At 56.4% G+C, this 56,996-nt stretch carries 53 protein-coding genes and 1 other RNA gene (1 of these 54 running past the window's edge); 19 read left to right on the top strand and 35 right to left on the bottom strand.

The window, feature by feature from the left end; genetic code table 11:
• The 8 genes from ABLU80_RS18550 to ABLU80_RS18515 all read right to left on the bottom strand — a co-directional run.
• Positions 1–899, bottom strand: the 5' portion of a protein-coding gene (locus ABLU80_RS18550; protein WP_020077851.1) for a PTS galactitol transporter subunit IIC. Its footprint begins 484 nt before the window's first position; the window shows 899 of its 1,383 coding nt (coding positions 1–899); it begins with the start codon at positions 897–899; its stop codon lies off the left edge, out of view.
• 5 nt (positions 900–904) lie between these two features.
• On the bottom strand, positions 905–1,189 hold the full coding sequence (gene gatB, locus ABLU80_RS18545; protein ID WP_020077852.1) for a PTS galactitol transporter subunit IIB: 285 nt from the start codon (positions 1,187–1,189) through the stop codon (positions 905–907).
• A gap of 26 nt (positions 1,190–1,215) precedes the next feature.
• The gene (gatA, locus tag ABLU80_RS18540; protein WP_020077853.1) at positions 1,216–1,683 is read right to left on the bottom strand and encodes a PTS galactitol transporter subunit IIA; all 468 of its coding nucleotides are present in this window, start codon (positions 1,681–1,683) and stop codon (positions 1,216–1,218) included.
• Between the two features lie 14 nt (positions 1,684–1,697).
• Complete coding sequence (gatZ, locus tag ABLU80_RS18535; RefSeq protein ID WP_020077854.1) at positions 1,698–2,969, bottom strand: tagatose-bisphosphate aldolase subunit GatZ; 1,272 nt, start codon at positions 2,967–2,969, stop codon at positions 1,698–1,700.
• 176 nt (positions 2,970–3,145) lie between these two features.
• Positions 3,146–3,961 carry an HPr family phosphocarrier protein gene (locus ABLU80_RS18530; RefSeq protein WP_063446828.1) on the bottom strand — a complete coding sequence of 272 codons (816 nt, stop codon included), beginning with the start codon at positions 3,959–3,961 and terminating at the stop codon, positions 3,146–3,148.
• 10 nt (positions 3,962–3,971) lie between these two features.
• Positions 3,972–5,384: a PTS fructose transporter subunit IIBC gene (locus ABLU80_RS18525; protein ID WP_020077856.1), complete on the bottom strand. Its 1,413-nt coding sequence runs from the start codon at positions 5,382–5,384 to the stop codon at positions 3,972–3,974.
• Positions 5,385–5,394: 10 nt separating this feature from the next.
• Complete coding sequence (pfkB, locus tag ABLU80_RS18520; RefSeq protein ID WP_047076511.1) at positions 5,395–6,309, bottom strand: 1-phosphofructokinase; 915 nt, start codon at positions 6,307–6,309, stop codon at positions 5,395–5,397.
• A gap of 24 nt (positions 6,310–6,333) precedes the next feature.
• The gene (locus ABLU80_RS18515; RefSeq protein ID WP_045414247.1) at positions 6,334–7,188 is read right to left on the bottom strand and encodes a tagatose bisphosphate family class II aldolase; all 855 of its coding nucleotides are present in this window, start codon (positions 7,186–7,188) and stop codon (positions 6,334–6,336) included.
• 350 nt (positions 7,189–7,538) lie between these two features.
• Here ABLU80_RS18515 and ABLU80_RS18510 point away from each other — a divergent pair, with 350 nt between their 5' ends.
• Together ABLU80_RS18510 and ABLU80_RS18505 are read left to right on the top strand one after the other, a co-directional pair.
• On the top strand, positions 7,539–8,342 hold the full coding sequence (locus ABLU80_RS18510; protein WP_162184318.1) for a DeoR/GlpR family DNA-binding transcription regulator: 804 nt from the start codon (positions 7,539–7,541) through the stop codon (positions 8,340–8,342).
• Positions 8,342–9,292, top strand: coding sequence for a sugar kinase (locus ABLU80_RS18505; protein WP_047740282.1), 951 nt, complete (start codon positions 8,342–8,344; stop codon positions 9,290–9,292). Before ABLU80_RS18510 ends, ABLU80_RS18505 begins: the two co-directional genes overlap by 1 nt.
• A gap of 53 nt (positions 9,293–9,345) precedes the next feature.
• Here the strand turns inward: ABLU80_RS18505 and garD are convergent, their stop codons facing one another.
• Positions 9,346–10,917 (bottom strand): galactarate dehydratase, encoded by a 1,572-nt coding sequence (garD, locus tag ABLU80_RS18500; protein WP_045359728.1) that lies wholly within the window; start codon positions 10,915–10,917, stop codon positions 9,346–9,348.
• A 484-nt stretch (positions 10,918–11,401) separates the two neighbouring features.
• On the opposite strand from garD, the gene garL reads away from it, so the two are divergent.
• The 6 genes from garL to ABLU80_RS18470 all read left to right on the top strand — a co-directional run bounded on the left by garL (position 11,402) and on the right by ABLU80_RS18470 (position 16,528).
• On the top strand, positions 11,402–12,172 hold the full coding sequence (garL, locus tag ABLU80_RS18495; RefSeq protein WP_348850305.1) for a 2-dehydro-3-deoxyglucarate aldolase: 771 nt from the start codon (positions 11,402–11,404) through the stop codon (positions 12,170–12,172).
• A gap of 26 nt (positions 12,173–12,198) precedes the next feature.
• Positions 12,199–13,089, top strand: a complete 891-nt coding sequence (gene garR, locus ABLU80_RS18490; RefSeq protein ID WP_015369560.1) for a 2-hydroxy-3-oxopropionate reductase — start codon at positions 12,199–12,201, stop codon at positions 13,087–13,089.
• A gap of 65 nt (positions 13,090–13,154) precedes the next feature.
• Positions 13,155–14,300 (top strand): glycerate 2-kinase, encoded by a 1,146-nt coding sequence (gene garK, locus ABLU80_RS18485; protein ID WP_047080073.1) that lies wholly within the window; start codon positions 13,155–13,157, stop codon positions 14,298–14,300.
• A 32-nt stretch (positions 14,301–14,332) separates the two neighbouring features.
• Positions 14,333–14,713: RNase P RNA component class A (rnpB, locus tag ABLU80_RS18480), an RNA gene on the top strand.
• Positions 14,714–15,107: 394 nt separating this feature from the next.
• The gene (locus tag ABLU80_RS18475) at positions 15,108–15,968 is read left to right on the top strand and encodes a mechanosensitive ion channel domain-containing protein (RefSeq protein ID WP_047080072.1); all 861 of its coding nucleotides are present in this window, start codon (positions 15,108–15,110) and stop codon (positions 15,966–15,968) included.
• A gap of 149 nt (positions 15,969–16,117) precedes the next feature.
• Positions 16,118–16,528: a hypothetical protein gene (locus tag ABLU80_RS18470; protein WP_063446821.1), complete on the top strand. Its 411-nt coding sequence runs from the start codon at positions 16,118–16,120 to the stop codon at positions 16,526–16,528.
• 33 nt (positions 16,529–16,561) lie between these two features.
• Here ABLU80_RS18470 and ABLU80_RS18465 read toward each other — a convergent pair whose 3' ends face one another.
• Both ABLU80_RS18465 and ABLU80_RS18460 read right to left on the bottom strand, forming a co-directional pair.
• A complete protein-coding gene (locus ABLU80_RS18465) occupies positions 16,562–16,723 on the bottom strand; it encodes a hypothetical protein (protein WP_020077866.1) in 162 nt (53 codons plus the stop codon).
• A gap of 23 nt (positions 16,724–16,746) precedes the next feature.
• A complete protein-coding gene (locus tag ABLU80_RS18460; RefSeq protein ID WP_032715877.1) occupies positions 16,747–17,448 on the bottom strand; it encodes a pirin family protein in 702 nt (233 codons plus the stop codon).
• 104 nt (positions 17,449–17,552) lie between these two features.
• Between ABLU80_RS18460 and ABLU80_RS18455 the strand changes: the two genes are divergently transcribed.
• Positions 17,553–18,449, top strand: a complete 897-nt coding sequence (locus ABLU80_RS18455) for a LysR family transcriptional regulator (RefSeq protein ID WP_015369566.1) — start codon at positions 17,553–17,555, stop codon at positions 18,447–18,449.
• A 38-nt stretch (positions 18,450–18,487) separates the two neighbouring features.
• On the opposite strand, the gene ABLU80_RS18450 is transcribed toward ABLU80_RS18455, so the two are convergent.
• From ABLU80_RS18450 to ABLU80_RS18440, 3 genes are all read right to left on the bottom strand, one after another.
• A complete protein-coding gene (locus ABLU80_RS18450; RefSeq protein ID WP_015369567.1) occupies positions 18,488–18,856 on the bottom strand; it encodes a DUF805 domain-containing protein in 369 nt (122 codons plus the stop codon).
• Between the two features lie 125 nt (positions 18,857–18,981).
• A complete protein-coding gene (locus ABLU80_RS18445; RefSeq protein ID WP_015369568.1) occupies positions 18,982–19,968 on the bottom strand; it encodes a glutathione S-transferase family protein in 987 nt (328 codons plus the stop codon).
• A gap of 74 nt (positions 19,969–20,042) precedes the next feature.
• On the bottom strand, positions 20,043–20,435 hold the full coding sequence (locus ABLU80_RS18440; RefSeq protein ID WP_015703571.1) for a DoxX family protein: 393 nt from the start codon (positions 20,433–20,435) through the stop codon (positions 20,043–20,045).
• 324 nt (positions 20,436–20,759) lie between these two features.
• Here ABLU80_RS18440 and ABLU80_RS18435 point away from each other — a divergent pair, with 324 nt between their 5' ends.
• Positions 20,760–20,957, top strand: a complete 198-nt coding sequence (locus tag ABLU80_RS18435) for a transposase (protein ID WP_015369570.1) — start codon at positions 20,760–20,762, stop codon at positions 20,955–20,957.
• Between the two features lie 8 nt (positions 20,958–20,965).
• Here ABLU80_RS18435 and ABLU80_RS18430 read toward each other — a convergent pair whose 3' ends face one another.
• The 8 genes from ABLU80_RS18430 to exuT form a co-directional block, all read right to left on the bottom strand.
• Positions 20,966–21,262, bottom strand: a complete 297-nt coding sequence (locus ABLU80_RS18430) for a YqjK-like family protein (RefSeq protein WP_015703570.1) — start codon at positions 21,260–21,262, stop codon at positions 20,966–20,968.
• A complete protein-coding gene (locus ABLU80_RS18425) occupies positions 21,259–21,657 on the bottom strand; it encodes a phage holin family protein (protein ID WP_015369572.1) in 399 nt (132 codons plus the stop codon). The genes ABLU80_RS18430 and ABLU80_RS18425 overlap by 4 nt, the downstream gene beginning before the upstream one ends.
• Before the next feature lie 2 nt (positions 21,658–21,659).
• The gene (locus tag ABLU80_RS18420; protein WP_015369573.1) at positions 21,660–21,965 is read right to left on the bottom strand and encodes a YqjD family protein; all 306 of its coding nucleotides are present in this window, start codon (positions 21,963–21,965) and stop codon (positions 21,660–21,662) included.
• 25 nt (positions 21,966–21,990) lie between these two features.
• Entirely contained in the window at positions 21,991–22,359 is a 369-nt protein-coding gene (locus ABLU80_RS18415) for a DUF1090 domain-containing protein (protein ID WP_032712569.1), read from the bottom strand.
• A 148-nt stretch (positions 22,360–22,507) separates the two neighbouring features.
• Entirely contained in the window at positions 22,508–22,885 is a 378-nt protein-coding gene (gene mzrA, locus ABLU80_RS18410) for an EnvZ/OmpR regulon moderator MzrA (protein ID WP_161799831.1), read from the bottom strand.
• 8 nt (positions 22,886–22,893) lie between these two features.
• Complete coding sequence (gene yqjA / locus ABLU80_RS18405) at positions 22,894–23,556, bottom strand: DedA family general envelope maintenance protein YqjA (protein ID WP_015369576.1); 663 nt, start codon at positions 23,554–23,556, stop codon at positions 22,894–22,896.
• Positions 23,557–23,883: 327 nt separating this feature from the next.
• Positions 23,884–24,660 (bottom strand): transcriptional regulator ExuR, encoded by a 777-nt coding sequence (gene exuR, locus ABLU80_RS18400; RefSeq protein WP_213198018.1) that lies wholly within the window; start codon positions 24,658–24,660, stop codon positions 23,884–23,886.
• A 127-nt stretch (positions 24,661–24,787) separates the two neighbouring features.
• Positions 24,788–26,089 carry a hexuronate transporter ExuT gene (gene exuT / locus ABLU80_RS18395; RefSeq protein WP_015703568.1) on the bottom strand — a complete coding sequence of 434 codons (1,302 nt, stop codon included), beginning with the start codon at positions 26,087–26,089 and terminating at the stop codon, positions 24,788–24,790.
• A 467-nt stretch (positions 26,090–26,556) separates the two neighbouring features.
• Here exuT and uxaC point away from each other — a divergent pair, with 467 nt between their 5' ends.
• On the top strand, positions 26,557–27,969 hold the full coding sequence (gene uxaC / locus ABLU80_RS18390) for a glucuronate isomerase (protein WP_348850303.1): 1,413 nt from the start codon (positions 26,557–26,559) through the stop codon (positions 27,967–27,969).
• 18 nt (positions 27,970–27,987) lie between these two features.
• Positions 27,988–29,475 carry an altronate dehydratase family protein gene (locus ABLU80_RS18385; protein WP_348850302.1) on the top strand — a complete coding sequence of 496 codons (1,488 nt, stop codon included), beginning with the start codon at positions 27,988–27,990 and terminating at the stop codon, positions 29,473–29,475.
• A gap of 602 nt (positions 29,476–30,077) precedes the next feature.
• Here ABLU80_RS18385 and sstT read toward each other — a convergent pair.
• The 4 genes from sstT to ABLU80_RS18365 all read right to left on the bottom strand — a co-directional run bounded on the left by sstT (position 30,078) and on the right by ABLU80_RS18365 (position 34,516).
• Complete coding sequence (gene sstT / locus ABLU80_RS18380; protein ID WP_015369581.1) at positions 30,078–31,325, bottom strand: serine/threonine transporter SstT; 1,248 nt, start codon at positions 31,323–31,325, stop codon at positions 30,078–30,080.
• A gap of 267 nt (positions 31,326–31,592) precedes the next feature.
• On the bottom strand, positions 31,593–32,561 hold the full coding sequence (locus tag ABLU80_RS18375; RefSeq protein WP_020077873.1) for a TerC family protein: 969 nt from the start codon (positions 32,559–32,561) through the stop codon (positions 31,593–31,595).
• Between the two features lie 391 nt (positions 32,562–32,952).
• Complete coding sequence (locus ABLU80_RS18370) at positions 32,953–33,942, bottom strand: Gfo/Idh/MocA family oxidoreductase (RefSeq protein ID WP_348850300.1); 990 nt, start codon at positions 33,940–33,942, stop codon at positions 32,953–32,955.
• Between the two features lie 73 nt (positions 33,943–34,015).
• A complete protein-coding gene (locus tag ABLU80_RS18365; RefSeq protein WP_015369584.1) occupies positions 34,016–34,516 on the bottom strand; it encodes a M48 family metallopeptidase in 501 nt (166 codons plus the stop codon).
• Between the two features lie 70 nt (positions 34,517–34,586).
• Between ABLU80_RS18365 and rlmG the strand changes: the two genes are divergently transcribed.
• The gene (gene rlmG / locus ABLU80_RS18360; protein WP_015369585.1) at positions 34,587–35,717 is read left to right on the top strand and encodes a 23S rRNA (guanine(1835)-N(2))-methyltransferase RlmG; all 1,131 of its coding nucleotides are present in this window, start codon (positions 34,587–34,589) and stop codon (positions 35,715–35,717) included.
• Positions 35,718–35,825: 108 nt separating this feature from the next.
• On the opposite strand, the gene ABLU80_RS18355 is transcribed toward rlmG, so the two are convergent.
• From ABLU80_RS18355 to lsrR, 3 genes are all read right to left on the bottom strand, one after another.
• Positions 35,826–37,847 (bottom strand): NADPH-dependent 2,4-dienoyl-CoA reductase, encoded by a 2,022-nt coding sequence (locus ABLU80_RS18355; RefSeq protein ID WP_348850299.1) that lies wholly within the window; start codon positions 37,845–37,847, stop codon positions 35,826–35,828.
• 187 nt (positions 37,848–38,034) lie between these two features.
• A complete protein-coding gene (gene lsrK / locus ABLU80_RS18350) occupies positions 38,035–39,627 on the bottom strand; it encodes an autoinducer-2 kinase (protein WP_348850298.1) in 1,593 nt (530 codons plus the stop codon).
• A 37-nt stretch (positions 39,628–39,664) separates the two neighbouring features.
• Positions 39,665–40,636, bottom strand: coding sequence for a transcriptional regulator LsrR (gene lsrR / locus ABLU80_RS18345; protein ID WP_004174223.1), 972 nt, complete (start codon positions 40,634–40,636; stop codon positions 39,665–39,667).
• Positions 40,637–40,854: 218 nt separating this feature from the next.
• Between lsrR and lsrA the strand changes: the two genes are divergently transcribed.
• From lsrA to lsrG, 6 genes are read left to right on the top strand one after another with little or no spacing between them, the layout of a single operon-like run.
• A complete protein-coding gene (lsrA, locus tag ABLU80_RS18340) occupies positions 40,855–42,342 on the top strand; it encodes an autoinducer 2 ABC transporter ATP-binding protein LsrA (RefSeq protein ID WP_348850321.1) in 1,488 nt (495 codons plus the stop codon).
• Positions 42,339–43,373, top strand: coding sequence for an autoinducer 2 ABC transporter permease LsrC (gene lsrC, locus ABLU80_RS18335; RefSeq protein WP_348850297.1), 1,035 nt, complete (start codon positions 42,339–42,341; stop codon positions 43,371–43,373). Before lsrA ends, lsrC begins: the two co-directional genes overlap by 4 nt.
• On the top strand, positions 43,374–44,372 hold the full coding sequence (gene lsrD / locus ABLU80_RS18330; protein ID WP_015369590.1) for an autoinducer 2 ABC transporter permease LsrD: 999 nt from the start codon (positions 43,374–43,376) through the stop codon (positions 44,370–44,372).
• Position 44,373: 1 nt separating this feature from the next.
• The gene (gene lsrB, locus ABLU80_RS18325; protein ID WP_004144833.1) at positions 44,374–45,375 is read left to right on the top strand and encodes an autoinducer 2 ABC transporter substrate-binding protein LsrB; all 1,002 of its coding nucleotides are present in this window, start codon (positions 44,374–44,376) and stop codon (positions 45,373–45,375) included.
• 11 nt (positions 45,376–45,386) lie between these two features.
• Complete coding sequence (gene lsrF, locus ABLU80_RS18320; protein ID WP_002917724.1) at positions 45,387–46,274, top strand: 3-hydroxy-5-phosphonooxypentane-2,4-dione thiolase; 888 nt, start codon at positions 45,387–45,389, stop codon at positions 46,272–46,274.
• A complete protein-coding gene (gene lsrG, locus ABLU80_RS18315) occupies positions 46,271–46,567 on the top strand; it encodes a (4S)-4-hydroxy-5-phosphonooxypentane-2,3-dione isomerase (protein WP_004181386.1) in 297 nt (98 codons plus the stop codon). The genes lsrF and lsrG overlap by 4 nt, the downstream gene beginning before the upstream one ends.
• 44 nt (positions 46,568–46,611) lie before the next feature.
• On the opposite strand, the gene ygjK is transcribed toward lsrG, so the two are convergent.
• From ygjK to ebgA, 6 genes are all read right to left on the bottom strand, one after another.
• Positions 46,612–48,963 (bottom strand): alpha-glucosidase, encoded by a 2,352-nt coding sequence (ygjK, locus tag ABLU80_RS18310; RefSeq protein WP_348850295.1) that lies wholly within the window; start codon positions 48,961–48,963, stop codon positions 46,612–46,614.
• Between the two features lie 17 nt (positions 48,964–48,980).
• Positions 48,981–50,039, bottom strand: coding sequence for a protein YgjJ (ygjJ, locus tag ABLU80_RS18305; protein ID WP_020317097.1), 1,059 nt, complete (start codon positions 50,037–50,039; stop codon positions 48,981–48,983).
• A gap of 13 nt (positions 50,040–50,052) precedes the next feature.
• Positions 50,053–51,486, bottom strand: a complete 1,434-nt coding sequence (locus tag ABLU80_RS18300) for an amino acid permease (RefSeq protein WP_020317094.1) — start codon at positions 51,484–51,486, stop codon at positions 50,053–50,055.
• 229 nt (positions 51,487–51,715) lie between these two features.
• The gene (locus tag ABLU80_RS18295; protein ID WP_009485171.1) at positions 51,716–53,149 is read right to left on the bottom strand and encodes an amino acid permease; all 1,434 of its coding nucleotides are present in this window, start codon (positions 53,147–53,149) and stop codon (positions 51,716–51,718) included.
• Positions 53,150–53,243: 94 nt separating this feature from the next.
• Entirely contained in the window at positions 53,244–53,693 is a 450-nt protein-coding gene (locus ABLU80_RS18290; protein WP_213795814.1) for a beta-galactosidase subunit beta, read from the bottom strand.
• Positions 53,690–56,782: a beta-galactosidase subunit alpha gene (gene ebgA / locus ABLU80_RS18285; RefSeq protein WP_213795813.1), complete on the bottom strand. Its 3,093-nt coding sequence runs from the start codon at positions 56,780–56,782 to the stop codon at positions 53,690–53,692. Before ebgA ends, ABLU80_RS18290 begins: the two co-directional genes overlap by 4 nt.
• Between the last annotated feature and the right edge of the window lie 214 nt (positions 56,783–56,996).

Raw genomic sequence — 56,996 nt, 5'->3', positions numbered from 1 at the left:
AGCAGCGCCGGGTCGAGACCAATCAGGAACTCCTGGCCGCCGAATTTAGCCTGCAGACGTTTACGCGCCTGTTTGGCTATCGGATTGAGGCCATCCATAATAGGTTTGATTACCCGTGGCATCAGCAGCATCACCGCCGCGGTTTTCACCGCCAGTTGCAGAATGCCTTTCAGGTCATAGCCCGCCAGCATGCCAATCACCAGCCCCATCACGAAGCCGACGGTAACCGGTTCACCGAAGGGGCCGAAGCGTTTCTGGATATCATCGGCGCTAAAGTGAATGCGATTAAGGCCGGGGATTTTGTCGATGATGGTATCGACGAGCACCGCAATCGGCCCTAAGTACGCCGAACTGCCGTGCGGTATCGCGATGCCATCCAGGCCGAAGAAATCGCGGGTATCCCTGGCAAACCAGTCGCCCAGCTTGTAAACAAAGGCGGCATGGACCACGACGCCGAGAATCCCTATCCAGTACGAACCGGTTGCGATATGCAGCATCGCCCCGGTAAAGGTCATATGCCAGATGTTCCAGATATCGACGTTCACCACGCGGGTCATGCGGGTGACCAGCATGACGATATTGACCACGATCGCCACCGGAATGGCCACCAGCGCAATTTGCGACGCCCAGGTCATCGGCGATGACCCCGGCCAGCCGATATCGATCACGTGAAGGTTAATCTGGAAATGCTCCGCCATCGCCTTTGCCGCCGGGCCGATGGAGTCGAGCATCAGGCCTATGACCAGACCGATGCCGACAAAACCAATCCCGATATGCAGACCGGATTTGAAACAGTCCCCGAGCTTCATCCCCAACAGTTTGGAGAAGATAATGATCACGATCGGCAGCATCACCGTCGGACCAAGATCGAGGATATAACGCATGATTTCGCTAAACATGGCGTTTACTCCGCGAGGATGCCGAGGATTTTCTGCTGTAAGGCTTCAATGCCGACACCGGAGACGAACGGCATGCCGTGAACCACCGGAATATCGCCGAAGGCGCGGTCCACGCGGGCGGTGGTGCAGATAAGGTCCGCGCCGTCCATGTAGGTCTCGATTTCATTGACCCGGCACTGCACCAGATCCAGCTCAATGTTGTGGTCTGCGCACAGTTCTTTAATCTCTTCAGCGGCCATCGTGGAGGTGGCAACGGCGCCGCCGCAGGCAACAATAACTTTACGTTTCATAGGGTACCCCTTTTATTATCAGTATGTTATGAAGCCTGGGCGCTAAGCTCGGGCTCAAGGATAAATTGCTGGAACAGCACCGGCAACTGCTCGTCGGAAGCGGCGAGCAGAGCCTCCAGCGTGTTTGGATTTTGTAGCTCACTAAATAGCCGGCGCAGCAGCTTCAACTGTGCCGCCGGGTTTTCAACAATCAGCGCGATGATCAGCGAAACGTCGATATCGCCATCGTCATCAGCACGCTGAAAAGGGACCGGCGCGTCCGGGCGAATCAGATAAATCGCCGGTGATTTCGCGTGTACGGCTTCGCAGTGGGGAATCGCCACTGCGTGCTGCTCCAGCGCGATACCGGTCGGAAAAGTCGCTTCGCGTTCGAGCAGGGCCGCCGGATAGCTATCATGCACAACACCTCGCGCCAGCATCTCCGCGCCAATATGTTCCAGCGCCTGCTGGCTGGAGCTGAAATGAATGCCGGTACGAACAAACAATTGACTCATAGATCCTCTTTATTTCACGCGGTTTCAGGAGAACAGCCGTAGCGGTAGGCGCGCAGAACATCCTGGATTTTGTCGAGGATGAGCTCGTGCGGCACGGCGTTCAGTTCATTCAGCGACAGTCGTTCAAACTGCACCGGCATATATTGGCTGATAAGCCCCAGCGGCAGCTTAGCGTCGGTCAGGTTCGCGATAAGTTTCTCAACGCTCTGACGAATACGCGGGTGCGGCCAGTAGTAACGGATACGGTCGGAAAGGCTAAAGTGGATATCGACCATCGCCTGACTCCAGGTCGGGCGATAGTATTTTTTCCAGTAGCCCGGTTCGTTGAGCATCACCTCGTCGATGACCTCCATCACCCGGCTGCGGGACTCCGGCGCGATCAGCTCATTTTCCATCTGTGCGAGGGCGAAAATGGCTTCACGCAGGGCAAAGGTGAGCGCCGGGCCGACTTTCAGAATGGCGAAGTGGTCGCGGACCAACGCGCGGTAAGCCTGGCGGGATTGGTAGTCGGTGGAGTGGGCTTCGTACACCATCGTGGTGTTTTCGATCCACGCGGATAGCGCTTTCGCTTCTTGTGGCTGGTAATGGATGATTTGCGTGTGGTCGAACTCCACGCCCGGCTGCACGACGATGGCGATGACTCGCCCCAGCGCTGCGTCGAGACCCAATTTGCGGAACGCCGCTTCATGAGTTTCAAGGGTGGCGGCGGCATCCTGCGCTCGGGTGACGTGTACGCTGCCGATGGTGCTGGCTTCGCCGCCGGGAACCGGTACTTCGGTACCGATAACGTAGGTCAGCTGGCGCTTTTGCTCATCGCTGGCTGTCTCTTCGGCGGCCTGACACAGGCGGGCGGCACGCTCGGCCACCACGCTTGGGTTCAACGGCACCGGGTCGTCGGCACAGGACATCGATGCATCCAGGTGGATCTTACTGAAGCCTGCGGCAACATAGGCTTTGATAAGGTCGACGGATTTTTCCATCGCGTCGGCAGCCGGTTCGTCTTGCCAGCAGTTCGGGCCCAGATGGTCGCCGCCAAGAATAATGCGTTCGGCCGGGAAACCGACGGTGTGGGCAATGCTGTAGACGAAGTCGCGGAAATCGGCTGGCTGCATGCCGGTATAGCCGCCAAACTGGTTGACCTGGTTCGATGTTGCTTCAATCAGCACTTTGTTGTTGGTTGGCAGATCGAAACGTAACGCCGCTTCGATAACCAGTGGATGAGCGGAACAAACTGAACAGATGCCGATGTGTTCGCCGGATTTATGGCGAGAGATAATATCTTTCATTTACAACCTCCGTTTTCTTTCGAATATATTCGTAATGTTTTGTTTTGGTCGCAAACGTCTTTGTTTTGAATTGTGATCTGTATCGAAAAATAGCTGCGCATGCGCTGATCCGCTTGTCTTGCTGGCAAAAAAAACGCTCTGGCCATCACGGTAGAGCGTTTTTAATTAATTGAAAATTAACTAAATAATCGGGATAGCCAGCTGCGTTTGCTTTTTTCGACCGCCTGAGAAACCTGCTGTGGTTGGGCGGCGATCTCGCCGAGCCCGGCGTTAAAGGCGTCGCCAATCGCTTTCAGCGCCTGATGCGCATCGCTGCCGCTGGCCATAAAGTGCAGGCGATGACCCTGTTTGGCGCCCAGCGATACGACGCGCATCAGATTTTTTGCATCGACAATCGACGAGCGTGTATCCAGGTTTTCGACCTGGATTTGCGACTGCCACTGCTTGACGGCTTTCACCAGTACAGCGCTGGGTCGGGCATGCAGGCCGTGCGGATTGCGCAGCGTAAAGGTCGCCTCTTCATCAAAGCGCGGCGGCGGTTCCGGTTCTTCGCCTTGCGCCGGCGCGATATCGCCAGCAAGTATCTCCAGCACCGCCTGCGGAGTATTGGCCTGCGACAGCGCGACGGGCACCCGATCGTCGCCTAGCGCATGGGTGAGCTGGCGTAAGATATCGAGATGTTCGTTGTCCTGAGCGGCGATACCGACAATCAAATAGGCGGTTTGCCCTTCGCCCCAGTCCACCCCTTGCGGGCAGGCTAGCACCTTCACGCCGGTTCTTAGCACCACATCGCGGCTTTGCGGCGTGCCGTGAGGAATGGCGATGCCGTTGCCCAGATAGGTACTGATTTGTCTCTCGCGTTCGCGCATTCCCTCGAGATAGGCCATCTGTGTATGCCCGGCTGTGGTTAGGGAACCGACGACGCGCTGTAGCGCTTCATCTTTCGTTTTGACCTGATGGTCGAAATGAATATCTGCGGAAGTCAGCTGCATAGTTCGCTCCTTATTTGATGGCGCCGGCAAGCGCCGTCGCTTCCTGAGTGCGTTTCTGCCACAATCGCCAGCATCCCAACATGAGCGCGCCGCAGGCGGAACCGGCGAGAATGCACAATACCCATGCCAGTGGTTTGCTGACCAGCGGTAGGATTAAGAAGCCGCCGTGCGGAGCCGGAACCTGAATATGCAGGCTGTAGCTGAGAACGGCCGAGATTGAAGAGGCGATCATCATCATCGGGATCACCCGCAGCGGGTCCTTGGCGGCAAAGGGAATTGCGCCTTCGGTAATGTGCGTGCAGCCGAGGATATAGTTCACCATCCCGGCGGCGCGCTCTTCTTCGCTAAAGCCTTTCGGGAAGAACGTGGTTGCCAGCGCAATCACCAGCGGCGGGGTAATGCAGGCAGCGGAGACGCCGGCCATAAAGAAATAGTTGCCCTGTCCTAGCAAGAGCGTACCGGTGACGTAGGCCGCTTTATTGACCGGGCCGCCGAAGTCGAATGAACACATTGCCCCGACCACAATCCCCAGCAGAATGGGATTGGCTTCTTGCAGAGAGCTAAGCCAGTTCATCATGCCGTTGTTGATCGCCGCCACCGGTTGGCCAAGTAGCACCATCATCACGCCAATCACCAGTACGCCAATCAGCGGCATAATAAAGATCGACTTTAGTCCTTCGTACTGACGCGGCAGGCCGTCGAGCAGGCGGCGGATAAGCAGCATAAAGTAACCGGCAGCGAAACCGGCGATGATCCCGCCGAGGAACCCGGCGCCGGTGGCGTTTGCCAGCAGGCCGCCGACAAACCCGGCGACCATCCCCGGACGGCCGGAAATGGACCAGGCAATGTAGGCCGTGAATACCGGTACCATGATCGAGAACGCCTGCTGGCCGACTTTCATCAGGGTGGCGGCAATCACGTTGTACTGCGCTGAATTTGGATCGGCGGAGTAGATACCCCACAGGAAAGAAATGGCGATTAAGATCCCGCCGGCCACCACGAAGGGCAGCATATTGGAAACACCGCTCATCAGATGTTTATAAATCTGCCGGCCGAATGATTCCTGCTCATATTTCTCCGCAGGATCCGCTGCGGCGGAGATCCCCTGACGGCGTTGCGCCTGACCGCTGACGACTTTATTAATTAATTCTGCCGGATGATGAATGGCCTCTTTAACCGGCACTTCAATAACCGGCAAACCATTAAAACGTTCGGCATTAACATCTTTATCGGCAGCGATAATAACACCATAAATATCTTTCAGATCTTCCGGTGTAATGACATTTTCTACCCCGGAAGCACCGTTGGTTTCAACTTTGATCTCAACGTTTAATTTTTTTGCTGCGGTCTTTAAGGCTTCTTCAGCCATAAATGTATGGGCAATACCTGTAGGGCAGCCGGTAACGGCAATAATCTTTTTCATAATCGGACCTTTATAATTGGACGATCTGAAGTTGTTGTAATAATTCTTGTGTACGGTTTAATTTGCCAAGCCCGGCGGAGGCGGCAACATCGGCGCCGGTGGCGCTGGCCAGCGCCAGGGCGTGGGCGACATCATCTTCGTTAAGCCATTTACTCAGGAAGGCGCCCAGCGCGGCATCACCGGCGCAGGCTGAGCTAACCAGCTCGATTTTCGGCGCCGAGCAGAACCACAACTGCTCGCCGTTTGAAAAGTAGAGCCCCTGCGCGCCCAGGGTGAGCAGCACGTTTCGGGCCCCGAGCTGGTGGAGCGTGCGCATTGCGTCATGTACCTGCTGCGGGCTGCCGACGTCGAGATCGAAGATCTCTTTGAGTTCGTCGTCATTGGGTTTAATCAATAGCGGACGTAGCTCCAGCAGCTGGCGCAGCGCCGGGTGGCTGATATCTAAAATGACTTCACAGCCTTTTTTTTGGCACAATTCCATTATTTCGCTATAGAATCGGCTTTCAATTCCCGGCGGCAGACTGCCGCTGATAACTAAATAATCGCCGGGCTCGACGCACTGTAAATGATGAATAATTTGCTCTTTGCCTTCATCGTTAATACGCGAACCGGGATTCACTAACTTATATTCTTCGTGTCCGTCATTAATAAAAACATTAATACGGGTAGGATCGGCGACCCATGCCGGTGTCACTTTAATATGTTGTCTGCGCAGCTCTTCAACAATATAGCGGCCGGTAAAGCCGCCAAATATGCCCATGACGTGGGTGGGCTGCCGATAATGATCTAATACCAGCGAAACGTTCACCCCTTTACCATTCGGGCAATATTCCGTCTGCCGGGTGCGGTTGACGGCCGCAGGCCGGAGCGGGTCGCAAAAGATATTCATATCGATAGCGGTATTCAGTGTCAGGGTATGGATCACGACATTGCTCCTTCGAACCGCGGATTACAGTTGCCCTTCGCAGCCGCAAACGTGAATCACTTTGCGGACAACCTCTTTCATCGCCGCTTTCGCCGGCGTCATATAGTGACGCGGATCGTTGGCGCCCGGGTTTTCCAGGAAGTAGGTTTTCAGCGCATCAGAGAAGGCGATTTTCAGTTCGGTGGCGACGTTGACTTTGCACACGCCCAGAGAAATGGCGCGGCGAATATCGCTATCCGGCAGGCCGGAGGCGCCGTGCAGCACCAGCGGAACGTCAACGCAGCCGCGGATGGCGGCCAGGCGGTCAAAATCAAGTTTCGGTTCGGCGGTATAGAGCCCGTGAGCGGTGCCGATGGCGACGGCCAGTGAATCAATTCCTGTACGGGCGACGAATTCGCGGGCCTGTTCCGGGTTGGTATAGAGCGCATCTTTGGCGTCTACCACCAGATCGTCTTCCACGCCTCCCAGTCGGCCCAGTTCGGCTTCCACGCTGGCATCGTAACGATGACTTAACGCCACCACGCTTTTCACCAGCGCCACGTTTTCTTCGAACGGCGAATGAGAGCCGTCGATCATGACCGAGCGAATGCCTGCCTGTACTTTGTGCGTGATGTCGGCCAGATCCTCGTGATGATCGAGGTGCAGCGCGAGCGGGAGATCCCATATTTTCGCCAGATCGCGGGCGATCGCCACCACATTACCGGTGCCGGCATAGCTGTAGGTGCCCGGCGTGCCGGCAAGGATCAGCGGCGAGCGCAGCTCTGCTGCTGTTTCCACCACTACCTGCATGGTTTCAAGATTATGGATATTGAAAGCGGGGACCGCGTAACCATGACGCTGGGCCTTTAATAGCATGTTTTTACTGGAAATGATGTACATTCTAAATCCTCTATTTTCAACTTGTAAGTTATGAGTTTTGTTTTACCTTCAATTTGAAAGTAATGTAACGATCGTTTCCGCGTTTAGATGTGATCCATCGCACACAATGGTGAATTGATTTTTAAAATGAAAGTAAATACTATTTTTTATGTTTCGTTTTTAAATTCCAATGAAACGCTGGCATGTTGTTATCTATTTGAATTTTATTTGTTTTATTGATTTTCATTCACGGGGATCACTGGCGTGGTTTGACATTACGATGGGGAAATTTAAAAATGAAAGTTATTCCAGGAGAAAATAAAAAGGCATAACCCGTGGCAAAACCGTCAACCAGCCTGCTGAAAAGGCGCTTGGACATCGCGGAGATCGTTCGTAAGAACGGCGAGATTAAAGTCGACGATCTGGCTGAAATGCTGGCCGTTTCCGGAGTGACAATCCGTAACGATCTTAACTACCTCGAGCAGCAGGGATATCTGAAGCGTTCATTCGGTGGGGCGATTTACACGGCTCAGGCCGGCACGCCGGTCGCAACGGTTCGCGACGCCCCACAGGTGACGGACAAAGCGCTGGAAACGGAAATGGCGCGTCAGGTGGCGGTGCAAATTGAAGATAGCGAAACGCTATTTTTAGGCCAGGGTTCCATTTTGCGTAAAGTGATCCCGTTTCTGGCTAACAGTGAGGAACTTTGCCTGCTGCTTAACGATCTGGCCCACGTCGCGCTGGCGCAGGAGTTTCTGAATGGAGAAACGGTGCTGCTCGGCGGCGTACTTAGCGGCAACGGGCGTATTGTCGAAGGCGATCTGGCGCTGAAAGCGTTAGGTCATTACCGACCATCGCGCGCGCTGATTGCGGTTGATCACGTCGCAGAGGACGGCACCCTGAGCGTACGTAACGAAACTAGCGCTCGCCTGCTGGGCGAAGCCGTGGCGCAGAGTGAGCGGGTTATTGCGGTTGTTGCTTCCCGTCCGGTTTATGGCGAAAAACGTTATGCCATCGGCGAACTTCAGCAAATGAGTAGCGTGGTGACGCCGCAGGTTGTCGCCGCGGAATATCATGCCCGTTTCCTAGCCGCGGGTCTGACCAATAGCTATACCAACAATGAATGCCTGACATGGCTCAACACGGCTTTGCAGAAGACAAACCAGGAGCGGTGATGAACGTAACCATTTGCACCATCGGCGAGCTGCTGGTGGAATTTCTCGCCAAGGAAGAAAACCAGGGATTTTCCCGCCCCGGTGAATTTTGGGGCCCCTATCCCAGCGGCGCGCCAGCGATTTTCGCCGATCAGGTGGCGAAGCTGGGTTTTGGTTCCGTGCTGTTTAGCTGCGTCGGCAGCGACACATTTGGTGAAATGAATATTGCGCGGTTGGAGAAAGACGGCGTTAACGTTAACGGCATCGCCATGCTGCAGAAAGCGACCACCGGCAGCGCGTTCGTCAGCTATCGCAGCCAGGCGCAGCGCGACTTTATTTTTAATATGCCTAACAGCGCCTGCGGACTACTGACCGCGGACCATATCGACGAGGCGCTGCTTAACCAGTGCCAGCATTTCCACATTATGGGATCGTCGTTATTCTCGTTTCGCATTATTGATGCGATGCGTAAAGCGATTGAAAACATTAAAGCGCGCAACGGCACGGTGTCGTTCGATCCTAATATTCGCAAAGAGATGCTCAATATTCCCGAGATGTCGCAGGCGTTTGAATACATCCTCGATTACACCGATATCTTCCTGCCGAGCGACGGCGAACTGGACTACTTCGGTCTGAATCCGGGGCGGAATGAGCAGGTACTGGTTGATAAGCTGCTGAAACGCGGTGTTAAACACGTGGTGATTAAACGCGGCCCGCGCGGCGCGAGCTACTTTAGCGCCACTGAAACGCATCATGCCGCCGGTTTTAACGTGCCGGTGGTCGATCCGACCGGCGCAGGCGACTGCTTCGGCGCGACTTTCGTCAGCCTGTTCCTCAGCGGCGCCACGCCGCAGGAAGCGCTGAAGTGGGCCAACGCCAGTGGTTCCCTGGCGATTAGCCAACGCGGACCTATGGAAGGCACTTCAACGCAGGCGCAAATCAAAACCTTTTTGGCAGCGCAACACCAATAATAATCAGCCCGGATAATTCCGGGCTGATTATTATGGTTGGCCAGGGGGATTTATCACGTCACCGGCGCCGGGTTAAACACCGCCAGCTGGTTATGCAGACCCCATTGATCGGAGAAGGTTTTCTTACGTCCGCTGGCGACGTCGAGAATGAACTCGAACAGTTTCTGCCCAACCTCCTCAATCGTCTCTTCGCCGGTCGCGATAGTACCGGCATTGATATCCATTAAGTCGTACCAGCGGTTGGCAAGCTCGGTACGGGTCGCCATTTTAATCACCGGTACCGCCATCAGCCCGTAAGGGGTGCCGCGCCCGGTGGTGAACACCTGAACGGTAATGCCGGAAGCCACCTGTTGAGTACCGCAGACAAAATCGCTGGCCGGTGTCGCCGCATAGATAAGCCCGCGTTTCGTCGGGCGCTGACCCGGCGAAAGGACTTCGACGATGGCGCTTTTACCTGATTTGGCAATTGAACCCAGCGCTTTTTCCACTACGTTGGCCAGACCGCCTTTCTTATTGCCCGGTGACGGGTTGGCGCTGCGGTCGGTTTTCCCCAGCTCCAGATAGTTATCGTACCAGGCCATCTCTTCCAGCAGGCGCTTGCCAACTTCTTCGTTGATGGCGCGCGGGGTTAACAGATGGATAGCATCGCGCACTTCGGTCACTTCCGAGAACATCACCGTCGCGCCGCAGCGTACCAGCAGATCTGAGGCATAGCCCACCGCCGGGTTGGCGGTCACGCCGGAGAAGGCGTCGCTGCCGCCGCACTGCATACCGACCACTAATTCGGAAGCCGGGCAGGTCTCTCGCTGACGGGCGTTCAGCTTCGTAAGGTGGCGCTCGGCAACCTGCAGAATATCATCGACCATCGATTTAAAGCCGACATGCTGTTCGTCCTGCAAACGCACTACGCTTGCGCTATCGACGGCGATCGGCTGCACGTCTTCGGTTCCCTGCAGCAGACGTTCCGGCTGCAGCTTTTCACAGCCCAGACCAATCACCATCACCTCACCGCCAAAATTGGGGTTCAGCGCGATATTGTGGATGGTGCGAATCGGCACGATCGCCGCCGGGGCGTTAATCGCCACGCCGCAGCCGTACAGATGGTTTAGACCGACCACGCCGTCGACGTTGGGGTATTTTGGGAGCAGATCGCGTTCGATGATCTTGACCACATAATCCACCACGCCGGCGACGCAGTGCACGCTGGTGCTGATCCCCAGCAAATTCTTAGTTCCCACGCTGCCATCGGCATTGCGATAGCCTTCAAAAGTGTATCCTTCCAGCGGCGGCAGCGGTTCCGGGACTTTGGTCGCCAGCGGTAAGGTGTTGAGCGGCGGCGCGGTCGGCAGCTCAACCAACGACTCATCAATCCAGCTTCCCTTTGGTATATCGCGAACGGCGAAGCCAATCACTTCGCCGTAGCGGATGATTTCACCATGGGCAGGAATATCGACAAGGGCGACTTTATGACCTTGCGGGATATGTTCAACGAGGGTCAGGCCATCCGGAAAACGCGTTCCGGCGGATAAACCGCGATCGTTAACAATAATCGCTACATTATCGGTAGGGTGCACTTTTATATAAAACGCCGTCGGCGACTGTTGTCGAATCTCAATCTCAGCCATTGTCCAGTGTTCTCCAGAACGGTGCTAATAATAAAAATAAAACGTTAATTCAGCTTGTGCCTATCAGAATGATGAAATACAGAATGTCAGGAGTTATAGCAGCAAAATGTGATCTTGGTCACTGCTTGCGGTGACGGTTGCCAGCATTGAACGGCAATCCTAAGAACTGTGGATTAGCGCCCATAACCTATGGCATTTGCATAACTAAAATGATTATTAAAGCGCTTATATTGTGATTATGCATAGTGCCTGGTCACGGTGGGATGATTATACTGAGTCATGTTTTGCGGTGTTCGATATGAGAATAAATAGCCCGCTTAAAAAAATAATAAAAGTATTCTTTTTCAGAAAAATATCTAAATGTTCAAGGGTAAAAGAAAATAGGCATCGGTTCGCTATTTAATTCTGCAAATTATATTTGTGGTTGGCGAGATTAAACGTATAGAACAGCAGAAGTAAGCAACGATTAACCCAAGGTAAAATCATGGATAACGCAATTTTCCCGAACAAATTTAAGGCCGCGCTGGCGGCCTACCAGGTACAAATCGGCTGCTGGTGCGCTCTGGCGAATCCGATTAGCACCGAGGTATTAGGGCTTGCTGGTTTCGACTGGCTGGTGCTTGACGCGGAGCATGCGCCGAATGATGTGACCACACTTATCCCGCAACTGATGGCGTTGAAGGGCAGCCACAGCGCGCCGGTGGTCCGCGTGCCGACCAACGAACCGATTATCATCAAGCGCATGCTGGACATCGGTTTCTACAACTTCCTCGTACCGTTTGTCGAAACCGCTGAACAGGCGGCGCAGGCGGTAGCATCGACCCGCTATCCGCCGGAAGGCATCCGCGGAGTCTCCGTTTCTCATCGCGGCAATATGTTCGGCACCGTGCCGGACTACTTCGCTCAGTCTAATAACAACATCGCCATTCTGGTGCAAATTGAGAGCCAGACCGGGGTGGACAACGTCGAAGCGATCGCCGCGACCGAGGGCGTCGATGGCCTGTTCGTGGGGCCGAGCGACCTGGCCGCGGCTTTAGGCCATCTGGGCAATGCCGCACATCCTGACGTCCAGCGCGCCATCCAGCATATCTTCGCCAGCGCGAAGAAACATGGTAAGCCGAGCGGCATTCTTGCACCGGTGGAAGCCGATGCGCGCCGCTATCTGGAGTGGGGCGCCACCTTCGTCGCCGTCGGTAGCGATTTAGGCGTCTTCCGTTCAGCAACCCAGAAACTTGCTGATTCTTTTAAAAAATAATCACCAGGATGAAGAGAGAGAACATTATGACAATCAAAGTGGGTTTTATTGGTCTTGGCATCATGGGCAAGCCGATGAGCAAAAATTTGCTGAAGGCGGGTTATTCGCTGGTGGTATCCGACCGTAACCCTGAAGCCATTGCTGACGTGATTGCCGCGGGCGCAGAGACTGCGAGCACGGCGAAGGCCATTGCTGAGCAGTGCGATGTAATTATCACCATGCTGCCAAACTCTCCGCACGTGAAAGACGTTGCGTTGGGTGAAAACGGCATTATCGAAGGCGCGAAACCGGGCACCGTCGTGATTGATATGAGCTCTATTGCTCCACTGGCAAGTCGCGAAATCAGCGAAGCGCTGAAGGCCAAAGGCATCGATATGCTGGATGCGCCGGTGAGCGGCGGCGAACCCAAAGCGATCGACGGCACCCTGTCGGTGATGGTTGGCGGCGACAAGGCGATTTTCGATAAATACTACGACCTGATGAAAGCGATGGCGGGATCCGTGGTGCATACCGGCGAGATTGGCGCAGGCAACGTCACCAAGTTGGCCAACCAGGTGATTGTGGCGCTGAACATCGCGGCAATGTCGGAGGCGTTAACCCTGGCCACCAAAGCCGGCGTTAACCCCGAGCTGGTTTATCAGGCGATTCGTGGCGGCCTGGCAGGTAGCACCGTGCTCGATGCTAAAGCGCCGATGGTGATGGATCGCAACTTCAAGCCGGGCTTCCGTATCGATCTGCATATTAAAGATCTGGCCAATGCGCTGGATACGTCTCACGGCGTCGGCGCCCAGCTACCGCTGACGGCGGCGGTGATGGAGATGATGCAGGCGCTGCGCGCGGATGGCCTGGGCACCGCTGACCATAGCGCTCTGGCGTGTTACTACGAAAAACTGGCGAAAGTGGAAGTGACTCGCTAACAAGAAGGGCGTGTTCCCGCGCCCTGTCATTCTTGCCTTGCGCGGTACAGTCAGGCGACATAACTATGAAAATCGTAATTGCCCCAGACTCTTATAAAGAAAGCCTTTCTGCCAGCGAGGTAGCTCAGGCGATAGAAAAAGGATTTCGGGAAATTTTCCCCGATGCGCAATATGTTTCTGTTCCGCTTGCCGATGGCGGCGAGGGAACGGTTGAAGCCATGATTGCCGCCACGCAGGGTACGGCGCATACGGCGCTGGTCACCGGGCCGCTGGGGGAAAAAGTGAATGCCCGCTGGGGCATGTCCGGGGACGGCACAACCGCATTTATTGAGATGGCCGCGGCCAGCGGGCTGGCACTGGTACCGCCTGAAAAACGTAATCCTCTGATCACCACTTCACGCGGAACCGGCGAGCTAATTTTACAGGCGCTGGAGCACGGCGCGACCAGCATTATTATCGGTATTGGCGGCAGCGCGACCAACGACGGCGGCGCCGGAATGATGCAGGCGCTGGGCGCAAAGCTCTGTGATGCCAACGGCAGCGACATCGGTAATGGCGGTGGTTCCCTTAACTGCCTGAATTCAATTGATGTTTCGTCCATGGACCCACGTCTTAAACACTGTGCTATTCGCGTGGCTTGCGACGTGACAAATCCGTTGATTGGCGAACAGGGGGCATCGCGCATTTTTGGCCCGCAAAAAGGGGCGACCGAAGCGCTCATTGACGAGCTTGATAATAATCTTGCCCACTACGCCTCGGTTATCAAAAAATCGCTGCGCGTGGAGGTGAAAGATGTTCCCGGCGCCGGAGCGGCGGGGGGAATGGGGGCCGCGCTAATGGCTTTTCTGGGGGCTGAACTGCGCAGCGGGATTGAGATTGTGACGACGGCGCTTAACCTAGAAGAACATATTCACGACTGCACGCTGGTGGTAACCGGCGAAGGGCGACTCGATAGCCAGAGCATCAACGGCAAAGTACCGGTAGGCGTAGCCAATGTGGCGAAGAAATACCATAAACCGGTGATTGCTATTGCCGGCAGCCTCACCCGCGATGTCGGCGTGGTACATCAATATGGCATCGATGCGGTGTTCAGCGTACTGACCAGCATCGGCTCGCTGGAAGAGGCATTCCGCGGCGCATTCGACAATATTTATCGCGCTTCGCGAAATATTGCCGCGACGCTGGCGATCGGAATGCGTTGTGTGGGGTGACAAAGGCGCGCGAACCCTCTATACTTCGCGCCGAAGCTGACCAGACAGTCGCCGCTTCGTCGTCGTCCTCTTAGGGGGAGACGGGCGGAGGGGAGGAAAGTCCGGGCTCCATAGGGCAAGGTGCCAGGTAACGCCTGGGGGGTGTCACAGCCCACGACCAGTGCAACAGAGAGCAAACCGCCGATGGCCCGCGCAAGCGGGATCAGGTAAGGGTGAAAGGGTGCGGTAAGAGCGCACCGCGCGGCTGGTAACAGTCCGCGGCACGGTAAACTCCACCCGGAGCAAGGCCAAATAGGGGTTCATAAGGTACGGCCCGTACTGAACCCGGGTAGGCTGCTTGAGCCAGTGAGCGATTGCTGGCCTAGATGAATGACTGTCCACGACAGAACCCGGCTTATCGGTCAGTTTCACCTCTTCAATGTAAAAACCCCGCCTCGGCGGGGTTTTTGCTATCTGGAGGTTGGAACAAAGATGAATGACTGTCCACGACGCTATACCAGAAAGAAAGCGGCTTATCGGTCAGTTTCACCTCTTTAATGTAAAAACCCCGCTCCGGCGGGGTTTTTGCTATCTGGAACTCAATCTCATTCTTTTTTTGTTTTTCTATTTCAGCCCATTGCAAGTCTGTATTGCCGGATATCCACTTTTAAACAGCTTTCTGGCTGCATTGCAGGCCGCGTTCGTTGATACTGTCACGCTTTGAAAATGTATCTTCTATCCATTAATCTCAATCCCTCATTTGCAGCGGTCATCATTCAGCTTAATGGATAGCAGGTTTTACGTGTTATCCAGACAGGGGCGGTGGACGTGAAAAATGTAGTGTTATTTCCTCAACTCAAAACGGCAATAGCATGGCTGGTTGGTCATGGCGAGACGATTATGCAGTTTGCCTGGAATATCGTGGCGGCGCTGATTATTCTTTTTATCGGGAGAATGCTTGCAAAAGTCCTCGCCAAAACCTTCGAGAAAATTCTGCTGCGACGCAACGTAGATGCGACAATCGTCCACTTCTTCGCCGCGCTGGTGCGCTATATCACCATGGCTTTTGCGATTATCGCCGCGCTGGGCAGGATAGGGATTGAAACCTCATCCATTATCGCCGTCCTTGGCGCGGCGGGACTGGCCATTGGCCTGGCGCTGCAGGGCTCGCTGTCAAATTTTGCCGCTGGCGTACTGCTGGTGACTCTGCGTCCATTCAGGGCGGGTAATTTCGTGCAGGTTGGTTCGGTATCAGGGATGGTGCAATCGGTACATGTTTTTTCTACGACGCTGCTTACTGTAGATAATAAAGAAGTCATTATCCCGAACGGTAAAATTATTGCCGATAGCATCGTTAACTACTCCCGCCATCCCTATCGCCGCATCGATCTTACGCTCGGCGTAGCGTGTCATAGCCAAATATCGCACGTTAAACAGGTTATCCAGACGCTCATCGATAATGAAAAGCGCATCGATCATTCTCGCGGTACCACCGTTCGCCTGATTGAGCTGGCGCCCGGTTCGCTTAACTTTACCATTCGCGTATGGGTGAAAAATGCTGAGTATTGGGATACCTATTTCGATTTTCTGGAGAATATCAAAAATACGCTTGATGAAAATAATATCTTGCTGGCCGCGCCACGCATGGATATTAATTTAACATCACCGAATTTAGCACGGGTTCAATAAGTAAGAAGAATTTTATATTTTATACAATTCATTTGGTGAATATATTATCTGAATATTTACACTGGTGAACATGATTTTTTACACATCGTCATTATTGTTCAGGGAATAATAGGTCGTCTTATCACTACGTACTTATTCAGGATAACAAGATGAACAAACTTTCTCGGATGGTATTAATGACGGCTGTAGCCGCAGGGTTCTCCATGGCGGCACAGGCCGCTGACGTTGCCGCCGCGCCGGCGCCGGCTCAGGATCCCATCGTTCAGCATTTAAAATTGAGCCAGGATCAGGTCGCAAAAATTAAGAGCCTGCATCAGGAAATGGAAAAAAACGTCCAGCAGATTTCACAGAAAGATATTAAAGATGGCGTGTTATTTGACGTGATCGATTCCGGTAAGTGGAATGAGAAAGCGGTGAAAGATCAACTGGCGGCCTTCAGCAAAGTTGAGCAGCAGGTACGCTATTATCGCGTGAAGTACTATTTCGGCGTAAATCAGGTACTGACGCCGGAACAGCGTACTCAGGTGAAAAAAGATCTCTCTCAGGCATTGAGCGAGTAATGAAAATCGGCCCCGCTATGGGGCCGATTTCTTTCAGGCGGCGTTATCTTCATCCTGCAGCCGCGTTTGCGCATCTTCCACGATGGCTTCCAGCTCACTCAGCATCTCTTCATAGCCAAAGCCGATTGGGCTCATGGTTTCCACAGCGACTGGCTGGTCTATCGGTTTCGCCTTTTTGCTCTTTTTCTTGCTCACTCACAAACTCCCGGGCTTCCTTGTTACACCGGTAAATCTATCAGCAAAGCGCGCAGCGGCGTATCGGCGACGAGGGTAATGTTAGCTTCGTCACGAATAAACGCGCCATCGCCGCAGGTTAATGCCTGTTTCTCTTCCTTTTTTGCCACGGCATGTACCGTCCCGTGAATCGACTGCAGATAGGCGCGCGGGCCGTGCAGTTGAACGTTGATCTCTTCGCCCTTCGCCAGCTGCAGATGATGGATCCACACCTGCTGACGCAGCTGTAAACTGTCGCCGCTGCCGTCCGGTGAGGCTAATAGCTGAATCGGCGAATCGCCAACCGTCATTTTCTGTACCAGCGGGTTTTCGCGCTCCGGACAGGCGTCGAGCCACAGCTGCATGCGCGTCAACGACTGCTCTTTACTGAGATTATGCTCGCTGTAGCTGACTCCCGGTTGGGTGGAGAGCAGCAGGGCTTCGCCAGCTTTTGCCTGTACATGGTTGCCGTCGCTATCGCGGTATTCCGCTTCACCTTCCAGAATCAGATTCAGGATATCGACCTTTGGGTAGGTACGTGGCTGAAATGACGCGCCCGGCGCCAGCACTTCTTGATTGAGTACGCGCAATGAGGCGTAACCCAGCAATTTAGGGTCGAAGTAGTGGCCAAAGGAAAAGGTGTAGCGGGCCTGCAGCCAGCCGAAGTCTGCTTGACCGCATTGTTTGGCTGTTCGGGTTGTAATCATTTTCTTGACCTCTCTTTACACTAAATCAATGGTAAAGGTATGGACGCTGTATTGTTAGCCAGATATTCTGCCCGGTATGTTCAAAATTCCTGAATGAGAGCGAAATGGCGAAAGAGAGAGCATTAACGCTGGAAGCGTTACGCGTAATGGATGCAATAGACCGACGCGGGAGCTTTGCCGCTGCGGCTGACGAGCTGGGGCGCGTGCCTTCAGCCCTAAGCTACACCATGCAAAAACTGGAAGAAGAACTGGATGTGGTGCTGTTTGACCGTTCCGGCCATCGCACAAAATTTACGAACGTTGGCCGCATGCTGCTGGAACGCGGCCGCGTGCTGCTGGAAGCGGCGGACAAGCTGACTACCGATGCCGAAGCGCTGTCGCGCGGCTGGGAAACTCACCTGACCATCGTGACCGAAGCCTTGGTTCCTACCACCGATCTGTTTCCGCTGATTGAGAAACTGGCGACTAAATCCAATACCCAGCTGTCGATTATTACCGAAGTGCTGGCCGGTGCCTGGGAACGGCTGGAGCAGGGGCGTGCTGATATTGTCGTCGCGCCAGATATGCATTTTCGTTCATCGTCAGAAATTAACTCGCGTAAGCTCTATTCGGTTTTAAGTGTTTATGTTGCCGCGCCGGATCACCCGATTCATCAGGAGCCAGAACCGCTTTCTGAGGTGACGCGGGTGAAATATCGCGGCGTCGCGGTGGCGGATACCGCGCGCGAGCGTCCGGTTCTGACGGTGCAGCTGCTGGATAAGCAGCCGCGTTTAACCGTCAGCACTATTGAAGATAAACGCCAGGCGCTGCTGGCGGGGCTTGGCGTGGCAACCATGCCGTATCCGTTGGTTGAGAAGGATATTGCCGAAGGGCGCTTGCGGGTCGTAAGCCCTGAATATACCAACGAAATCGATATCATTATGGCCTGGCGACGCGACAGCATGGGCGAAGCCAAATCCTGGTGTCTGCGGGAGATCCCGAAACTGTTTACCGGCAGATAACGGGAAGATGCGCTCCTCCGCCGCGAGGAGCGCGTAAATCAGTAGGAGTAGGGTTTTGGATTTGGCCCAAAGCGATTGTTGCCGGGCGTGCCGTTCTGACAATTGAAAATCAAAATCACCAGCCAGCCGATGACCGGGATCAGCAGCAGCAGTAGCCACCACGCCGAGCGGTCGGTGTCATGCAGGCGACGAAACTGCACCGCCCACCAGGGTAAAAAAACCAGCACGCCGTAAATGGTCGTCAGGATGCCTTCACCCCCAGCACGTTGCCAGCCGAGCATCTTATCAATGATGCTTAGCACTGCGGTGAGAATGATGTTGACCAGAATAAACATCCAGTACTCTTTGCGCCGGGCACGGCCGCCAAAGCCAATATAGTTTCGTAATACTTTTAGATACCAGTCCATTTTCTCACGCCTTAGTTAACCATTAATCACTTGTTTTCAAAGCGATCAAAATAATCATAGGCGTGAATATCAAACTGGTAAATATCCGTTATCTGAATAAAAGGCGCCTTTCGGCGCCTTATCGATCAGCGGGAAAAACGATCCCGCCCGTGTGGTTCGTTGAGATCCTGCTGCGGGCCCACGGAGATGATCCCCGTCGGGTTGATGGTTTTGTGGCTGCGATAATAGTGATTGCGGATATGCGGGAAATTCACCGTTTCCGCAATCCCCGGCATCTGGTAGATATCGCGCAGGAAACCGTACAGGTTGAGATAGTCGCTTATACGGCGCTTATCGCATTTAAAGTGGGTAACATAGACCGGGTCGAAACGGACCAGCGTTGTCCACAGGCGGATATCCGCTTCCGTTAACTGGTTCCCGGTCAGGTAGCGGTGCTGACCGAGGATCTGCTCAAGGCGTTCGAGCGAGGTAAACAGCGCGTCTACGGCTTCGTCATAGGCCTGCTGGCTAGTGGCGAAACCGGCTTTATACACCCCGTTGTTAACGTTGTCGTAGATCCAGCTATTGAGATCGTCGATCTTTTCTCGCAACGCCGGCGGATAATAGTCGCCCGCACGCGCCCCCAGGCCATCAAACGCGGTATTGAACATGCGGATGATTTCAGCCGACTCATTGCTGACGATGGTCTGTTGTTTTTTATCCCACAGCACCGGAACGGTCACCCGGCCGGTGTAATGCGGATCGGCTTGCAGATAAAGCTGATAGAGGAACTGATGATGATAGAGCTGGTCGCCGGTCGCATCCGGGAAATCGTCGGCGAAGGTCCAGCCGTTTTCCAGCATCAGCGGATGAACAACTGAGACGGATATAAAGGGTTCTAATCCTTTTAACTTGCGCAGAATCAGGGTGCGATGGGCCCACGGACAGGCCAGTGAAACGTACAGATGATAGCGGTCTTTCTCTGCGGCGAAGCCACCTTCGCCCGCAGGGCCTGGCGCGCCATCGGCGGTGAGCCAGTTGCGGAAGGCTGAAACGGAACGCTTGAACCGTCCTCCGGTGGATTTGGTGTCATACCAGGTATCTTGCCAGACGCCGTCGACTAATTGTCCCATTACTTCCTCCTTCAGATAGCAAAAGCGAGGAGATAGCCCCTCGCTTTTTTAGATTTTTACTCAGTATAGTGTGCTTACCACTTTTTATTCAGCACGCGGTCGATGCTGAATGCGCCCGGACCCGTCACGGCCAGCAGCAGATAACCACCAGCGATGGTCAGGTTTTTCATGAACATCAGCGAGTTCACGCCTTCAGCAAAGTTGCTGTGGAACAGGAACGCGGTCAGCAGGGTAAAGCCTGCGGTGAACAGCGCGGTAGTGCGAGTCAGGAAACCGAACAGAATTGCCAGACCGCCGCCAAACTCAAGCAGAATAGTCAGCGGCAGCAGCGCTCCCGGAACACCCATCGCTTCCATATACTGCTGCGTACCTGCATACCCGGTGATTTTTCCCCAACCAGCGGTAATGAACAGAATCGGCATCAGAATACGCGCTACCAGTACACCAACATCTTCTAATTTTTTCATTTCTTACTCCAGAAAACCCAAAGGGCGGCGATTTCGTTTTTTAGAGCAATCCTGCGTGGTTACGCGGGCTTGCTGTCGATGGAGAGGATATTAGCGAGCTTGAGAGGGGATTGTTAGCAAGGAAAACTGTAGTTCTTTTTCAAAGTTTCTGAGCAATTGGTGCGATCGGTGAAAATATTTTCCGAGGCGCCTCGCAGCGTGCGTGGCTATTGATTGTTTTATCACCAGAGGCATCTTATCCTTGCCCGTTCCGGCCATTTGACTTGCCCTGGCAGATTTTTTCGTCAACTGGCGCAGGGAATGCCTGAACATAAGGAGCAACTGATGACATTAGCAGAATGGTTTGAAGAGCGTGGGCGCACAAAGGGAAGAAAACAGGGTCGTGAAGAAGGTAGAGAAGAAGGCGAACGTCAGGCGACGCGTAAAATAGCTCTTGCGATGCTTCGTAACGGCGTTGATAGCGCGCTGGTCAGTAAAACCACCGGTTTAAGCGAACAAGAGCTCAGCGCGCTGGCGCACTGAGCGAGCAATTAACGCGATGCGGACTGGCGCAGAATCCCTTTGACCATCCGCCAGGTGCTCCAGATGCCGAGGCCGCGTTTGCCCCAGCGGATTAAAAAGCGCGGATGGCGCACTGACCAGATAGCCATTACCCCGCTGCCGACCATCGCCCATGAACGCAGGTGTTTCAGCGTTTGCCAGCCGCGATCGATAGGCGAGGTGGCTTCCAGCCAGTGACGATGGCTGGCGGCCAAATCCAGCCGCTGTTGCTGGATTTGGCGCAGCAGCAGCGCTTTTCGCTGGTCGCGTTCCTGTTGGCCGCTCATCGACGATCGTCCTCAAGCAGCGCGCGATCGTTCGCCAGTTCGTCGCGGGTATGACGTAAAAACGTTGAGCGGCGAGCTTTCCTGAGGGTCCAAATTCCCCCTATTAGCGAGGCGAGCAACAGGACGCTGGTGGTCGCGATCATTACATGCAGACGGTACTGCGGATCGACGGCCCAGATGATCAGCACCAGCAGGCTCATTAGCCCAAAAGCGGCGAATAGCAACGTTAGCCCGAGCATCAGCAACAGCTGGAAGAGGTTCGCTTTCTCCTCTTCCAGCTCCACGACGACCAGGCGCAAACGCGTTTCCACCATTTCGACCAGCAGCGTAATGATCCGCTGGCCGATGCCGAATACGCTCTGTCCCGGGCCCTGCGTGTGTTGAGAGTTTGCCATAATTAACGGCGCGACAGCAGTACGCCGACCACCAGCCCGACAGCTGCGCCAATACCCACGCCGGTCCACGGATTCTCGCGAACGTACTCATCGGCGCGAGCAGCGGTTTCACGCGTCTGCTTAACGATGGCATCGCTGGTGTCGCTGAGACGCACACGGCTGTCTTTCAGCACGCTTTCCGCTTTGCTACGCAGTTTGCCGAGTTCTTCTTTTGATTTATCGGTTGAGGAGTTCAGAACTTCTTCCAGCGTATCAGCCAGATTTTTCAGCTCAGCGCGTAGATCTTCTGCAACGTTATCTTTAGCCATCTTGTTCTCCTGTAGCGTTTACCAATTAATAATCGCGTGACTCAAGCGCTTTCAGTTCCTGCTGCGCTTCATCCAGTTTGCGTTCCCGTTTGCTAATTTTGTCTGCATCGCCTTTCTGCTTCGCCTCGCTCAGATCGCGCTGACGTTCGGCAACTTCGGCCTTCTGTTTAGCGATTTTCTGCTGATGTTCAGCCCTGACCTTACTGTCGCTGCAGTTAGCACGAACTTCCTGCAGCGCTCTGTTCAGGCCGTCAATGCGATGCTGATTATGGTGTTTTTCGGCATAGCTGATCTCCCGTTGGATACTCTGTTCTTTTTCCTGACAAGGAGAGGCTGCGAAGGCGCTGGCGCTAAGTGAGGTCAGTGCCAGTAATAGTGCGATGCGGTATTTCATGGATTCTACCTTCCATTGTGTGAGGGGATATCGGTGATATACCCAATCCAGTCAACAATACGAGCCAGGCGGTTCCCGCAGTCTTAATAATAGACACGAAAGCGGGACATCACCAAACCGTACGAAAAGATTCGGAATTTTTGACGCGTTATCCAAAACGGCGCGGAGCATCGCGCAGGCGGGATAACCAGGCGGTGGCAGAATTTTCTTCATCCACCAGAGCAATAATATAACCGTGAGGCAGAGCCCGGCCCAATACTTCTTTTGCCGCGGCGCCCTGAGCGTTGGAATCGAATTTGATCAGCAGGCCGTCTTTTTGCGGGGTGATGCTCTTAAAACGGATGCCGTTGGCGTCAAGATGATGCCAGACGGAAAAACCGTCCGGCATAGCGACGCCCTGGCTGACGGGACGGATGGCCAGAGTGGACTCATGCTGACTGACGGTCAGCCACAGCCAGACGATGGCGCAAAGCAGCAGTGAGCCGCCCAGCATCCACCGCAGCTGGCGCCAGGAAGGACGTTTGATGACCATGCTCAGCTCCGACTGCTGTGTTTTTTCTTCCACAGTACAACCAGGGAGCCGATCAGACCGAAGACCAGCAGCGCAACCGGCAGCAGCATCAGGCACGACATCAGCTGATCTTCATACTTCAGGAATACCGGTGTTTTACCCAGCAGATAGCCGAGAGAGGTAAGAATCAACACCCACAGCAGACCGCTCATCCAGTTAAAGAACTGGAAACGCGCGTTATTCAGACCGGAGATACCGGCAATCGTTGGCAGTAGGGTACGTACGAAGGCGATAAAGCGGCCAATTAGCAGCGCCGATAATCCGTGCTTGTGGAACAGGTGATGGGCTCGCTGGTGATAATGCGACGGTAAATGCGATAGCCAGTTTTGCACGATCCGCGTATTGCCCAGCCAGCGTCCCTGGATGTAGCTCACCCAGCAGCCGAGGCTGGCCGCCGCCGTCAAAAGCAGTAGCGTTTCCGGGAAGCCCATCGCCCCTTTGGCGATCAAAACGCCGACCAGCACCAGCAGGCTATCACCCGGTAAAAACGCCGCCGGCAGTAAACCGTTCTCAAGGAACAAAATCATAAATAAGACAAAATAGAGCATGCCAATCATGGAGGGATTAGCGAGCGTTTCGTAATCCTGGGCCCATAAGGCATTCAGTAATTGGGTTAGTAGTTCCATTCACGATTCCTGGTACATCGGTTAACGGTACGTCTTATACATAGCGACTAGATTATTTTTTAGAGTATGGCCGCTGTTGAGACGTTCTGATCGGATCCTTGATTAAACAGTAAGTAAACACTTACATGCAGAACGACAAAATGCATCTAATTGTAACAAACTAGCTGACTTTCCGTCAGAGAAATTGCAGTTTGTTGCTGATTGATTTTGCGGGTTGCGGGGACGAGTAGCGAGAGGATTTACACAGGCTGACACTATATATGCTTTGCTTACCCTGTCGGGTTTGCGGGCAGAAAAAGAGGTTCTGCCCGTGGAGGGGATAATACGTTATTTTGCCGCGTTCGCCGCGGTATCGAGATGAACCACCGGATTTTCGGCAAACAGGTAGCGATCGGCATTGAATTCAAAGTCATCGCTGGTTTCGTTAAACAGCATCAGCTTGGTATTTTCCAGATGCTGCCACATCGCCAGCTTCGCCGCGTGAGGGTCTTTACGAATTAACGCCTTGAGGATTTGGTCATGATCGTCGCACCAGTTGTCGACGGTGCGCAGGTCGATGTGGTCGTGCAGTTTTTTCCAGTACGGGTTGTGTACCCGCTGGGTCCACATTTTTTCAACGATGGCGGCAAGGGCGGTGTTCTGGGTAGCCAGCGCGACCTGGACATGGAACTGCAGGTCCCATTCGGAATCACGGAAGCACTTCTCGTTGCGGGCTTTCTCCTGAATTTCCATTAGCTTCATGATGTCCTGTTTGGTCACCTGAGTCGCGGCGAATTCAGCGATATTGCTCTCAATTAACTGACGGGCCTGGAGTAATTCAAACGGACCATAGTTGGCGAACTCCAGCGATTCATCCACCACCTGTTGGTATTTCGGGTGGTTGGAAATAACGTGGATGCCGGAGCCTTTGCGGACTTCAACATAGCCTTCGACTTCCAGCATGATGATGGCTTCGCGAACCACGGTGCGGCTGACGCTTTTTTCATCGGCGATGAAGCGCTCTGCGGGCAGCTTATCCCCTACAAGGTAGACGCCTTGTTCGATACGCGTCTTTAGCTCAGCGGCAAGCTGCTGATAGAGACGGCGCGGTTCACTGATTTCCATATTCGCTCCCGGAAGATGGCGACAATATTCGATTTGTTATACCACTTTTACGCGCTTTCCACCACTGGAAGGCACAAAAAAAGCCGCCTTAAAAGGCGGCTTAGTCGGTGCAAAATCATCTTGCAGTTTAGCTTTGCGTCACCGGTTTACTGGTATTGAGCGGCGTCGAGTCATCGTCGGCCGATTTGTTTTTCAGTACCGTCCAGATAACCAGCGCGCCCAGCAGGTCGAAGACCGCCAGCACCGCGAACAGCGGGCTGAAGCCGATGGTATCCGCCAGCGCGCCGACGACCAGCGCGAATAGGGTGCTGGCCAGCCATGCCGCCATCCCGGTCAGACCGTTGGCGGTCGCCACTTCGTTACGGCCAAATACGTCGGAAGAGAGGGTGATCAGCGCACCGGACAAGGCCTGGTGAGCAAAACCGCCGACGCACAGCAGCGCGATCGCCACATACGGGCTGGTGAACAGGCCAATCATGCCAGGACCAATCATCAGCAGGGCGCCCATCGTCACGACCATTTTACGTGAGACGATAAGATTCACGCCAAACCAGCGCTGGAACAGCGGCGGCAGGTAGCCGCCGACGATGCAGCCGAGGTCGGCGAACAGCATCGGCATCCAGGCGAACATGGCGATCTCTTTCAGGTTAAAGCCGTAAACCTTAAACATGAACAGCGGGATCCAGGCGTTGAAGGTACCCCAGGCCGGTTCTGCGAGGAAGCGCGGCAGCGCAATACCCCAGAACTGACGGTTACGCAGGATCTGCCACGGCGACATTTTCTTCGCGTTATTGGTCTGATGCTGAGATTCCTGGCCGCCGATGATGTAGTCACGTTCTTCATCGGTGAGTTTTTTCTGATCGCGCGGGTGTTTGTAGAAAATCAGCCAGGCCATTGCCCAGGCGAAGCTCAGTACCCCGGAAATAATAAATGCCATCTGCCAGCTATGCATGACAATCGCCCATACCACCAGCGGCGGAGCTATCATCGCGCCGATAGAAGAGCCGACGTTGAAATAGCCGACGGCGATGGAACGCTCTTTCGCCGGGAACCATTCGGAGCTGGCTTTCAGACCGGCAGGGATCATTGCTGCTTCCGCTGCGCCGACCGCGCCGCGGGCCAGCGCCAGGCCGCCCCAGCTGCCTGCCAGCGCCGTTGAACCGCAGAATACCGCCCAGGCGATAGCAAAGAAGGCGTAGCCAATTTTGGTGCCAAGCACATCGAGCACATAGCCGGCAACCGGCTGCATAACGGTATATGCAGCGGAGTAGGCGGCGATGATATAAGAATATTGTTGGGTTGAAATGTGCAACTCTTCCATCAGCGTCGGCGCAGCCGCCGCTACGGTGTTACGAGTCAGGTAACCCAGCACGGTGCCCAGCGTCACCAGTGCGATCATATACCAACGTAACCCTTTAATTTTACGCATGTAAAACCTCATCGTTGTTGTCTCTCCGCAGCGTCTGCGGCCATCTTTCGTCCCGCCAGGGAAGGAGGATGGGGAAACGGAGGGTTCAGGACGTGAACTGAACCTTGCCATCAGTGGTTAAAGTGAAACCGGCATCCCTACCGTTTAAGCCGATGTTATTCACACCGGTAATGCATTCCGTCGGTTTATATGTTGCGACGGCAGAAAGATAACTTGTCATACAACTTTAAAAGTTGAGTACTGTCACAAAAGTGGGAAAGTTTGTAGGGACATTAATCGCGTCAATTAAAGCCAGTACTGGCGCGGCTTGCAGCGATGTTTACTCCTTTGGTGGTGCTTTTTTTGTCGACGTTTATTGATCTAACTCACGAAAAATACTTCGGCCTGTAGAAATTGGTGTGATAACTTTGTCAGCATTAGAGTCAATCATCTGATGGGCTCCTTGATGGGGCGAAGAGGACACGACAATGACACCGTTTATGACCGAAGATTTTCTGCTTGATACCGAGTTTGCCCGCCGCCTGTACCACGATTACGCCAAAGATCAGCCGATTTTCGACTACCACTGCCACCTTCCGCCGCAGCAGGTTGCCGAAAATTATCGTTTTAAGAACCTGTATGACATCTGGCTGAAAGGCGACCATTACAAATGGCGCGCGATGCGTACCAACGGCGTGGCGGAGCGCCTGTGTACCGGCGATGCTGCCGATCGCGAGAAATTTGACGCCTGGGCGGCAACCGTTCCTCATACCATCGGTAACCCGCTATACCACTGGACGCATTTAGAGCTGCGCCGTCCTTTTGGTATTACAGGTAAGTTGTTGTCGCCAGCCACGGCGGATGAAATCTGGAACCAGTGTAATGAGTTGCTGGCTCAGGAGTCGTTCTCCGCCCGTGGAATCATGAAGCAGATGAATGTGAAGATGGTGGGGACGACCGACGATCCGATTGATTCACTGGAGCATCATGCGACGGTCGCCAAAGATAGTACTTTTGATATCAAGGTATTGCCGAGCTGGCGCCCGGATAAAGCGTTCAACATCGAGCAGGCCACTTTTAACGATTACATGAGCAAGCTTGGCGAAGTCTCCGATACCGAAATTCGCCGTTTCGCCGATCTGCAAAGCGCGCTGACTAAGCGTCTGGATCACTTTGCCGCACACGGCTGTAAAGTTTCCGACCACGCGCTGGACGTGGTGCTGTTCGCTGAAGCGAGCGATAACGAACTGGATAGCATCCTGGCGCGCCGTCTGGCAGGCGAAACGCTCAGCGAGCATGAAGTCGCGCAGTTCAAAACGGCGGTACTGGTGTTCCTCGGTGCGGAATACGCGCGCCGCGGCTGGGTACAGCAGTACCACATCGGCGCGCTGCGTAATAACAACCTGCGTCAGTTCAAACTGTTAGGGCCGGATGTTGGCTTCGACTCCATCAACGACCGTCCGATGGCCGAAGAGTTATCGAAGCTGCTGAGCAAGCAGAACGAAGAAAACCTGCTGCCGAAAACTATTCTGTACTGCCTGAACCCACGCGATAACGAAGTGCTGGGCACTATGATCGGTAACTTCCAGGGCGAAGGCATGCCGGGCAAGATGCAGTTCGGTTCCGGCTGGTGGTTCAACGATCAGAAAGACGGCATGGAACGTCAGATGACCCAACTGGCGCAGCTTGGCCTGTTGAGCCGCTTTGTCGGCATGCTGACCGACAGCCGCAGCTTCCTCTCCTACACCCGCCACGAATACTTCCGCCGTATTCTGTGCCAGATGATCGGCCGCTGGGTGGCTGCTGGCGAAGCGCCTGCGGATATCGCGCTGCTGGGCGAGATGGTGAAAAACATCTGCTTTAACAATGCGCGTGATTACTTCGCCATTGAATTGAACTAAGGCCAGAGGTCGGTTGATATGCAATACATCAAAATCCATTCGCAGGATAACGTCGCGGTGGCGCTGGCGGATATGACGTCAGGCAGCGTGGTGACGATTGATAACGATACCGTCACCCTTAGCCAGGATGTTGTCCGCGGTCATAAGTTCGCGCTGCGGGCCATTGCGAAAGGTGAAAACGTCATTAAGTACGGGTTGCCGATTGGTCATGCGCTGGCGGATATCGCGCCGGGCGAGCATGTTCATGCGCACAATACGCGTACCAATCTGAGCGATCTTGACGCGTATCGCTATCAACCAGACCTGGTTGAACAACCGGCGCAACCTGCGGATCGCGACGTCGAGATTTATCGTCGCGCCAGCGGTGAAGTCGGCGTGCGTAACGAATTATGGATCCTGCCGACCGTGGGCTGTGTTAACGGCATCGCCCGGCAGATCCAGAATCGTTTCCTGAAAGAGACCAACGACGCGGAAGGCACCGACGGCGTCTTCCTTTTCAGCCACACCTACGGCTGCTCGCAGTTGGGAGATGACCATATCAACACCCGTACCATGCTGCAAAACATGGTCCGCCACCCGAATGCCGGGGCGGTGTTGGTGATTGGTCTTGGCTGCGAGAACAACCAGGTTGATGCCTTCCGTGAAACGCTGGGGGATTTTGACCCGGAACGCGTGCACTTCATGATTTGCCAACATCAGGAAGATGAAGTGGAAGCGGGAATTGAGCATCTTCATCAGCTCTATGAAGTGATGCGCCATGATAAACGCGAAGCGGGTAAACTGAGCGAACTGAAGTTTGGCCTTGAGTGTGGCGGCTCGGACGGCCTGTCCGGCATTACCGCTAACCCAATGCTGGGGCGTTTTTCTGACTACCTGATTGCGAACGGCGGCACTACGGTGTTGACCGAAGTGCCGGAAATGTTCGGCGCTGAGCAACTACTGATGAGCCACTGTCGCGACGAAGAGACTTTCGGCAAACTGGTCACCATGGTCAATGATTTTAAAAAGTATTTTATCGCCCACGACCAGCCTATCTACGAGAACCCGTCGCCGGGTAACAAAGCGGGCGGTATCACGACGCTGGAAGATAAGTCGCTTGGCTGCACGCAGAAAGCGGGTTCCAGCCAGGTGGTTGACGTTCTGCGCTACGGTGAACGTTTGAAAGTCCACGGGTTGAATCTGTTGAGCGCGCCGGGTAACGACGCGGTGGCGACCAGCGCGCTGGCGGGCGCCGGCTGCCATATGGTGCTGTTCAGTACCGGCCGCGGCACCCCTTATGGCGGTTTCGTTCCGACGGTAAAAATCGCTACCAACAGCGAGCTGGCGGCGAAGAAAAAGCACTGGATTGATTTCGATGCCGGGCAGTTAATTCACGGGAAAGCGATGCCGCAGGTGTTGGAGGAGTTTGTCGATCTGATCGTCGATATCGCCAACGGCAAGCAGACCTGCAACGAACGCAATGATTTCCGCGAACTGGCAATCTTTAAAAGCGGCGTCACGCTGTAACGACGGTGACTACCGCGGTGTTTGAAAGGTCGGATAAGCGTAGCGCCATCCGACAACATTAAACTCCCCCCGGTCGCGCTTACGCTTACCGGGGCTACCAACTGATTAGGTCCGTAGATACTGTTATCGATTTGCAACTGTTTTGGTCCGGGAAAAACAGTTGTTTTTTATTATTTCAGAGCAGATTGCGCTCCCGATATTTCTTCTGCGTTATGTCCCTCATGGCGCAGGGAGCGCACAAAGGGCGGCCAGTCGCCGCCGCCCTCTGTACTCCCGGGCTCTGGCCGCCAAAATCGCCACTTCGTGGTGCCTTCGACTTATCCCTGCAGACTTCGGGTCGGGCCGAGGCAGCGTCCGTGCAAATCACGGCCCTCAGCCCGCATCCATGCGGGCTGCCCCGGCCTTCCGGGAACGTCTCAGCGATTTTGAGGCCACCAGCACCGGCAGTATAAATTAACGGCAGGCCGCACGTACCGTAGGTCGGATAAGCGTAGCGCCATCCGACAAAATAACGGCGCCGCCGTTAAACTCTCCCCGGTCGCGCGTGCGCTTACCGGGGAGCGGACCGTAGGCCTGATAAGCGTAGCGCCATCAGGCAATATTTAACTACGCAGGGCGTTCTTCGCCAGCTGTTCGTCTTCGGCCATACAGGCCGCGGCGGTGAACAGCGCATCGGTTGACGAGTTGAGCGCCGTTTCGCAGGAATCCTGCAGCACGCCGATAATAAAGCCGACGGCGACAACCTGCATGGCGACATCGTTCGGAATACCGAACATGTTACAGGCCAGCGGGATCAGCAGCAGCGAACCGCCTGCCACCCCGGAAGCGCCGCAGGCGCACAGCGAGGCCACTACGCTCAGCAGCAGCGCCGTCGGTAGATCCACCGGAATATTCAACGTATGTACCGCCGCCAGCGTCAGCACGGTGATAGTAATCGCCGCGCCCGCCATATTGATGGTCGCCCCCAGCGGAATAGATACCGAATAGGTATCGCGATCCAGATTCAGCTTCTCGCACAGCGCCATATTCACCGGAATGTTGGCGGCGGAGCTGCGGGTAAAGAAGGCGTAGACGCCGCTTTCACGCAGGCAGGTCAGCACCAGCGGATACGGGTTACGGCGGATTTTCCAGAATACCAGCAGCGGGTTAATCACCAGCGCCACCAGTAGCATGCAGCCGACCAGCACCAGCAGCAACTGGGCGTAGCCCCACAGGGTATCGAAACCGGTCGTCGCCAGCGTTGAGGAGACCAGGCCAAAAATACCCAGCGGCGCAAAGCGGATCACCAGCTTGACGATAAAGGTCACCGCGTGCGAAACGTCGTTAATCAGGTTTTTAGTGCTGTCGTTACCGTGGCGCAGCGCGAAGCCCAGCCCCACCGCCCACACCAGAATACCGATATAGTTGGCGTTCAGCAGCGCGTCGATAGGGTTAGCCACCATGCTCATCAGCAGTCCGCGTAGCACCTCTACAATCCCCGATGGCGGGGTGATGCTGTCCGCCGCGCTGGTCAGATGCAGCGTAGAAGGGAAAACAAAGCTAAACAGCACCGCGGTGAGCGCCGCGCTGAAGGTCCCCAGCAGATAGAGAAACAGAATCGGGCGGATACTGGTTTTTTGTCCGTGCTGATGGTTTGCGATCGACGCCATCACCAGCATTAATACCAGTACCGGCGCGACGGCTTTCAGCGCGCCGACGAACAGCGTTCCCAGCAGCCCGACCGCGATAGCGGCCGGTTTCGAGACCAGCGCCAGTACCACGCCAAGTACCAGTCCCAACAGGATTTGTTTCACCAGACTGCCCTGCGCCAGGCGCTGCAGCAGCCCCGACGGGCGGGTTTGTGTTGTCATAAATCATTCCTTCCAGTGATGTAGCAGTCCATCCCGGCGACGTATTATTTGTTACGTTTATGTCCGGATGTAAATGAATGTTTGCATGGTCGAGTATACGGAAAGAACGCGAGGGAGGAAGCGTATTCTACTGTTTCTTGCACGCCGATCTTATTTTTTAACTATATATTAACGTTTTTGTGACATGGATAAAGATTATGCGCGGGAAAGCTAACGCAGGGCGGCGTATCCCGGCCAGATACGCGATATCTGGCCGGGAACAGGGGGTTATTGCAGCTGTTTCTTCTTATCGTTCTGTTTGTTCACCCAGGCGTTAATCAGCAGCGTCGCCGCCAGGATACCGCCCACCACGCCGAGGGAAACGGCGATCGGAATGTGGTAGAAATCGACGATTAGCATCTTGATACCGATAAACACCAGGATCACCGACAGACCATATTTCAGCATCGAGAAGCGTTCGGCCACGCCCGCCAACAGGAAGTACATCGCACGCAGGCCGAGAATCGCAAACAGGTTAGAGGTCAGCACGATAAACGGGTCGGTGGTCACCGCGAAAATCGCCGGGATGCTATCAACGGCGAAAATCACGTCGCTCAGCTCAACCAGGATCAGCACCAGCAGCAGCGGCGTGGCGAACAGTACGCCATTTTTACGGGTGAAGAAGCGCTCGCTCTCGATTTTATCCGTCATCCGCAGATGGCTGCGGATCCAACGCACCAGCGGCTTATCGCCGATCCCGGAATCATCTTCTTTCGCCAGCGCCATTTTCACCCCGGTAAACAGCAGGAACGCGCCGAACACGTACAGTAGCCATTCGAACTGCGAAATCAGCCAGCTGCCGGTGAAGATCATAATGGTACGCAGGACAATCGCCCCGAGGACGCCATACACCAGTACCCGGCGCTGTAGCGCTGGCGGCACGGCAAAGTAGCTAAAGAGCATTAGCCAGACGAAGACGTTATCGACCGCCAGTGATTTTTCGATCAGATAACCGGTGAGGAAGGCTAACGCCTGCGGATCGGCGACGGCGCGGCCCTGCGTTTGCACCAAATACCACCAGAAAGCGGCGTTAAACAGCAGGGAGAGGGTGACCCACAGGATGGACCAACCGGCGGCCTGCTTCATGGTCATGGTATGCGCACCGCGCCTTCCCTGAAGCAGTAAATCGATCGCCAGCATGATGACCACGACTACAGCGAATCCGCCCCATAACAACGGCGTGCCGACACTATTCATTGCGTTATTCCTTACATAAAAACAAAACGGCTGTCGTCGAAAGACGGCAGCCGCTGCGCTTTTATGCATAGACCTCGCCTTCCGGCAAGGTCTCACTTACAACAAGAGCGGACATGGATCCTTGGTCTTGTTGCCCGGCGACCGGATGCGGTTTTGCACGCATCGTAATGACGATCGACCGGCCAGGAAGTTACTCCCCTTTGCACGTAACAAAGTATTACAAGTTATAAAGGGCGTCAATTGAGGTCGAGGGCCCATTTACACTCCTTTACGCTATACCCGTCATACTTCAAGCTGCAGGTGCGTTGGCTGCGTGCGTTCACCCCAGTCACATAGTTATCTATGCTCCTGGGGATTCGCGCACTTGCCGCCTTCCTGCAACTTGAATTATTTAGGGTATAGGTTGAGTATCCGCAGGGAAGACCACGCCGGTCTGGCGACGGATTTCGCTAAGCAGTTTTGCCGTAATGCGGCTGACTTCAAGCCCGGGATGATCGACATCGTTGGCTTCCACCAGCCGCGCGAACGCTTCCGCTTCATACAGCATAGTATTGATGTGCTGAGGCTGGGTGAGATCCTGCGCTTTTCCGCCGCGTGGAATAAAGGCCACCTTCTGGCATTCGGAGATTTTCTCAATCACCAACGCGCCTTCTTCACCCTGGATTTCGCTAGGGATAGTGGAGTCGCTGACCTTCGAGTGGTGCAGGGTGACATCGAAATCGCCGTAGCTCAGCACCACCGTACCCTGGCCATCAACGCCGCTCTCCAGCAGGCTGGCGCTGGCATGGACCGCTTGCGGTTCGCCCCACAGCGCGACCGCCGAGGCGAGGCAGTAAAAACCGATATCCATAATCGAGCCATTGGAAAAGGCCGGGTTGAAGGTATTTGGATTTTCGCCGTCGAGATAGCGCTGATAACGCGAAGAGTACTGACAGTAGTTGATGAAGGCTTTACGTAATTTGCCCACTTTATCGAGCGCTTCGCGCAGCAGCAGGAAGTTGGGCAGGCTGGCGGTTTTGAAGGCTTCAAACAGCACCACGTTGTTTTCTTTAGCCACGGCAATCGCCGCTTCAACCTCTTGCAGGTTCGATGCCAGCGGCTTTTCGCAAATCACGTGCTTTTTATGGCTCAGGAACAGGCGGGTTTGCGGGAAGTGCAGTGAGTTCGGACTGGCAATATAGACCGCGTCAACGTCAGGGCTCTGCGCCAGTTCATCGAGCGAAGTAAACAGATGCTCGACCGGGTAGTCATTAGCGAAAGCTTGCGCCTGTTCAAGGCTGCGGGAATAAATCGCGGTGAGTTTAAATTTACCGGTTTCATGGGCGGCATCGACAAACTGCTTAGTAATCCAGTTTGTGCCAACAACTGCGAAACGTATCATAAACGTTGACGAACTCCGTTAAAGGGAACCTTTCGTCACTCTAGCACGCCATGATGACAAAACGAGTGCGCTATCACGCAGAACGGTTTAACGAAAGGTGCGTCAGCCACAGGCGGGTATCGAACTCTAACTGGTGATACTGCGGCTCCATATGACAGCACAGCTGATAGAAGGCTTTGTTGTGATCCTTCTCTTTTAAGTGCGCCAGTTCATGAACCACGATCATGCGCAGAAACGCTTCCGGCGCGTCGCGAAACACCGTCGCTACGCGGATTTCTGCTTTGGCTTTCAGTTTGCCTCCCTGAACGCGGGAAATGGCGGTATGCAGACCAAGCGCGTTCTTCAGCACGTGGATTTTACTGTCGTACATCACCTTATTGATTGGCGCCGCCCCGCGCAGATAGCGGGCCTTCAGATCCTGGGTGTATTGATATAACGCCTTATCACTGTTGACATCATGCCCCTGCGGATAGCGCTTTTGCAGTACCTCGCCGAGACGGTCTTGCTCGATTAAGGTGGTCACCTGCGACAGCAGCGATTCGGGGTAGCCCTGAAGGTAAGGTAGCGTGTTCATGGTGAAAAAAGTTTACTTCTCCGGAGAATTGAGCGATAACACGCGCGAATTTTAGCATTTCGGAGGGGCGATGAGCCAGGTAGAGTTAAACGGTGAGTTATTCACATTAGAGCGGTTCCCACCTAACGCTGAAGAAGAAGCGCTTCAGGCATGGGAAGCGGCGGATGAATATCTGCTGCAACAGGTGAATGACGTCGACGGCCTGACGCTCATCTTCAACGACGGCTTCGGCGCGCTCTCCTGCGCGTTGGCGGAGCGCAACCCGGTCAGCATCAACGATTCCTTTATTTCCGAGCTGGCGACCCGCCACAACCTGCGGATGAACGGTATCGATGAAGAGAGCGTGCGCTTTCAGGATAGCCTGAGCCCGCTGCCGGCCGCGCCGGCGCTGGTGCTGATTAAGGTGCCAAAACAGCTGGCGCTGCTGGAACAGCAACTGCGCGCGCTGCGCGAAGTGGTGACGCCGGAAACCCGCATTATCGCCGCGGCGAAAGCCCGAGATGTGCACAACTCGACGCTGGCGCTGTTTGAAAAAATCCTCGGCACTACCACCACCTCGCTGGCGTGGAAAAAAGCGCGTCTGATCCACTGCGTTTTCACCGCCCCCAAGCTTGCCGATGCGCCGCAAACCTACAGCTGGAAGCTGGACGGTACGCCGTGGACCATCCATAACCACGCCAACGTTTTTGCCCGCAGCGGCCTGGACATCGGCGCGCGTTTCTTCCTTCAGCACTTACCGTCTGATTTAGAAGGCGAGATCGCCGATCTCGGCTGCGGCAATGGGGTGATTGGCCTGCAGGCGCTGGCGCAAAATCCAAACGCCAGCGTGATGTTCACCGATGAGTCGCACATGGCGGTGGCTTCCAGCCGTTTGAACGTCGAGCGCAACCTGCCGGACGATATCGCACGCTGTGAATTTATGGTCAACAACTCGCTCTCCGGCATTGAGCCCGACCGCTTTACGGCGATTCTGTGTAATCCGCCGTTCCATCAGCAGCACGCCATTACCGACCATATCGCCTGGCAGATGTTTAACGATGCCCGCCGCAGCCTGAAATATGGCGGCGAGCTGTACGTCGTCGGCAACCGCCACCTCGATTACTTCCGTAAGCTGAAGCGCGCTTTTGGTAATTGCACGACGATTGCGACGAACAATAAGTTTGTCATTTTGAAAGCAACCAAGGTGCGTAAACAGCGCTGATGCATGTCGCTGTTTCCCCCGGCTTGCGGCTGGCGCCTTAGCCGGGCTACCGTTCGGGATTATCGTGGTAGCCCGGGGAAGGCGCATCGCGCCGCCCCCGGGACACGGCTAAATCGCCAGCGCCAGTTTTGTGCCCTGGGCAATCGCCCGACGCGCATCCAGCTCCGCCGCCACGTCGCAACCGCCGATGAGATGCACCGTTTTCCCCGCCGCGCGCAGCGGATCCGCCAGCTCGCGGCGTGGTTCCTGGCCGGCGCAGATCACCACCTGATCGACCGCCAACAGTTGGCGCTCGCCGCCGATAGTGACATGTAACCCTTCATCATCGATCTTTTCATAGCTGACCGCCGGGATCATTTTCACGCCGCGCGCCAGCAGCGTCGCGCGGTGGATCCAACCGGTGGTTTTGCCGAGCCCTTCGCCCGGTTTGCTGGCTTTGCGCTGTAGCATCACAATCTGTCGCGGGCTTTTACTCAGCTGTGGGCCTTCAGCACTCAGCCCTCCCGCCGTTTGCAGGCTGGTATCGATACCCCATTCGCGGCAGAACTCGCCGATATCCTGGCTGGTGGCCGCGCCCGACTGGCTTAAATACATCGCGGTGTCGAAGCCGATGCCGCCGCAGCCGATAATCGCCACCTTCGCGCCAACCGGCGCTTTATCGCGCAAGACATCAAGGTAGCTCAGCACTTTGGGATGATCGATCCCGTCGATCGCCGGCAGGCGCGGGGCGATGCCGGTGGCGAGGATCGTCTCATCGAACGCCAGCAGATCGTCTGTCGTGACGCGGGTGTTCAGGCGTAGATCGACACCATGAAGATCGAGCATGGTGCGGTAGTAACGCAACGTCTCGTGAAACTCCTCTTTGCCGGGGATCTGTTTGGCGATATTAAACTGGCCGCCGATCTCCGGGAGCGCATCGAACAACGTGACATGATGACCGCGGGCGGCGGCGTTAACGGAGAAGGCCAGACCGGCCGGCCCGGCGCCGACGACCGCCAGCCGTTTAGGCGCTTTGGCAGGCAGGACCGGCATCAGGGTTTCATGACAGGCGCGCGGGTTGACCAGACAAGAGGTGACTTTGCCGGCGAAGATCCGATCGAGACACGCCTGGTTGCAACCGATGCAGGTATTGATCTCCCTGGCGCGATCGCGCTGCGCTTTCGACATAAATTCGGCGTCGGCGAGGAACGGGCGGGCCATCGATACCATATCGGCATCGCCGCGGGCGAGAATATCCTCCGCGACCTGCGGGTCGTTGATGCGGTTGGTGGTGATCAACGGGATCGACACCGCGCCTTTCAGCTTGCGGGTGACCCAACTGAAAGCTCCGCGCGGTACCGGCGTGGCGATGGTCGGAATGCGCGCTTCGTGCCAGCCAATCCCGGTGTTGATAATTGTCGCCCCCGCCGCTTCAATCGCTTTGGCCAGTTCGGTGACTTCCGCCAGCGTGCTGCCGTCGTTGACCAGATCGAGCATCGACAGGCGGTAGATGATAATGAAATCGTGACCGGCGCGCTGGCGTACCGCCTTAACCACCTCTACGGCGAAACGCATGCGCCTGACATAATCGCCGCCCCATTGGTCGTCGCGCTGGTTGGTGCGCGCGGCGAGAAATTCGTTAATCAGATAGCCCTCAGAGCCCATCACTTCTACGCCGTCATAGCCCGCTTCACGCGCCAGTTGGGCGCAGTGGGCAAAATCATCGATCAGCGTCATGATCTCATCGTGGCTCAGTTCATGGGGTGTAAAACGGTTAATCGGCGCCTGTAGCGCCGAAGGGGCCACCAGCGCGGGCTGGTAGCTGTAGCGCCCGGTGTGCAGGATCTGCAGGGCGATTTTGCCGCCTTCCTGATGTACCGCGTCGGTAATATGGCGATGGTGCGCCAGATGGCTGGCATCGTTGAGTACCGCGCCGCCGGCCATGGTGACGCCAGAGGGCGCCGGAGCGATGCCGCCGGTGACGATCAGCGCCACGCCGTGACGGGCGCGTTCGGCGTAAAAGGCCGCCAGCCGCTGCGCGCCGTCCGGCAGCTCTTCCAGCCCGGTGTGCATTGAGCCCATCAACACGCGGTTTTTGAGCGTTGTGAAGCCCAGCTCAAGCGGGGCGAAAAGCGACGGATAGCGGCTCATAGTGGCTTCCAATGTAAAATTATTGTTATGTGGTCGGATGAGTTACTAATTTAGCCGTCGCGGAGAAAAAGGGAAAAGGGGAGTGCGGTGATTGTGATGGGATTCAAATAACGGAAATCGTTGTCCCTCACCCCGGCCCTCTCCCAAAGGGAGAGGGGGAAAGGCGGATCGGTACCGGTGGTTAGGGTTACGGGGAAGACGCTACGCGCTGGCGGCGCTCCAGGCCCGGTGCCTGCCACATCGATGTTGTCAGCCCGCTATCGACAAGGCCAAGCTGATCGGCGTACACCGTCTGCCACTTGCTCATCATCTCCTGATACAGCTCGCGATGCTGCGGATTTGGGGTGAACTCGCGGTGCCAGCTCACTAACCGTTCTCCTGTACTGGCCATATCGCCATACAGTCCGGCGCCGGTTCCGGCGGCGATGGCGCAGCCCAGAGCGGTGGCTTCGCGGACCACCGGCACCCGCACCGGCAGGCCGGTGACGTCGCTGAGGATTTGGCTCCACAGCGCGCCTTTAGAGCCGCCGCCGGCAAACACCAGGCTCTCGAATGTCACGCCGGAGAACTGCGAAATCTGCGCCAGGTTGCAGGCGGAGACAATCGCCGCGTTCTCCTCCAGCGCGCGGAACAGGGTCGCTTTGTTGCACTTCTCCGGATCGATGGAGAGGTTAATAAACGACGGCGCGGCGTGGTACCACTGCTTAAAGTGCATGGCGTCGGAAAAAATAGGCATCACGCCATGGGAACCGGCGGGCACGCGGCTGGCCATCTCTTCCAGCAGCGAATAGGCATCAACGCCGAGCCGCTCGGCAATCAGTTTTTCTTCAGCGCAGAAGGCGTCGCGGAACCAGCGCATGGTCAGGCCAGTAAAGAAGCTGATCGATTCCGCCTGCGCCATGCCGGGAATGACATGAGGATTAACGCGAATATTCATCTGCGGATCGGTACGCACCTGCGGCAGGTTGACCACCTGCTGCCAGAAAGTGCCGCCTAGTACCGCAGTTTGCCCGGCGCGCACCACCCCAAGGCCCAGGCAGCCGAGCTGGACGTCGCCGCCGCCCATCACCACCGGTGTCCCGGCGCGCAGGCCGCTCTGCTGCGCCGCCGCTTCGGTGACGGCGCCCAGCAGGGTACCGGTCTCTTTGACCGGCGACAGCATATCGGCGCGCAGCCCGGCCATATCCAGCAGCGCCGGGCGCCAGTCGCGGCTGAACAGGTCGAGCATGCCGGTGGTGCCGGCGTTTGACGGGTCGACCGCCAGCTCGCCGGATAGCTTCGCCGCCAGCCAGTCGCTGATCATGGTGATGGTTGCCGCTTTGCGGTAGATATCGGGGCGGTGGTGCGCCAGCCACAGCAGGCGCGGCATGGCGCTAAGCGCCAGGGTTTGTCCCGAGACCTCGTATACCTCGGATTCAAAACGATAGTCGTGGATCTCCTTAAGCTCCGCCACTTCGCGGCTGGCGCGGGCATCGACGTTGGCGCAGGCCCAGATGGCCTCGCCGTCGCGGTCATAGAGGACGATCCCTTCGCGCATCGAACAGCAGGCGACGGACTGAATATCGGCGGCAGAGAGTCGGGCGGCGTCGAGCGCCTGGCGAATGCACTGGCAGGCCAGTTGCCAGTTGGTAGTAAGGTCGAACTCCATCGAGCCGGGGACGTTATCGACGCTCAGGTGTTTCCATTCGGCCTGGCCTACCGCCAGCTGGCGGCCATTAAGATCGAAAATGACCGCCCGAATGCTGCCGGTCCCGGCATCTAACGCTAACAGGTAACTCATGACATGCGCCTCGCTGTTGTCGCGCGGCGCCAGGCCGTCAGGAGGCCAGTGCGAGCACCGCGCGTGCTGTTGTCTCTTCCGTTACCAGGCCATTAATGCGCTTGCCAATCAGAGCGGCATGAATCGCCTGCGCTTTTTGTTCTCCCCCGGCGACGCCGACGATGGTTGGCAGCTGCGCCAGCTCATCCAGGGTTACGCCGAGCAGTTCCCGATGGATCTCCAGTCCTTCTACCGGCCGGCCGTCGGCCTGCAGGAAATAACCTAAAATGTCGCCGACCGCGCCTTTGCGCGCGTACATCAGCTGTTCGCCCTCGCTGATATAGCCGGAGCGTAAAATGGTGGCGTCGCGCCGCTGATCGATGGCGCCAATGCCAACCACCGCCGCGTCCGCCGCCGTCGCCGCCAGCATCACGTCGCGCACGCTCGACTCGCGGCGCAGGATCTCGGCGACCTCCGCCGAAGAGACCCGCAGCGGCGCCGGAATAATGCTGACGCTGCAGGCGGCATCAAGCTGGCCGATGCCGGTCATATAGGGGCCGACGCCGCCGGAGAGGGTCACCAGCCGCACCTGCTGCGAGCCGATAAAGCCGCTGAGATGCTGCAGGCAGCTCATGGTGGCTTCGCCGAAACCGACTGCCAATAATTGCCCCGGTTGCAGAATGCCCATCAGAGACTGCGCCGCGCCGATACCCAGCCGGGTATTCATCGGCGGGGTGTTGAGCGCCGGCAGAACGCGGGCAATCTTGAGGCCAAAACGCTGCTGGAGTTCACTTTCCAGCGCCAGACAGCCCTCATAGCGCGAGTTGATCTGCACGCGGATCACCCCGGACTGGCGGCCTTTCTCCAGCAGGCGAGAAATCTTCAGCCGCGGCAGCCCCAAACGCTCGCCGATGTCATTTTGCGTCAGGCCGTCGTGGTAGTAGCACCACGCCACCCGCGCCACCAGCTCTTCCTCGGCTAACGCCAGCCCGGCGTAGCGGTTCTCTTCCGTAATGCGTTTTTCGCTCATAAATTGAACTCTTATAAAAATTTAGATCATATGTTCGCTATTGCGCGGTCGGAAAGTGTGAGCCGACTGGCAAAACGGATCTTTCATCGCTGACCCATTTTTTCCTGACGATCTAAAGCACCAAAGTGTGATCTTCGCACGGTTGTAAATATAGTTCACCGTCTACGCTTTTGAACATTATTAAATTTAAAAATCATTTGTTCAATCGAGGCGCGATGATGAAGCCACTGCTTGAAGCTCGCCAGATTTGCAAACAGTTCTCCGGCGTTGCGGTGCTCAAGGGCATTGATTTCACGCTAGGCGCGGGCCAGGTGCATGCGCTGATGGGCGGCAACGGCGCGGGTAAATCGACGCTGATGAAGATCATCGCCGGCGTCGAAACGCCGGATAGCGGTGAACTGACGATCGGCGAACGCGCGTTTGCGCGCCTCAATCCGGCGCTGGCTCATCAGTTAGGCATCTATTTGGTGCCGCAGGAGCCGATGCTGTTTCCCAACCTCAGCGTGCGCGAGAACATTCTTTTCCGCCTGCCGAAGCGGGCGGATACCGTCGCGCGGTTGCAGGACAAACTGCGGCAGCTGAACTGCCAGATCAACCTCGACGCCAGCGCCAGCACGCTCGAGGTAGCCGATCAACAGATGGTCGAGATCCTGCGCGGGCTGATGCGCGAGGCCAGGATCCTGATCCTGGATGAACCCACCGCCTCTTTAACGCCGGGTGAAACCGAGAGGCTCTTTAGCCAGATCCGAGCGTTACAGGCGCTGGACGTTGGGATCGTCTTTATCTCACACAAATTGCCCGAAATCCGCCAGCTTGCCAGTCATATTTCGGTGATGCGCGACGGCGCGGTGGTGCTGGGCGGCGAGACCGCGGCATACCGCGACGAACAACTGATTAACGCGATGACGCCGGTCAGCCGTGACCATACGCTGAGCGACACGCAAAAGCTGTGGCTGTCGCTACCGGGCAACCGCCGTACGCAACCGCAGGACTTTCCCGTGCTGCGGGTGGAAGATCTTACCGGCGAAGGCTTTATCGATCTCAATCTGGAGATCCGCGCCGGAGAGATCGTCGGTCTGGCCGGGCTGGTGGGATCCGGGCGCACCGAATTTGCCGAAACCTTATACGGCCTGCGTCCACCGCGCGCCGGGCGAATCTGGCTTGAGAACCGCGAAATTAGCCGCGACAGCACCCGCGCCAGGTTGGCCAGCGGGCTGGTCTATCTGCCGGAAGACCGCCAGGTCTCGGGGCTGTTTCTCGATGCGCCGGTGCGCTGGAACACGGTGATGTTCAATCAGCCGTCGTGGTGGCAGCAGGGGAAACGGGAGGCGGCGGTGGTTGAACGCTATCACCGGGCGCTGGGGATCAAGCTGGCCGATGGCGATCAGCCGGTGCGCACTCTCTCTGGCGGTAACCAGCAAAAGGTGCTGCTGGCGCGCTGTCTGGAAGCTAATCCGTTACTGCTGATTGTCGATGAGCCGACGCGCGGCGTGGATGTCTCCGCCCGCGCCGATATCTATCAACTGCTAAAAAGCGTTGCCGCGCAAAACGTGGCGGTGCTGATGATCTCTTCCGATGTGGATGAGTTCGTCGATCTTGCCGACCGGGTGTTGGTGATGCATCAGGGCCGCTACAGCGGTGAGCTGGCGCGGCAGGCGGTGACCGTCGATCGCATGATGACCCTGGCCTTCGGAGGACAGGCATGAAAACGTTACTGAAGAATCGCGAACTGAGCGCCTTCTTTGCCATCGTGGCGCTCTTTGTCGTGCTGGTGGCGCTCAATCCAGCCTATTTCAGCCTGCAGACCCTGGCGATGATTTTCGCCAGCTCGCAGATCCTCTGCCTGCTGGCATTGGGCGCGACGCTGGTGATGCTGACCCGCAATATTGATGTGTCGGTAGGCTCGACCGTTGGGCTGTGCGCCATCACCGTCGGCGTGGCGCTGAACAACGGTTACGGGCTGGCGACGGCTATCGCCTTCGCGCTGACGATTGGCGCGCTGGCCGGAGCTTTTAACGGCCTGCTGGTGGTGGGGCTGCGCATCCCGGCGATCGTCGCGACGCTCGGTACGCTGGGGTTGTATCGCGGGGTGATGCTGTTGTGGACCGGCGGGAAATGGATCGAGGGTTTGCCCGACAGCCTGAAATCGCTCTCGGAGCCCGCGTTTATCGGCGTGTCGCCGCTGGGCTGGCTGGTGCTGGCGCTGCTGCTGGCAGGCGGCTGGCTGTTGTCGCGTACCGCCTTTGGTCGTGATTTTTACGCCGTTGGCGATAACCTCGCCGCCGCGCGCCAGCTGGGGGTGGCGGTCAACCGTACGCGGATGCTGGCCTTTACCCTCAACGGTATGCTGGCGGCCTGCGCCGGGATCGTCTTCGCCGCGCAGATTGGTTTTGTGCCTAATCAGACCGGCAGCGGCCTGGAGATGAAAGCCATCGCCGCCTGCGTATTGGGCGGGATCTCGCTGCTCGGCGGCACTGGCACGTTGCTTGGCGCGTTTCTCGGCGCCTTTTTCCTCACCCAAATTGACACCGTACTGGTGCTGTTCCGCCTTCCCGCCTGGTGGAATGACTTTATCGCTGGCCTGGTGCTGCTCGGCGTGCTGGTGCTCGATGGCCGCCTGCGCCAGGCGCTGGCCCGCCATCAGCGGGCGCTGAAGTACAGCCGTTTCCAGCCAGGTAACAAAGGAAGCAAACAGGTTGCCCGCTTTCCCGAACGCAAAAGCAAAGAGGTGGCTTAAATGAAGCTGAAGCTTAACTGGGAAAGCGCGCTGCTGGCGTTGCTGATCGCGGAAATCCTGCTATTCGGCGCTTTGAATCCGCGCATGCTGGATATCAATATGCTGCTCTTTAGCACCAGCGACTTTATCTGCATCGGCATCGTCGCGCTGCCGCTGACGCTGGTGATCATCAGCGGCGGGATCGATATTTCGCTGGGCTCGACCATCGGCCTGTGCGCCATCGCCCTCGGGGTGATGACCCAGGCGGGCTGGCCGCTGTGGCTCGCGGTATCGCTGACGTTGCTCTTGGGGCTGCTATGCGGGTTATTCAACGCCGCGCTGATTCACTACACCGGCATCAGCCCGCTGGTGATCACGCTTGGTACGCTATATCTGTACGGCGGCGGCGCGCTGTTGCTTTCCGGGATGGCCGGCGCGACCGGTTACGAGGGGATTGGCGGTTTTCCCGATAGCTTCACCGCCTTCGCCAATTTAACCCTCGCCGGACTGCCGCTGCCGCTGGTGCTATTCGCGATTATCACCTTTTTCTTCTGGCTACTGGCCCATCGCGGGCGCTTTGGCCGCCACCTCTTTTTACTCGGGCAAAACCCGCGCGCCGCGCGCTATGCCGCGCTGTCGGTGAACGGCATCCCGTACGTGCTGTATGGCCTGGTTGGCGTCGCCTCGGCGGTCGCGGCGCTGGTGATGGTCTCCTATTTCGGCTCGGCGCGTTCGGATTTAGGCCGCGACCTGCTGATGCCGGCGTTGACCGCGGCGGTGCTCGGCGGGGCCAATATTTACGGCGGCTCGGGATCGATACTGGGTACCGCGCTGGCGGCATTGCTGGTGGGGTATCTGCAACAGGGTTTACAGATGGTCGGCATCCCCAACCAGGTGTCGAGCGCGCTGTCAGGGGCGCTGTTGGTTGTGGTGGTGATGGGGCGTTCGCTGAGCCTGCACCGTGAATGGGTGCGCGCGACCTGGCGGCGTCTTTTCTCGCATAAAACAATCGGAGCATAAAATGAAATTAAAACTGATCGTGCTGGCGCTGGCGATGAGCGTAGTCACCGCACAGGCGGCGGACCGCATCGCCTTTATTCCTAAGCTGGTCGGCGTCGGCTTCTTTACCAGCGGCGGCAACGGCGCGAAAGAGGCGGGGAAAGCGCTGGGCGTGGATGTCACCTATGACGGTCCCACCGAGCCCAGCGTCTCCGGCCAGGTGCAGCTTATCAACAACTTCGTCAACCAGGGCTACAACGCGATTATCGTCTCCGCCGTCTCGCCGGACGGCCTGTGTCCGGCGCTGAAGCGGGCGATGCAGCGCGGGGTGAAAGTCCTGACCTGGGATTCCGATACCAAGCCGGAGTGCCGCAGCATCTATATCAACCAGGGCACGCCGCAGCAGCTCGGCGGCCTGCTGGTCGAGATGGCGGAAAAGCAGGTCAGCAAACCTGCCGCCAAAGTCGCGTTTTTCTACTCCAGCCCGACGGTGACCGACCAGAACCAGTGGGTGAAGGAAGCCAAAGCCAAAATCGAAAAAGAGCATCCGCAGTGGCAAATCGTCACCACCCAGTTTGGCTATAACGATGCCACCAAATCGCTGCAAACCGCCGAGGGGATCTTAAAAGCGTATCCGGATCTCGACGCCATTATCGCGCCGGATGCCAATGCGCTGCCGGCGGCGGCGCAGGCGGCGGAGAACCTCAAGCGTCAGGGCGTGGCGATCGTCGGCTTTAGTACACCGAACGTGATGCGCCCGTACGTTGAGCGCGGCACGGTGAAAGCGTTCGGCCTGTGGGATGTGGTTCAGCAGGGCAAAATTGCGGTTAACGTCGCCGATCGATTGTTGAAAAAGGGCGATCTTAACGTCGGCGACAGCGTTGAGGTGAAAGATATCGGCTCGCTGAAGGTCGAACCGAATAGCGTGCAGGGCTACCAATATGAGGCGAAGGGCAACGGTATCGTGCTGCTGCCGGAGCGCGTGGTGTTCAGCAAAGAGAACATCAACAACTACGACTTCTGACGGAGGATGAGATGGCTGATTTAGACGACATCAAAGAGGGTAAGGACTTCGGTATCGACCGCCCGCAGCAGAACACGCTGTATACCCTGAAAGGCTGCGGCTCGCTGGATTGGGGCATGCAGTCGCGGCTGGCGCGCATCTTTAATCCGCACAGCAATCGCACGGTGATGCTGGCCTTCGATCACGGCTACTTCCAGGGGCCAACGACCGGGCTTGAGCGTATCGACCTGTCGATTGCGCCGCTGTTTGCCGACACCGACGTGCTGATGTGCACCCGCGGCGTACTGCGCAGCCAGGTACCGGCGGCCACCAATAAGCCGGTGGTGCTGCGCGCCTCCGGCGGCAATTCGATTTTGAGCGAACTCTCCAACGAATGCGTGGCGGTGGCGATGGAAGACGCGCTGCGTCTCAACGTTTGCGCGGTGGCGGCGCAGGTTTATATCGGCAGCGAATACGAACATCAGTCGATCAATAACATCATCAAACTGGTGGATGCCGGTAATCGCTACGGTATGCCGGTACTGGCGGTTACCGGCGTCGGCAAAGAGATGACCCGCGATGCGCGCTACTTCTCGCTGGCCAGCCGGATTGCCGCCGAAATGGGGGCGCAGTTTGTGAAGACCTATTTCGTTGAGGAAGGCTTTGAAAAAGTGACCGCCAGCTGTCCGGTGCCGATCGTTATCGCTGGCGGTAAAAAACTGCCGGAGCATGAGGCGCTGGAGATGTGCTGGCGGGCGATCGACCAGGGGGCGTCCGGGGTGGATATGGGGCGCAATATCTTCCAGTCCAGCGCCCCGCGCGCGATGCTGAAGGCGGTGAAAAAGGTGGTGCATGAGAATCTGAACGCGCGCGAAGCGTATCAGTTCTGGCAGGAAGAAAAACAGGGAGAGCTGAAATGAACGTGACGCTGGTGGAGATCAATATTAAACCCGAGCGGGTGGATGAGTTTCTCGAGGTGTTTCGCGCCAACCACGAGGGCGCGCTGCGGGAACCAGGCAACCTGCGCTTTGATGTCCTGCAGGATCCCGAGGTGAAAACCCGCTTTTTTATCTACGAAGCCTATAAAGACGATGAGGCGGTGCTGGCGCATAAGAAGACGCCGCACTATTTAGCCTGCGTCGAAAAGCTGGAGGAGATGATGTCGCAGCCGCGGCAGAAGCGCAGCTTTATCGGCCTGTTACCGCAGGTGTGAGGTTCCCTCTCCCTGTGGGAGAGGGGTAGGGTGAGGGGAAAACGCTACGGCTTACGGAAAAACTCGTTATACAACATATATAAATGCGCCGCGCTCCATGAGAAGTTGGGCGCCCCCTGCTGGGCGCCGGTCAGCGGATTGTAGTTCTCCTGAATCGGGCCATCGGCGGTTAAGCCTTTGGCGTGCTGGAAGAAGGCGTCCGCCAGCTTCAGCGCCTCATCGCGATGACCGTAGCGCTCCATTCCCTTCAGGCCGAACCAGAACTGATCCACCCACACCCGTCCGCGCCAGTAAATATCGGCGCCAAAGGCCGGGTTGGTCAGCGCGGCGGTCCCCAGCGGCACAAAGGTGTTGAACTCTTTCGGGTCGAGCATCACCGAAACCACATCGTCAGCATGTTGCTGCGTCGCCGCGCCGTTAAACAGCGGCGACCAGCCTTCCGGCCCCTTGCCGCGCTCGACGATCGGTTTACCGGCGCAGCCGTTGGCCAGCGGTTGTTCTTCGATACGAATATCGTAATAGAAACGAGTCTGCGGGTCGAACATACAGGTATTGATATAATCCGCCAGCTTCGTCGCCAGCGCCTGATAGCGCTTTGCCTCTTCCGCTTTGCCAAGAATGGTCGCCATCTGCGCCAGATAGTGGTTATCGCTGTACATATAGCTGGCCTGATCGACCGATTCCTGGAGCAGCGAATACCCCAGCAGGTTGCCGTTGCGGTCGCGGTTTTCGGCGAATTTCACCGTCCAGTCGCTGCGTTTGCCGCCGTTGGCGACGTATTTATCCAGCTGTTCTTTATCGATAAAACCAAATACCGCCGCATCGTCGCGCCCGGACTCCCACGACGCCGCTACCTGCGCCGGAATTTCGAGGCTGTCGTAATCGCCTTTGGCCGTCACCTGTTCGTAGGCGCGAAGGCCGGAAAGTGTCTGCTCGGTTTGCCCTTTTTTCACCGTGAACAGCATGGTGCCGTCGGCGGTGTTGTGCGCCTTATCGCGGGTCGCGCCATATTCCGGCACGCCGTTACCGTTATGGTCGCGGTTGCGTAGCCACCAGTCGTGATAGGCCACCAGCTTCGGATACATCTCTTCCAGCCACGCTTTATCTTTGGTGACGTTATACACCTCCATCACCGACCAGGCCGCGAGGCTTGGCTTGGTGTTGCGTTCGTTCCAGTTGCCGCCGTCGCCGCCGCGCTCGGGGCTCAGGTTCCAGGCAATCAGATCGGGCACAAATCCGGCATCCTGCGGGCGCACCTTATCATTGGCTTTAATCTGCCAGGAGAAGACGGCGCGGATATTCTCTTTGGCGATATCCGGGTTGAAGTGGGCCATGGCGTAGGCCTGTTTCCAGGTATCCCACGGCCAGGTCTGGTTGCCGGAGAACCAGCGGCCGGTCACGGATGGGGTGACGGTATGGTAATGCACCGCGCCGCCCGGCGCGCGCCAGTTGCCGTTGAGCGTTTCAATAGCTTTCACCGCCACGCGGGTCTGTTCGGCGGTAGCGTCGGGGTTGCTGAGCCCTTTTTGCAGATAGCCGTCCCAGCGCTGTTCGGAGGCGGTGAGATAGTAAGCCGGGCGCGCCAGAATATCGCGGATCTGCGCTTTTTCCCGCCGCGCTTGCTCCGCAGTGAGTAGGTGCGAATAGGTGGTGTAGAGGGTGGTGGAGCCGCGGATCTCCGCGCTGCTGGTAAAGCGGTGGCCGTCGATACGGGTCTCGGTTACCAGCGAACGGTGGATCTGATACTGCGATTCGCCGGAGGTCATCAGGTCGGAGGCGGCGCGAACCTTGCCAAAGCTGACCGTCAGGCCGTCGGGCGTGGCGCTCAGACGGCGCTGATAGTCCGGGAAGGCTTCATCAATGGTTTTGTCCGATAGCGCTTTACCCTCTTTGGCGGCCAGTTTTTCCAGCAGTTCGCCATCCCACACCAGCTTTAGCGGAGTGTTGCTGGTGATTTTGGTCTCCAGCAGTGAAGTGTGGGCGCTGGCGAAGCGCAGCGTCATCTCCACCTTCACGCCGGGGGCGGTCAGCGTTTGTTTCAGCGCGCCGGGCAGGCTCCAGGCCTGCAGGGTGAAATCGACCTTTTTGCCGTTCTGATATACCGTCAGGCGATCGAAGTTGGTGGCCATAAAGTTGATGTACTCTTCGGTCAGCAGCGCCGGGCCGGGGAAGCCGCCCATGGTCGCCGGGCCGTCGGGCAGCAGGTGGCCGTGCCACGCCCCGAGGTCGAAAAAGGGGTTGAAGCGCTGGTGGTCGTCGGCGTCGAAATCCTGCATATACTGCGGCGCGCCGCTGCGGTCGATGACGTTTTTAAACGCCTGCGCGGTGACGGCATGGGCGGAAAAACTCAGCATCAGCGCGCAGGCCAGCGGCGTCAGCGTAGTGGTGAAGTTCATGGTATCTCGGCTCCTTGTTACCAGTAGAAGTATTGCATCAGGAAAATTTTGTCGCTCGGGTCGCCGCTGGCGTTGCTGGTATAGAAACGGCTGTCGGCGGCGGTGGCGAAACGCCCGCCGCCGTATTCGTACCAGATGCCAAATTGCATAAACGCGGTGGTTTCATCAGCGGCGTGGTCCGGGCGGTGTTTGGCGTAGCTGTATGCGGTGGAGAAGTAGAGCCCGCTTAATGCTTCATACATGGCGCTGGCCATAAAGCCGGTTTCGCTGCCGGGGACATCCAGCCCTTTGGCGCGGCCGGTATGGTGCCAGGCGCGGAAGGCCAGATTGGGCGACAGAACGCCGGTCAGGAATAGCTGCCCGGTGCCGTCGGTCACTTCAAGGCCGTTCATCCAGGTGACGTCTTTGACGATGTCGTACTGCACGTAGCCGTTGATCATCGCCGGATAGGTGTACTTATCGTCATAGCGATCGTATTTGCCGAAGTGCAGCCAGGCCTTGCTTTCATCGTGATGCCCGGCCGGCGTGGCGGTGACGCTATAGCGGAAATCGCCGCTGCGGTTTTGTACCTTCAGCGCGTACATGATGTCGCGGGTATTGGGGATCACGTAACCCAGATCGGGGGTAAAGTCGCCCCACCACTGCAGGTCGTCCAGCGACGAGTCCTGGCGCAGGCTGAGCATGATCTCGGTGTTGTTATCGGTTTTATAGCCGCCATAGAGGCGGTTAAGGCCGCCTTCCACGCCGCCCCAGCTGTGGCCCGGCGTCCAGGCATTGCCCTGGCTATCGGCCTGTACCGTCCAGGCTTCGCCGTAAATCAGCCCGAACCAGTGGCCGTTTTTGACCTCCAGCCCGCCCTCGATATAGGTGCCATCGCTGTATTTATGTTTGTCCTCGCCTTCTAAATCCATATATCCGCCAACCCCCAACTCGCCGTAAAAGCGATAGGAGGTGGTGGTTAATTCCGGCGTTTTGGTATCGTCGTGCTCGGCCGGATGGACAGTCTCAGCGGCCGCCGCAGGGGCGCAAAAAGCCAGGGCAACGAGTGCCCCGTATAAGTAAGAGTTAGTTTTCATTTTTTTAAGGTATTTAAGAGGTATGGGAAGCCGGAGCCGCTTCTATTTGTTGTTGTTCCTGGGTTAATCCTTTGACGTATCTGCTGTATTTCCACCACGCGAAGCCAAGGAAAATCACGATCCCGCCGACGTTGTAGAAAATGATGGTCAGGATGTTGCCACCGGTTGGGAAGGTTGAGGCGACGAAACCGATGGCGAAAATCACAATCAGCATGGATACCACCACGATGCCGGTAGTACGCGAGCCCATGCGGAAATCGCGCGGCAGATGGTCGAGCTTGCGGCGCAGGTTGAGGTAGGCCAGCATGATGAACAGCGGCGGCAGCATGGAAGCGGCGGCGGTCATGTTGATGATGGTGTTCATCAGATCCTGCACGGTGTTGGATCCCAGCGTCGGGATAATCATCAGCGGAATGACGATCAGATACTGGATCCAGGCCGCGCGCGCCGGGACGCCGTTCTCATTGAGCTCGACGGTTTTCTTACCAAAGATGCCGGAGGGGATTTCCGAGAAGAAAATTTTAACCGGGGTGGCGGTCCACATCAGCAGCGAGCCAAACATCGCGGTAAACGAAACGAGGCCGACGAAGCGGTTCATCAGAATTTCCGGCAGGCCAAAGTAAGCCGCCAGGCCGTGGAACACCTGCACCGATCCGCCGGTAAACTTCAGCTCTTTACTGCTGACGAAGACGTTGATCAGCACGGAGGAGATCGAGTACAGCACGCCGATGAAGATCCCGGCGAGGATGATCACTTTGACGAAGGATTTCGAGCCGCCTTTCACATCGTTGACGTATACCGCCACCGATTCCGCGCCGCCCGCCGCCATAAAGATCCAGGTGGTAATACCAAGGAACGCCCAGTTGAAGTCAGGGATCATCGCCTCGACGGTGATCGGATCCGCTGGCTGCACGCCGCCTACCAGCGCGGTACCGGCCAGCAAAATATAGGAGAGCGTTAGCAGCAGCATCAGCGATGAGGTAACGGAGGTGATAGGTCCCAGCATTTTCGCGCCGTTGGTGGAGATCCAGGTGGAGAAGGCGAACAGCGCCATGCTCAGCACGGTGGTGGCAAACGGCGTCAGAATGTATTCGTAGCCGAGGAAGGCGTAAGAGGCATAGGCGATCACGCGCGGCAGCAGCGAGGTGAAGAAAAACAGGTTTACGAACCAGTAGGTATAGGCGGTGATAAACGCCCAACGGCCGCCGAGCGAACTCTTCACCCAGGCGTAAACCCCGGCCTCGGAGTTTTTATTCAGTGACACGAACTCGGCGATAATCAGGCAAAACGGAATGAAGTAGAACAGGGTAGCGAGGAAGAACATCGGCGCCGACGCCAGCCCCAGTTCGATATTGTTGTTGATGACGTTATTGAAACTGTAAACGGCGGCAAAGGTCAGCGATAACAGGCCGAACTTGCCGATGGTATTACGTTTAGTATCAGACATAACACATCTCCACACATTGTCCTTCAGAGGGTCGCTGAAGGGGGTTGTGTTGTTTGTAGGGTAGAGGTAGTTAAGGATTAATGTCGATTTTAGTAAAAGTTTTAGTAAATAGAAGTAAAGAAACCGAATAGCTTTAACTCGATCACGAAAAAGGTTGAGTAATACGTAATCAGGCGAGGGATAAAAAAATCCCGCCAGCCGCCGAGGGGCTGACGGGACGACAGGAACGTTATTTACCGGCGGCGGCAGCGTTAACCGGCGCCGCGGCGCGCAGACGTTGCTGCTTTTTTTCAAAGCGGGTGATCCACCACCACGCCAGGCCGGAGAAGACCGCGGTCATAAAGACGTTGATAAAGAAAGCGTTAACCAGATCGACACCCGGCGGGAAGGCGGAAGCGGTCATGCTAACCACGAAAATCACTATCAGCATCGATACCACGCTCATGCCCACTTTCCTCGAGCCCATACGGAAGTCGCGCGGCGTGTCATCGTGTTTCCAGCGGAAGACGAAGTAGGCGGCCATGATGAACAGCGGCGGCAGCATGGCGGTACCGGCGGTGAGATTAATGGCGGTGTTCATCATCTGCTGCACGCTGGCGGAGCCGAAGCCGTTAACAATCAACATCAGGAAAACGAACAGGAACTGCCACCAGGCGGCGCGTACCGGCACGCCGTGGGCGTTCAGCTCGGTGGTTTTCTGGCCGTAGATACCCTTCGGGATTTCCGAGAAGTGGATTTTGACCGGCGCGGCGGTCCACATCATCATGCTGCCGAAGATAGCGATAAACAGGATGATGCCGACGAAGCGGCCCATCAGCGCTTCAGAAATGTGGAAGTAGGCGCCGAGACCGGTAAAGATTTCCACCATTCCGCCGGCGTAGGTCAGGTTTTCACGGGCGACAAAGACGTTAACCAGCAGCGAACCTAAGGCGTACATACCGCCAATCAGCACCCCGGCGGTGATGATGACTTTAATAAAGGATTTCTGCCCGCCCTTGGTGTCGTTGAGGTAGGCGGCAACGGTTTCCGCGCCGCCCGCGGCCTGGAAAATCCAGCACATGATACCGAGCGTCGCCCAGTTGATGGTCGGCTCCATCGCCGCCAGGGTAATCGGCTGCGCCGGGACATGACCGGAACCCAGTGCGGTCAGCGCGCCGACGACGTAAATCGCGAACAAAGCGAACACGCCGTAGGCCACGCATTCGGAAATTTTACCCAGCCAGGTCGCCCCTTTGGTGGATATATGGGTGGCCATGGCGAACAGCACGATGGAGATAAGCGAGGTCACCATCGGCGAGAAGGGGATCGCGTACCCGGTGATCGCGTATGAGGCGTAGGCCACTACATTCGGCAACAGCGAGAGGAAAAAGAACAGGTTCACAAACCAGTAGAGGAAGGAACCAAGATAGGCGGCGCGGGTACCCAGCGGCTGCTTCAGCCACGCGTACATCCCGGATTCGGAGTGTTTGTTGGCCGAGACGAATTCGGCGATGATAAACACGAACGGGATAAAGTAAACGATAGTGGCGAATAAGAAGATAGGCGCGGAACTGAGACCTAACTCGATGTTATTATTGACGATATTTCGCACGTTAAAGACGGCGGTAAAGGCCATCGATAGCAGCGCGAACTTGCCGATTTTGGCACGTACAGACTCGGACATACGTCCTCCAATCATTCATCTACCCGCTTTAGCGGGCTGGAACCGAAAGGCCAACGGGCGTACCCGTTGACCTCCCTTGTCGCTTAACGCGGGTTTACTTATTGAGGAAGTATCCGTCTTCAACCGTGACTCGCAGCACCACTTTTTTTACCGGCGCATCGCAGATAAAGCGGTAGGCTTCGTCGATATCGCAAATCACCATCTGCCCTTCGTGAACCTTCACCGTGTCACCGATCCCTTTCAGGTATTCGCGATCGGTTTCGTCGCGGTAGCAGGCGACGGTTTGCAGATTTTCTTTGGCGGCAAACTCGATTTTCTGCTGCCCTTGCAGGTAATAGTGCACCTCAAAGTAGCGGCGGTTGCCGACAAATAGCGCGTCGGTCGTACTATCGGTTTCCACCCGATAGGAGAGCGAATCGCCAATGGAATGCGCCACGCCCGGGCGGATGTTGTCGATGTTATTGATGGCTTCCACGCAGCGCTGCCATTTGCGGCCGCTATGATAAACCTGCTTAAACTGTTCTAAATTATCGAGAATTCTCATTGTTCAGCCTCGCTGTGTGCAACGGGGGAAAAGAAACCGGCGCCGAAGCTATGGTTCGCCAGTACCTGCGAGGTGCCGCATCCGCCCTCCAGCGGCAGCAGCGTAAAGCCATAGTTAAAGGTGTTGAGCCAGACGCGCCAGCTATCCAGCACTTCGCTGCCCCAGGAGTTGGAGCCGAGGCCGAGCAGTTGTGCATCGATATTCAGGGTGATGTCATCGCTGCGCTGCAGTTCGTTGCAGTGCTGGGCGGCGTGCAGGTTTTCTGCCGTAAAGTGCCATGCGCTGACGTTGAGCGGATTGCGCGGAACGACCAGCAGACCGCTGCCGTGGCGGTCGCTGAACGATGCCCAGCGCACGTGCTGACGATTACCGTTGTTCTGCGGGAATGGATAATTGACGAACATATCGTCGACAGTGGTATGCCAGATATCAATGATGTTGCTTTGCTGGCTGTCGGCGTAGTTCTCGCCCGGCCCGCGGCCATAGTAGTTCACCTGGTCGAACTCACCGTTAATGCCCAGCATAAAGCCGATGCACGGGACAATGTGTGGATAGTCGCCGTAGCGCTCGCCGGCCAGCTCAACGTTGATGTGGCCCTGCGGGGTAATCTGCCAGCGATAGGTACAGCGCATACCGAAGTCGAACACCGGCGGCGCAATCACGCTGCGGGTGGTGATCACCACCGTTTCGCCCTCTATTTCAGCGCTGAATTCGCGCAGATGCTCCTGCATTATCTGCAGGTGGGCCGGCTGCCACAGTCCTTCGTATTCCTGTTTATGGTTATCAATCATTGGTTTGAAGAAGTTAATCTTCGGCTCGCGGGTCACCTGGTCGACGCCGTTGACCTGCCATTCACTGAGTTTGCCGCTGACCTTGCTGAACACCACGCGGAAGTTATGGCCGCAGATGGTGTAGCTGAGGCGTTCATCGACAATCTGCAGCGGCGTGGCGCTGGCGTTTAACAGCGGCGTTCGCGCGGCGGTTCGCGCTTTAAGTGGGAACTGATAGACGGCGATATCGTGATTGGCTTCGCTATACGGGGTGCGCGAATCTTTGGTCACCATGATGTTGACGAAAGCTTCACGTTCGTCGAGCTGCGGCAGGGCGATTTGCAGGTCGCGGCCGCTGTTCGGCGCCAGGTCTTTCACTTTCAGCAGCTGACTGGAGAGCGTTTCGCCTTCGGCGCGGACTTCAACGCGCAGGGTGTAGTCATCGAGAGTGGAGAACCACAGTTTGTTTTCCACCCGCAGTTCGCCGCGGCAGATATCCCGTGCCTGTACTTTCACCGGGGCGATGACCTGCTTGTATTCGCGCAGGCCCGGCCCCGGCGTCTGGTCGGAGAAAATCAGACCATCGAGACAGAAGTTGTAGTTGTTCGGGTAGTCGCCATAATCGCCGCCGAATTTGTACCACACCGCGCCGTTTTCGTCGCTGGCCTGAATACCGTGGTCGCACCATTCCCACACGTAGTGGCCCTGGATGCAGTCATGCTGGTAGAAGACGTTCTGGTATTCGGTTAATCCGCCGGGACCGTTGCCCATCGCATGGGCGTATTCGCAGATAATGCGCGGTTTTTCATGTGGATGTTCGCCAAATTCGTTCATCAGCGGCACGCGGGTGTACATGGTGGAGATGATATCCACCACCTCGGCGTCGCGATCCTCTTCGTAGTGCACCAGCCGGGTATCATCCAGCGCTTTGGTGGCGTGGTACATGGCGCGGATGTTGCAGCCATAGCCGGATTCGTTACCCAGCGACCAGATGACGATCGACGGATGGTTTTTCTGCGCGTGAACGTGGCGCACGATGCGCTCAACGTAGATGTGTTCCCAGGCCGGGTCGTCGGTGATGGTGCTGAGGTTGCCGACGTTGGCGAAACCGTGGGATTCCACATCGGTTTCCGCCATCACGAACAGTCCGTAGATATCGCACATTTCATAGAAACGCGGGTCGTTCGGGTAGTGGGCGGTGCGCACCGAGTTGATGTTGTGCTGCTTCATCAACAGCAGATCTTTTTCCACGCGATCCATGCCGACCGCGCGGCCTTTCAGATGGTCGTTATCGTGGCGGTTCACGCCGTGCAGCATTACGTAGCGGTTGTTGATGTAGAACAAGCCGTCACGCACTTTGATATCGCGGAAACCGACGCGCTGCGGGATGATTTCCAGCACCTCGCCGGCGGCGTTTTTTAACGTCAGCACCAGATGATAGAGATACGGGCTTTCCGCCGACCACTGCTGCGGCGCGCTCACATCAATCGTGAAGCCGGTATTTAGCTGCTGGCTGACCTGCAGTTGACCGACGTTGCCCGAATAAAGCGCTTTTTCGCCGTCGAACAGGGTATATTCCAGCGTTGCCGCCGTCGTCTGCGGAGCCAGGTTTTCCAGCGTCAGCTGGCAGGAGAGGATCGCGTCGATGTAGTCATCGTTAAAATCGGTGCGCACGGTGAAATCCTGCACGTGCAGCGGATTTTTCCCCACCAGATAGACGTCGCGGAAAATGCCCGCCGACCACCACATGTCCTGATCTTCAATATAGGTGGAGTCCGCCCACTGCATCACGCGCACGCACAGCAGGTTGTCGCCGGTTTTCACCGCCGCGCTGATATCGAACTCGGCGGTCAGGCGGCTGCCTTTGCTAAAGCCGATGTACTGGCCGTTAACGTAGACTTCGAAATAGGTTTCGACGCCATCGAATTTGATGATGGTTTGTTTGCCCTGCCAGCCGTCGCCGAGGGTAAACAGGCGCTGGTAGGCGCCGGTCGGGTTATCGGTCGGGACATAGGGCACGTCGATGGGGAAGGGGAAACCTTCGTCGGTGTACTGCAGCTGGCCGTGGCCTTCCATCTGCCACATGCCCGGTACGGTAATCGGCCCCCACTCGTTCTGATAGCATGAGGTAAAGCTCTCCGGTACCAGCAACGGGTTGGTGAAGAAGCGGAAGTTCCACTGCCCGCTGAGGGACAGGAAGCGGCTGCTGGTTTCGCGGGCGAAGGTCCGCGCCTGGGCCAGTGAGTCGTAAGAGAAGAAATACGCCCGCGGCGCCAGCCTGTTTTCATGAGTGAGTTGAAGGTTTTCCCAGCGATTCATATCGCCTCCCTGAACGGCTTAATAAGATAAAACTTATTTTAGTAAAACTTTTACTAAATAAAATCGCCAGGGATGATTTACTTTAACTCGATCACAAAATGAACCGCTTTGTGTCGGGTAGCGGCTTCGCCTTACCCGACCTACAGAATGGCGTTCCGGCCAGGACCGGTAGCCCGACCAGGCGCAGCGCCGCCGGGTAACAGGATGCGGGTAG

The organism is Klebsiella sp. CN_Kp104 (assembly GCF_040064515.1).
GTDB lineage: Bacteria > Pseudomonadota > Gammaproteobacteria > Enterobacterales > Enterobacteriaceae > Klebsiella > Klebsiella aerogenes.
This window is presented reverse-complemented; position numbering and strand designations above follow the sequence as displayed.

What these genes read in the sequence shown, in the direction of transcription:
- gatB (WP_020077852.1), bottom strand. Translation starts at nt 1,189, where the DNA reads ATGAAACGTAAAGTTATTGTTGCCTGCGGCGGCGCCGTTGCCACCTCC.
- gatA (WP_020077853.1), bottom strand. Translation starts at nt 1,683, where the DNA reads ATGAGTCAATTGTTTGTTCGTACCGGCATTCATTTCAGCTCCAGCCAG.
- gatZ (WP_020077854.1), bottom strand. Translation starts at nt 2,969, where the DNA reads ATGAAAGATATTATCTCTCGCCATAAATCCGGCGAACACATCGGCATC.
- ABLU80_RS18530 (WP_063446828.1), bottom strand. Translation starts at nt 3,961, where the DNA reads ATGCAGCTGACTTCCGCAGATATTCATTTCGACCATCAGGTCAAAACG.
- ABLU80_RS18525 (WP_020077856.1), bottom strand. Translation starts at nt 5,384, where the DNA reads ATGAAAAAGATTATTGCCGTTACCGGCTGCCCTACAGGTATTGCCCAT.
- ABLU80_RS18515 (WP_045414247.1), bottom strand. Translation starts at nt 7,188, where the DNA reads ATGTACATCATTTCCAGTAAAAACATGCTATTAAAGGCCCAGCGTCAT.
- ABLU80_RS18505 (WP_047740282.1), top strand. Translation starts at nt 8,342, where the DNA reads ATGAACGTAACCATTTGCACCATCGGCGAGCTGCTGGTGGAATTTCTC.
- garD (WP_045359728.1), bottom strand. Translation starts at nt 10,917, where the DNA reads ATGGCTGAGATTGAGATTCGACAACAGTCGCCGACGGCGTTTTATATA.
- garL (WP_348850305.1), top strand. Translation starts at nt 11,402, where the DNA reads ATGGATAACGCAATTTTCCCGAACAAATTTAAGGCCGCGCTGGCGGCC.
- garR (WP_015369560.1), top strand. Translation starts at nt 12,199, where the DNA reads ATGACAATCAAAGTGGGTTTTATTGGTCTTGGCATCATGGGCAAGCCG.
- garK (WP_047080073.1), top strand. Translation starts at nt 13,155, where the DNA reads ATGAAAATCGTAATTGCCCCAGACTCTTATAAAGAAAGCCTTTCTGCC.
- ABLU80_RS18470 (WP_063446821.1), top strand. Translation starts at nt 16,118, where the DNA reads ATGAACAAACTTTCTCGGATGGTATTAATGACGGCTGTAGCCGCAGGG.
- ABLU80_RS18460 (WP_032715877.1), bottom strand. Translation starts at nt 17,448, where the DNA reads ATGATTACAACCCGAACAGCCAAACAATGCGGTCAAGCAGACTTCGGC.
- ABLU80_RS18455 (WP_015369566.1), top strand. Translation starts at nt 17,553, where the DNA reads ATGGCGAAAGAGAGAGCATTAACGCTGGAAGCGTTACGCGTAATGGAT.
- ABLU80_RS18450 (WP_015369567.1), bottom strand. Translation starts at nt 18,856, where the DNA reads ATGGACTGGTATCTAAAAGTATTACGAAACTATATTGGCTTTGGCGGC.
- ABLU80_RS18445 (WP_015369568.1), bottom strand. Translation starts at nt 19,968, where the DNA reads ATGGGACAATTAGTCGACGGCGTCTGGCAAGATACCTGGTATGACACC.
- ABLU80_RS18440 (WP_015703571.1), bottom strand. Translation starts at nt 20,435, where the DNA reads ATGAAAAAATTAGAAGATGTTGGTGTACTGGTAGCGCGTATTCTGATG.
- ABLU80_RS18435 (WP_015369570.1), top strand. Translation starts at nt 20,760, where the DNA reads ATGACATTAGCAGAATGGTTTGAAGAGCGTGGGCGCACAAAGGGAAGA.
- ABLU80_RS18430 (WP_015703570.1), bottom strand. Translation starts at nt 21,262, where the DNA reads ATGAGCGGCCAACAGGAACGCGACCAGCGAAAAGCGCTGCTGCTGCGC.
- ABLU80_RS18425 (WP_015369572.1), bottom strand. Translation starts at nt 21,657, where the DNA reads ATGGCAAACTCTCAACACACGCAGGGCCCGGGACAGAGCGTATTCGGC.
- ABLU80_RS18420 (WP_015369573.1), bottom strand. Translation starts at nt 21,965, where the DNA reads ATGGCTAAAGATAACGTTGCAGAAGATCTACGCGCTGAGCTGAAAAAT.
- ABLU80_RS18415 (WP_032712569.1), bottom strand. Translation starts at nt 22,359, where the DNA reads ATGAAATACCGCATCGCACTATTACTGGCACTGACCTCACTTAGCGCC.
- yqjA (WP_015369576.1), bottom strand. Translation starts at nt 23,556, where the DNA reads ATGGAACTACTAACCCAATTACTGAATGCCTTATGGGCCCAGGATTAC.
- exuR (WP_213198018.1), bottom strand. Translation starts at nt 24,660, where the DNA reads ATGGAAATCAGTGAACCGCGCCGTCTCTATCAGCAGCTTGCCGCTGAG.
- exuT (WP_015703568.1), bottom strand. Translation starts at nt 26,089, where the DNA reads ATGCGTAAAATTAAAGGGTTACGTTGGTATATGATCGCACTGGTGACG.
- uxaC (WP_348850303.1), top strand. Translation starts at nt 26,557, where the DNA reads ATGACACCGTTTATGACCGAAGATTTTCTGCTTGATACCGAGTTTGCC.
- ABLU80_RS18385 (WP_348850302.1), top strand. Translation starts at nt 27,988, where the DNA reads ATGCAATACATCAAAATCCATTCGCAGGATAACGTCGCGGTGGCGCTG.
- sstT (WP_015369581.1), bottom strand. Translation starts at nt 31,325, where the DNA reads ATGACAACACAAACCCGCCCGTCGGGGCTGCTGCAGCGCCTGGCGCAG.
- ABLU80_RS18375 (WP_020077873.1), bottom strand. Translation starts at nt 32,561, where the DNA reads ATGAATAGTGTCGGCACGCCGTTGTTATGGGGCGGATTCGCTGTAGTC.
- ABLU80_RS18370 (WP_348850300.1), bottom strand. Translation starts at nt 33,942, where the DNA reads ATGATACGTTTCGCAGTTGTTGGCACAAACTGGATTACTAAGCAGTTT.
- ABLU80_RS18365 (WP_015369584.1), bottom strand. Translation starts at nt 34,516, where the DNA reads ATGAACACGCTACCTTACCTTCAGGGCTACCCCGAATCGCTGCTGTCG.
- rlmG (WP_015369585.1), top strand. Translation starts at nt 34,587, where the DNA reads ATGAGCCAGGTAGAGTTAAACGGTGAGTTATTCACATTAGAGCGGTTC.
- ABLU80_RS18355 (WP_348850299.1), bottom strand. Translation starts at nt 37,847, where the DNA reads ATGAGCCGCTATCCGTCGCTTTTCGCCCCGCTTGAGCTGGGCTTCACA.
- lsrK (WP_348850298.1), bottom strand. Translation starts at nt 39,627, where the DNA reads ATGAGTTACCTGTTAGCGTTAGATGCCGGGACCGGCAGCATTCGGGCG.
- lsrR (WP_004174223.1), bottom strand. Translation starts at nt 40,636, where the DNA reads ATGAGCGAAAAACGCATTACGGAAGAGAACCGCTACGCCGGGCTGGCG.
- lsrA (WP_348850321.1), top strand. Translation starts at nt 40,855, where the DNA reads ATGAAGCCACTGCTTGAAGCTCGCCAGATTTGCAAACAGTTCTCCGGC.
- lsrC (WP_348850297.1), top strand. Translation starts at nt 42,339, where the DNA reads ATGAAAACGTTACTGAAGAATCGCGAACTGAGCGCCTTCTTTGCCATC.
- lsrD (WP_015369590.1), top strand. Translation starts at nt 43,374, where the DNA reads ATGAAGCTGAAGCTTAACTGGGAAAGCGCGCTGCTGGCGTTGCTGATC.
- lsrB (WP_004144833.1), top strand. Translation starts at nt 44,374, where the DNA reads ATGAAATTAAAACTGATCGTGCTGGCGCTGGCGATGAGCGTAGTCACC.
- lsrF (WP_002917724.1), top strand. Translation starts at nt 45,387, where the DNA reads ATGGCTGATTTAGACGACATCAAAGAGGGTAAGGACTTCGGTATCGAC.
- lsrG (WP_004181386.1), top strand. Translation starts at nt 46,271, where the DNA reads ATGAACGTGACGCTGGTGGAGATCAATATTAAACCCGAGCGGGTGGAT.
- ygjK (WP_348850295.1), bottom strand. Translation starts at nt 48,963, where the DNA reads ATGAACTTCACCACTACGCTGACGCCGCTGGCCTGCGCGCTGATGCTG.
- ygjJ (WP_020317097.1), bottom strand. Translation starts at nt 50,039, where the DNA reads ATGAAAACTAACTCTTACTTATACGGGGCACTCGTTGCCCTGGCTTTT.
- ABLU80_RS18300 (WP_020317094.1), bottom strand. Translation starts at nt 51,486, where the DNA reads ATGTCTGATACTAAACGTAATACCATCGGCAAGTTCGGCCTGTTATCG.
- ABLU80_RS18295 (WP_009485171.1), bottom strand. Translation starts at nt 53,149, where the DNA reads ATGTCCGAGTCTGTACGTGCCAAAATCGGCAAGTTCGCGCTGCTATCG.
- ABLU80_RS18290 (WP_213795814.1), bottom strand. Translation starts at nt 53,693, where the DNA reads ATGAGAATTCTCGATAATTTAGAACAGTTTAAGCAGGTTTATCATAGC.
- ebgA (WP_213795813.1), bottom strand. Translation starts at nt 56,782, where the DNA reads ATGAATCGCTGGGAAAACCTTCAACTCACTCATGAAAACAGGCTGGCG.